General features: G+C 58.3%; 42 protein-coding genes. 22 read left to right on the top strand and 20 right to left on the bottom strand.

The window, feature by feature from the left end:
• On the top strand, nucleotides 1–285 hold a 285-nt coding region (locus tag PSV43_RS08585), incomplete at its 5' end, for a hypothetical protein (protein WP_300195627.1).
• A 515-nt stretch (nucleotides 286–800) separates the two neighbouring features.
• Nucleotides 801–1,571 carry a tetratricopeptide repeat protein gene (locus PSV43_RS08580; protein ID WP_300195624.1) on the top strand — a complete coding sequence of 257 codons (771 nt, stop codon included), beginning with the start codon at nucleotides 801–803 and terminating at the stop codon, nucleotides 1,569–1,571.
• A 71-nt stretch (nucleotides 1,572–1,642) separates the two neighbouring features.
• On the opposite strand, the gene PSV43_RS08575 is transcribed toward PSV43_RS08580, so the two are convergent.
• The 3 genes from PSV43_RS08575 to thrH form a co-directional block, all read right to left on the bottom strand.
• Nucleotides 1,643–2,752, bottom strand: a complete 1,110-nt coding sequence (locus PSV43_RS08575; RefSeq protein ID WP_300195622.1) for a glycoside hydrolase family 3 N-terminal domain-containing protein — start codon at nucleotides 2,750–2,752, stop codon at nucleotides 1,643–1,645.
• Between the two features lie 408 nt (nucleotides 2,753–3,160).
• Nucleotides 3,161–4,669 carry an anthranilate synthase component I gene (trpE, locus tag PSV43_RS08570; RefSeq protein WP_300195619.1) on the bottom strand — a complete coding sequence of 503 codons (1,509 nt, stop codon included), beginning with the start codon at nucleotides 4,667–4,669 and terminating at the stop codon, nucleotides 3,161–3,163.
• A gap of 58 nt (nucleotides 4,670–4,727) precedes the next feature.
• Nucleotides 4,728–5,351 carry a bifunctional phosphoserine phosphatase/homoserine phosphotransferase ThrH gene (gene thrH / locus PSV43_RS08565; protein WP_300195617.1) on the bottom strand — a complete coding sequence of 208 codons (624 nt, stop codon included), beginning with the start codon at nucleotides 5,349–5,351 and terminating at the stop codon, nucleotides 4,728–4,730.
• Between the two features lie 108 nt (nucleotides 5,352–5,459).
• On the opposite strand from thrH, the gene PSV43_RS08560 reads away from it, so the two are divergent.
• Nucleotides 5,460–5,933 (top strand): pyridoxamine 5'-phosphate oxidase family protein, encoded by a 474-nt coding sequence (locus tag PSV43_RS08560; RefSeq protein WP_300195615.1) that lies wholly within the window; start codon nucleotides 5,460–5,462, stop codon nucleotides 5,931–5,933.
• A 204-nt stretch (nucleotides 5,934–6,137) separates the two neighbouring features.
• On the opposite strand, the gene PSV43_RS08555 is transcribed toward PSV43_RS08560, so the two are convergent.
• Nucleotides 6,138–6,521: a YkgJ family cysteine cluster protein gene (locus PSV43_RS08555; protein ID WP_300195613.1), complete on the bottom strand. Its 384-nt coding sequence runs from the start codon at nucleotides 6,519–6,521 to the stop codon at nucleotides 6,138–6,140.
• Nucleotides 6,522–6,638: 117 nt separating this feature from the next.
• On the opposite strand from PSV43_RS08555, the gene PSV43_RS08550 reads away from it, so the two are divergent.
• Nucleotides 6,639–7,274, top strand: a complete 636-nt coding sequence (locus PSV43_RS08550) for an urease accessory UreF family protein (protein ID WP_300195611.1) — start codon at nucleotides 6,639–6,641, stop codon at nucleotides 7,272–7,274.
• 6 nt (nucleotides 7,275–7,280) lie between these two features.
• Here PSV43_RS08550 and PSV43_RS08545 read toward each other — a convergent pair whose 3' ends face one another.
• The 4 genes from PSV43_RS08545 to PSV43_RS08530 form a co-directional block, all read right to left on the bottom strand.
• The gene (locus PSV43_RS08545) at nucleotides 7,281–9,368 is read right to left on the bottom strand and encodes a TonB-dependent receptor (RefSeq protein WP_300195608.1); all 2,088 of its coding nucleotides are present in this window, start codon (nucleotides 9,366–9,368) and stop codon (nucleotides 7,281–7,283) included.
• A gap of 331 nt (nucleotides 9,369–9,699) precedes the next feature.
• Nucleotides 9,700–10,659, bottom strand: a complete 960-nt coding sequence (locus tag PSV43_RS08540; RefSeq protein WP_300195605.1) for an acetyl-CoA carboxylase carboxyltransferase subunit alpha — start codon at nucleotides 10,657–10,659, stop codon at nucleotides 9,700–9,702.
• Between the two features lie 30 nt (nucleotides 10,660–10,689).
• The gene (locus PSV43_RS08535; protein ID WP_300195602.1) at nucleotides 10,690–11,646 is read right to left on the bottom strand and encodes a LysM peptidoglycan-binding domain-containing protein; all 957 of its coding nucleotides are present in this window, start codon (nucleotides 11,644–11,646) and stop codon (nucleotides 10,690–10,692) included.
• Between the two features lie 4 nt (nucleotides 11,647–11,650).
• Complete coding sequence (locus PSV43_RS08530; RefSeq protein ID WP_300195600.1) at nucleotides 11,651–12,178, bottom strand: hypothetical protein; 528 nt, start codon at nucleotides 12,176–12,178, stop codon at nucleotides 11,651–11,653.
• A gap of 290 nt (nucleotides 12,179–12,468) precedes the next feature.
• Between PSV43_RS08530 and PSV43_RS08525 the strand changes: the two genes are divergently transcribed.
• Nucleotides 12,469–17,691, top strand: coding sequence for an autotransporter-associated beta strand repeat-containing protein (locus PSV43_RS08525; protein ID WP_300195597.1), 5,223 nt, complete (start codon nucleotides 12,469–12,471; stop codon nucleotides 17,689–17,691).
• Between the two features lie 64 nt (nucleotides 17,692–17,755).
• The gene (locus tag PSV43_RS08520) at nucleotides 17,756–19,099 is read left to right on the top strand and encodes a methyltransferase domain-containing protein (protein ID WP_300195594.1); all 1,344 of its coding nucleotides are present in this window, start codon (nucleotides 17,756–17,758) and stop codon (nucleotides 19,097–19,099) included.
• 83 nt (nucleotides 19,100–19,182) lie between these two features.
• Here PSV43_RS08520 and PSV43_RS08515 read toward each other — a convergent pair whose 3' ends face one another.
• The 9 genes from PSV43_RS08515 to PSV43_RS08475 all read right to left on the bottom strand — a co-directional run bounded on the left by PSV43_RS08515 (nucleotide 19,183) and on the right by PSV43_RS08475 (nucleotide 26,828).
• Nucleotides 19,183–19,614: a putative toxin-antitoxin system toxin component, PIN family gene (locus PSV43_RS08515; RefSeq protein WP_300195630.1), complete on the bottom strand. Its 432-nt coding sequence runs from the start codon at nucleotides 19,612–19,614 to the stop codon at nucleotides 19,183–19,185.
• 5 nt (nucleotides 19,615–19,619) lie between these two features.
• The gene (locus PSV43_RS08510; protein ID WP_300195592.1) at nucleotides 19,620–20,006 is read right to left on the bottom strand and encodes a hypothetical protein; all 387 of its coding nucleotides are present in this window, start codon (nucleotides 20,004–20,006) and stop codon (nucleotides 19,620–19,622) included.
• A gap of 68 nt (nucleotides 20,007–20,074) precedes the next feature.
• Entirely contained in the window at nucleotides 20,075–20,302 is a 228-nt protein-coding gene (locus tag PSV43_RS08505) for a zinc ribbon domain-containing protein (protein ID WP_300195590.1), read from the bottom strand.
• Nucleotides 20,303–20,419: 117 nt separating this feature from the next.
• Nucleotides 20,420–21,979: an MFS transporter gene (locus tag PSV43_RS08500; RefSeq protein ID WP_300195587.1), complete on the bottom strand. Its 1,560-nt coding sequence runs from the start codon at nucleotides 21,977–21,979 to the stop codon at nucleotides 20,420–20,422.
• A gap of 279 nt (nucleotides 21,980–22,258) precedes the next feature.
• A complete protein-coding gene (locus PSV43_RS08495; protein ID WP_300195584.1) occupies nucleotides 22,259–23,800 on the bottom strand; it encodes an MFS transporter in 1,542 nt (513 codons plus the stop codon).
• Between the two features lie 254 nt (nucleotides 23,801–24,054).
• Nucleotides 24,055–25,095, bottom strand: coding sequence for an aldo/keto reductase (locus PSV43_RS08490; RefSeq protein WP_300195582.1), 1,041 nt, complete (start codon nucleotides 25,093–25,095; stop codon nucleotides 24,055–24,057).
• A 65-nt stretch (nucleotides 25,096–25,160) separates the two neighbouring features.
• Nucleotides 25,161–25,916: a DUF2071 domain-containing protein gene (locus PSV43_RS08485; RefSeq protein ID WP_300195580.1), complete on the bottom strand. Its 756-nt coding sequence runs from the start codon at nucleotides 25,914–25,916 to the stop codon at nucleotides 25,161–25,163.
• A 171-nt stretch (nucleotides 25,917–26,087) separates the two neighbouring features.
• Nucleotides 26,088–26,549: an SsrA-binding protein SmpB gene (smpB, locus tag PSV43_RS08480; RefSeq protein WP_300195577.1), complete on the bottom strand. Its 462-nt coding sequence runs from the start codon at nucleotides 26,547–26,549 to the stop codon at nucleotides 26,088–26,090.
• Between the two features lie 66 nt (nucleotides 26,550–26,615).
• The gene (locus tag PSV43_RS08475; RefSeq protein ID WP_300195575.1) at nucleotides 26,616–26,828 is read right to left on the bottom strand and encodes a DNA-directed RNA polymerase subunit omega; all 213 of its coding nucleotides are present in this window, start codon (nucleotides 26,826–26,828) and stop codon (nucleotides 26,616–26,618) included.
• 131 nt (nucleotides 26,829–26,959) lie between these two features.
• Between PSV43_RS08475 and gmd the strand changes: the two genes are divergently transcribed.
• Complete coding sequence (gene gmd / locus PSV43_RS08470) at nucleotides 26,960–27,979, top strand: GDP-mannose 4,6-dehydratase (RefSeq protein WP_300195572.1); 1,020 nt, start codon at nucleotides 26,960–26,962, stop codon at nucleotides 27,977–27,979.
• Nucleotides 27,980–28,092: 113 nt separating this feature from the next.
• Here gmd and PSV43_RS08465 read toward each other — a convergent pair whose 3' ends face one another.
• On the bottom strand, nucleotides 28,093–28,572 hold the full coding sequence (locus tag PSV43_RS08465; RefSeq protein ID WP_300195569.1) for a deoxycytidylate deaminase: 480 nt from the start codon (nucleotides 28,570–28,572) through the stop codon (nucleotides 28,093–28,095).
• Between the two features lie 400 nt (nucleotides 28,573–28,972).
• Here PSV43_RS08465 and PSV43_RS08460 point away from each other — a divergent pair, with 400 nt between their 5' ends.
• From PSV43_RS08460 to PSV43_RS08450, 3 genes are all read left to right on the top strand, one after another.
• Nucleotides 28,973–30,781, top strand: a complete 1,809-nt coding sequence (locus tag PSV43_RS08460) for an outer membrane beta-barrel protein (RefSeq protein WP_300195566.1) — start codon at nucleotides 28,973–28,975, stop codon at nucleotides 30,779–30,781.
• Nucleotides 30,782–30,875: 94 nt separating this feature from the next.
• On the top strand, nucleotides 30,876–31,595 hold the full coding sequence (locus PSV43_RS08455) for a polysaccharide biosynthesis/export family protein (protein ID WP_300195564.1): 720 nt from the start codon (nucleotides 30,876–30,878) through the stop codon (nucleotides 31,593–31,595).
• A 189-nt stretch (nucleotides 31,596–31,784) separates the two neighbouring features.
• Nucleotides 31,785–33,989 (top strand): polysaccharide biosynthesis tyrosine autokinase, encoded by a 2,205-nt coding sequence (locus tag PSV43_RS08450; protein ID WP_300195562.1) that lies wholly within the window; start codon nucleotides 31,785–31,787, stop codon nucleotides 33,987–33,989.
• Between the two features lie 87 nt (nucleotides 33,990–34,076).
• Here PSV43_RS08450 and PSV43_RS08445 read toward each other — a convergent pair whose 3' ends face one another.
• Complete coding sequence (locus PSV43_RS08445) at nucleotides 34,077–34,976, bottom strand: LysR family transcriptional regulator (protein ID WP_300195559.1); 900 nt, start codon at nucleotides 34,974–34,976, stop codon at nucleotides 34,077–34,079.
• An 80-nt stretch (nucleotides 34,977–35,056) separates the two neighbouring features.
• Between PSV43_RS08445 and PSV43_RS08440 the strand changes: the two genes are divergently transcribed.
• The 7 genes from PSV43_RS08440 (at nucleotide 35,057) to PSV43_RS08410 (ending at nucleotide 40,581) form a co-directional block, all read left to right on the top strand.
• A complete protein-coding gene (locus PSV43_RS08440) occupies nucleotides 35,057–35,872 on the top strand; it encodes a sugar phosphate isomerase/epimerase family protein (protein ID WP_300195557.1) in 816 nt (271 codons plus the stop codon).
• Nucleotides 35,873–35,885: 13 nt separating this feature from the next.
• Nucleotides 35,886–37,037, top strand: coding sequence for a Gfo/Idh/MocA family oxidoreductase (locus PSV43_RS08435; protein WP_300195555.1), 1,152 nt, complete (start codon nucleotides 35,886–35,888; stop codon nucleotides 37,035–37,037).
• 69 nt (nucleotides 37,038–37,106) lie between these two features.
• On the top strand, nucleotides 37,107–37,898 hold the full coding sequence (locus tag PSV43_RS08430) for an ABC transporter permease (protein ID WP_300195552.1): 792 nt from the start codon (nucleotides 37,107–37,109) through the stop codon (nucleotides 37,896–37,898).
• 1 nt (nucleotide 37,899) lies between these two features.
• Nucleotides 37,900–38,712: an ATP-binding cassette domain-containing protein gene (locus tag PSV43_RS08425; RefSeq protein ID WP_300195550.1), complete on the top strand. Its 813-nt coding sequence runs from the start codon at nucleotides 37,900–37,902 to the stop codon at nucleotides 38,710–38,712.
• On the top strand, nucleotides 38,709–39,188 hold the full coding sequence (gene mlaD / locus PSV43_RS08420) for an outer membrane lipid asymmetry maintenance protein MlaD (RefSeq protein WP_300195547.1): 480 nt from the start codon (nucleotides 38,709–38,711) through the stop codon (nucleotides 39,186–39,188). The genes PSV43_RS08425 and mlaD overlap by 4 nt, the downstream gene beginning before the upstream one ends.
• The gene (locus tag PSV43_RS08415) at nucleotides 39,185–39,754 is read left to right on the top strand and encodes an ABC transporter substrate-binding protein (protein WP_300195544.1); all 570 of its coding nucleotides are present in this window, start codon (nucleotides 39,185–39,187) and stop codon (nucleotides 39,752–39,754) included. Before mlaD ends, PSV43_RS08415 begins: the two co-directional genes overlap by 4 nt.
• Nucleotides 39,751–40,581, top strand: coding sequence for a VacJ family lipoprotein (locus tag PSV43_RS08410; protein WP_300195542.1), 831 nt, complete (start codon nucleotides 39,751–39,753; stop codon nucleotides 40,579–40,581). Before PSV43_RS08415 ends, PSV43_RS08410 begins: the two co-directional genes overlap by 4 nt.
• A gap of 229 nt (nucleotides 40,582–40,810) precedes the next feature.
• Here the strand turns inward: PSV43_RS08410 and PSV43_RS08405 are convergent, their stop codons facing one another.
• On the bottom strand, nucleotides 40,811–43,144 hold the full coding sequence (locus tag PSV43_RS08405; protein WP_300195540.1) for a secretin N-terminal domain-containing protein: 2,334 nt from the start codon (nucleotides 43,142–43,144) through the stop codon (nucleotides 40,811–40,813).
• Nucleotides 43,145–43,283: 139 nt separating this feature from the next.
• Between PSV43_RS08405 and PSV43_RS08400 the strand changes: the two genes are divergently transcribed.
• From PSV43_RS08400 to ligA, 5 genes are read left to right on the top strand one after another with little or no spacing between them, the layout of a single operon-like run.
• Complete coding sequence (locus PSV43_RS08400; RefSeq protein WP_300195537.1) at nucleotides 43,284–44,054, top strand: ABC transporter ATP-binding protein; 771 nt, start codon at nucleotides 43,284–43,286, stop codon at nucleotides 44,052–44,054.
• A complete protein-coding gene (locus tag PSV43_RS08395) occupies nucleotides 44,051–45,712 on the top strand; it encodes a hypothetical protein (protein ID WP_300195534.1) in 1,662 nt (553 codons plus the stop codon). The genes PSV43_RS08400 and PSV43_RS08395 overlap by 4 nt, the downstream gene beginning before the upstream one ends.
• A gap of 41 nt (nucleotides 45,713–45,753) precedes the next feature.
• Nucleotides 45,754–45,981 carry a hypothetical protein gene (locus tag PSV43_RS08390; RefSeq protein WP_300195531.1) on the top strand — a complete coding sequence of 76 codons (228 nt, stop codon included), beginning with the start codon at nucleotides 45,754–45,756 and terminating at the stop codon, nucleotides 45,979–45,981.
• A complete protein-coding gene (locus PSV43_RS08385; protein WP_300195529.1) occupies nucleotides 45,978–46,193 on the top strand; it encodes a type II toxin-antitoxin system HicA family toxin in 216 nt (71 codons plus the stop codon). Before PSV43_RS08390 ends, PSV43_RS08385 begins: the two co-directional genes overlap by 4 nt.
• 52 nt (nucleotides 46,194–46,245) lie before the next feature.
• Nucleotides 46,246–48,249 (top strand): NAD-dependent DNA ligase LigA, encoded by a 2,004-nt coding sequence (gene ligA / locus PSV43_RS08380; RefSeq protein ID WP_300195525.1) that lies wholly within the window; start codon nucleotides 46,246–46,248, stop codon nucleotides 48,247–48,249.
• Nucleotides 48,250–48,454 lie beyond the last annotated feature (205 nt).

The following is a 48,454-nucleotide window of genomic DNA, read 5'->3' as shown; positions in this document are numbered from 1 at the left end:
AAACCGGTGACAAAGCCTGAGGCTGTAAAGTCAATAGATTCAGAGACGAGAGCTGCAGCGGTAACGCCTGTCTTCACCAGTCCTCAGCCTGTGGCTGCGCGACTCCCGCCAGCGACTGCTGACAAACAGCCAGCAAAGGATGCCATCATCATTCGCCGTGCCATCGTTCCGTCCAAGGAGGAGATCGACCGTATGAAGCAGGGGCAGGTTGAAAACCAAACCGGACAGATGCCAGCCATATCCACGGCCTCGACTCTGCCGCCGAAACTTGATGCAGCACCGTAATCCCTCATGAATGGGATCGATGCGGCTGTCGAAAAGACCAAGTCTCTCCAAGGGTTCACGATGATCCACTCCCTCTGTGGTGCATGGTTTAGCTCATTCTGAAGCGCCTGCACGAGGCTTAACCCGAGAAGCGGCCATTCACGTTCTCCGTCGTTCCCTCCCTGCTGATTTCCGACTCTTCGGTCGAGCCCTACAACGCCGTCATCACTCTGCAGCGCATCCTGGACAATGCGGGTGCCGCCGTGTTGCTTGACAACGAGGCGCTCTTCCGCTTGAGAAGTCGAAGCTGCATCGCAGCCCGAACTCAATGGACTTCAACCAAATCATCGCCCTGCGCGCTGGCGCTGGTCAACCACATTGGCATTGCCGCAGTGTTTGAGAGTCTTATCACCGATTTCGACATCATGTTCGACAAGCACACCGACACACACGGGTATGAGAACAACGACGCCAGCGGGTCGAAATTGGGCCGACTTTTCGTCCGAGCGGCCTCGTGAACCATTCTTCAATCCAAAGTGGATACTGTTTTAGAACGTCAACTAGCCACCGCTTCCCGCAGCGTCGAGGAGGCGCGGAGGCTTGCTTACCACGATCCGATTCGCGTGGGTACGCTGGTCGAGCAGATCAGTGTGCTAGCTGACCTACGGCAGCAGGAGGGGGATTTCCGCAAGGCCGAGTCACTCTACCGTGAGGCGCTCTTCCGTGCGCAGGAATTGCGCAAGCAGGACCCTGACCTGCTGATCGGCATCTACTCGCTTCTCGCCCATTTGTATGATCGCTGGGGGCGCATGGACCAGGCGGCTGAGTTCTATGAGATGGCGCTGAGCATCGGTGCTGACAATGTCTTGGAAGACAGTGATAAGGTTGCCACGATCAAAAACAATCTGGCCATGATTTTCAAACAGCTGCGGAAGTTTGAAAAAGCCGAGGGCTATTACTGCAACGCACTTGAAGCCTTTCAGCGAATCGATGGCGAACAAAGTTCACGCGTGGCTTCCGTTTATAACAATCTCGGTGTGCTTTATTATAGCTGCATGGATGTGGACCGTGCCCAGGCCATGCATGAGCGGGCGCTCGCCATCCGGCAGAACCTGAACGATGGGCAGATGGATCCGGCGGATCTGTCGCAGACTTTTATCAACCTGGGGGCGGTGTACAAGGCTTCAGGAGATTTCCAAAAGGCGGAGGCCTGTGTGGATCGTGCCAAGCGCATCCGTGCCACCATGAATGGCTACCATCCGAATCCGCGTCGTTCTGCTGCGCTGCTGATCGACAAGAGTTTGTAGGAGCGAGCGGTCAACGGTCAAGCTGGTCAAGAGGCGAGCCCTGACCACACTTGACGATTCCTTGACCTCCCTCAATACAGCTCCACAGGGGAGCGTTTGCCGTCTTCGACGCTGAGATCTTTAGCGGCTTCCTCGCCGAGGGTATCGACGCGAAGCTGCCAGATGTCACGGTTGATCGCGGCGAAACGGTCAAGATTGAACTGATCGGGCTGCACAAGGCGCTTCTTGGTTTTCTCGATCCGCATCAGAGCATCATGCAGCGCGGGGGCTTCGACGCCTTCGAGGTGCTGGCGGGCGAGCTCCACCATTTCGACGCGGTGGCAAATCATGACGAGATCATTGCCCGCGCGCACCGCTTCCTGGATGGCCTGCTCAAAGGTGACTTCATTCAAGATCGCTCCCATGTCGAGATCGTCGGTCATGGCGAGTCCGTCGAAGGCGTATTGATGGCGCAGCAGCTTCGTCACGATGTTGTGGCTCAGGCTTGCCGGCCAGCGGCCACGATCCGGATCGTAAGCAGTGTAGTTGCTGTGACAGGTCATGACGCTGTCGAGTTCCGGCAGCAGGGCGGAGTACGGCAGCAGTTCGCTGCGTTCCATTTCTTCGCGGCTTTTGGTGATGACTGGCAGGAACTCATGCGGATCACACTCTGCCGGGCCGTAGCCGGGGAAGTGTTTGCCACAGCTCAGTATGCCCTCTGCTCGCATCGCACGATTAAAGACGCCCGCATTGTCGATCACCTGCTGTGGATCGCGACCATAGGTGCGGCCTTTGAGAGAATTGTCTGCGGCATCATCATACGAGATGTCCAGCACCGGGCAGAGATCGAGATTGAAACCGAACAGTCGCAAAAGCTGGCCGGTGATTTTGCCATGGCGTTTGATCAGTGCGGGATCTCCCTTGTCACGCAGCGACTGAGCATTCGGTGGTTCTTCGCCGATGAGGCGGAGACGCGAGACGCGACCGCCTTCCTGATCAATCGTGATGAACGGCTCGGCATCTGAGATGTCGCGCAGGTCATCGATGAGTTTGCGGACCTGCTCAGGGGTCTGGATGTTGCGGCCGAATAAAATGAAGCCGCCGGGCTGGAGTTTTTTGAGACGGGCCGCTGTTTCAGGAGTGAGTTCGGCGCCGGGGACGCCCATGAGGAGGAGCTGGCCGAGGTCTTTTGAGGAAGGCATGGTGAGGAGTGTTCAGCTGATTAGTGGTCGAATGAAAGCGGTTCAGGGGTGTCAACAATCGTTTTACTAAAATTCTGAGAACAACTGAGCGTTTTAGACTCTCACTTGTGCGACTCAGTGGTTTCTTTTTGCAAAAGTAGGGTGGGCAGGTTGACGAGAGGGGCAAAACTTTTTAACATGGTCATGTCTGTGAGGTAACTCGCAGGCCACGTTTGCAAGCTTCCTCAGCTAAAGCATTTCGTGCCAATCGGTCCTCCATCGTTGTTGGTTGCTGGATCGCCAAACAGAACCCTCCGGCTCCGCATGCCGGGGGGTTCTCTGTTTCTGAGTGATGCGTCCGAGCATTGTGAGCAACTGTGTGATTAGTTTGTTAGCACGATGTGATTAGCATGTGAGCAACTCAACGAGTCACGGTGCACTCAATTGACGTGCCCATTGAATCGCACGCAGCATGCCGGTGGCCTTGTTGATTGTTTCCTGATACTCAGCGGCAGGAACGGAGTCTGCCACAATGCCTGCACCTGCCTGCACATAGGCTTTGCCATCCTTCACCACGCAGGTGCGCAGAGCGATGCAGGAGTCGAGGTTGCCATCAAAGCCGAAGTAACCCACCGCGCCGGCATAGGCGCAGCGTTTGCTCTTCTCGCACTCGTTGATGATCTCCATGGCGCGCACTTTGGGTGAGCCGCTGACGGTGCCGGCAGGGAAGGTGGCGCGCATGACGTCATAGGCGGTCTTGTCTTCTCGCAGATGACCATCAACATTCGAAACGATGTGCATGACGTGCGAGTAGCGCTCGATGATCATCAAGTCGCTTACGCGCACGGTTCCATAGTCGGCCACACGTCCGACATCATTGCGTGCGAGATCGACGAGCATGATGTGCTCGGCGCGCTCCTTGGGATCGTTGAGCAGTTCCTCGGCCAGTGAATCATCTTCCGCCGCAGTCTTGCCCCTCCAGCGAGTGCCGGCAATGGGACGGATGTCGATGCGGCCGTTCATGCACTTCACATGAACCTCCGGCGAACTGCCGACCAGCGCAAAGCCCTGCGGGAAATCGAGGCAGAACATGTACGGGCTGGGGTTCACGTGGCGCAGAGCGCGGAAGAGATCCAGCGTGGTGCCGGTGTAGTCAGTCTCGAAGCGCTGGGAGGGCACGCCCTGGAAGATGTCACCTGCGCCGATGTACTCCTTCATCTTGAGCACCATCGCCTCGTATTCCTCCTGCGTGGTGTTGCTCTCGGGCGGCGGTAATTGACCGACGGGGGCAAAGGTCTGCAGTGGCTTGGCCGTCAGCGGCTTCTCCAGTTTGGCAATGACATCCGCAATTTGCTGACGCGCCCATTCGTAGGCCGCCTCCAGAGTGGCATGCTCATCGGTGTGGACATTGGCCACGATGGAGAGGCGACGCGTGCGATGGTCAAACACCAGTACGGTGTCTGTGACCATGAAGACCATGTCTGGCAGGCCTAGTTCATCCTTGTTCGGCGGTGGGAGCGACGGCTCAAAGAAGCGGACCATGTCATAGGCCAGGTAGCCGACGGCGCCGCCGTGGAAGACTGGCAGAGGCTGCGTTTCCAGTGGGGTGAAGGGCTTCATGAGCTCCTGCAGTTCCGTCAGTGGATCGCCCGTGGTGGTGTAGCTCCGCTTCTTCCCGCGCTCTTCGATTTCAATCTCACGGCCGCGCGCGGTGAAGATAATGCGTGGCGAACTGCCGAGCAGGGAGTAGCGACCGGAGTGCTGCGTGAGTTCCGCAGATTCCAGCAGGAAGGCGCAGCGGCCATCGTGGATCTTTTGGAAAGCGGAGAGCGGGGTTTCGTAATCGGCGGCGAGTTCCGCCATGACCGGTACGAGATTGCCCTGCTGCGCGAGCGTCTGAAAAGTGGCGAAGTCGGGCTGAAGATGGAGCTGAGGCATGCGTGGCGTGAAACGAGTCAGCATTCTGGACGCGAAATCGCGTTGTGGCAATGATGCTTCAAAGCACAGCGCGCATCGCCGCAAGCAGTTCGCCGTAATCGTCGAAGGGCTTGAACTGCGGGAACTGCGCCTGGATGCTGGCGGGGGAGTGGAAAAAGAAACCGACGTCGGCTTCGCCGAGCATGGTGGTGTCGTTGAAGGAATCACCAGCGGCGATGACGCGATAGTTCAGCGCCTTGAAGGCGGCCACGGACTTCTGCTTCTGGTTCGGCTGGCGTAACTTGTAGTCCACGATGCGGCCATCCTCAGCGACATCGAGCTGGTGGCAGAAGATCGTCGGCCACGCGAGCTGGCGCATCAGCGGCTGGGCGAACTCCGCGAAGGTGTCGCTCAAGATGATGACCTGCGTGATGGAGCGCAGCTCATCAAGGAAGGCGTTCGCGCCTTCCATTGGTGAAAGTGTGCCAATGACCTGCTGGATGTCCGGCAACTTCAAGCCGTGCTCATCGAGAATTTTGAGGCGGCCCTTCATGAGTACATCGTAGTCTGGCTCATCGCGCGTGGTGCGGCGTAGCTCGGGGATGCCGGTCTTCTCGGCAAAGGCGATCCAGATTTCGGGGACGAGAACGCCTTCGAGGTCGAGTGTGACAATGGTCTGCTGCTTCATACTGGCAGATGTCATGCATCCGCCCGCTTGTCCAGTAAAGCGGCGATCTTCAATCTCCAAAAAAGGCGCACAGACCGGCAAGCCACGCGGAGACGCTTTGGGCAACGTGGCGTCTGCTACATCATGAAGATCGAAAATGAAGTCTCCCGAGATGCCGCCCAACTGGTGGCTAAATGCCGGAATGCCGTGCTGGCCACATCCGATGCTGACGGCCGCCCGCATTCGGCTTGGATGACCACGCAGGTCACCGCCGATCTGGAGGAGATCATTTCCATCACCGCCCCGACCTCACAGAAGGCCGCCATCCTGCGTGCCAATCCGCAGGGGGAGTGGATGTTCGCCTCTTCATCAATGGAGACCATCGTCTATCTCTCCGGCCACACACGCTTGATCGAGGGTGACGCAGCGAAGCGCTACTGGGATCAGATGCCCGGCAAAGCCAAGGCCTACTACCGCAAGTACTGCGAGACCGAGGACTATCACCAATTTGCCGTCATCCGCACAGAGGTGAGCAAGGTCGTGCTGTGCAAACCCTACGCCTACACCAAGTTCGTCCTCTTTGACAAATCGGCTCCGGCCATCACCTCACCCTCCTAGCCTGCCTTTTCCACCCTCCGCGTGTCGCTTGCAGGCCTATCGGCTCCGTTTTCGGCAAGCTCACCGCCAGCCCAGCGAGAAGGGGGCCGCACTCTCCGAGTGCGGTTCAGTCGCAGGCCGCAGACGCTGCCCGCAACACTCAGATTCCCAACCGCCTCACACGACTATCCGCTCCCGATTCATCCCCCCCCCCTTTGCCGCCGCTCACCGTTTGGCGCGCAATGTCTCAGCGTCCGTAGGTCGCGGAGCTTCCACCGCCTCACACTTCTCCCGCCACCCAGGGAAATTCCACACATTCGGAAAGCCTTCGCACTGCACCGGCTTCACGGGTTGGATGCGGCAGACGTTCACGCCTTCTAGAAAGAGGCATTCGCCGTTGGGCTTGTCGATGATGCTCAAGCCGGTGCGGTTCGCATTCAGCCGCGTGCATTGTTCGATGAACTCGATGCGGGGCATGTCGAGGAAGGTGGCGATGTTTGTGATCTCGTCGTCCGTCACACGCACATCTCCCGGCCAGCGGCAGCAGTTGCCACAGCGCTGGCAGGCATACCAAGGCGTGGCGGTGTCAAGTGGGGAGGCTTCGCTCATGAAAAGTATTCTGTTCGCGCATTGCCGCGCTGGGGGCATAGTTCGTGCGATGAACGGGCTCATGCAACGAAGGTTTGAACATCGCCGCACCCTGCTGCGGCGCGAGTGGTTGTCGTGATGAAACTGCACCTGCTGCCACCTATCATCCTGTTGCCAACGCCGCATGACACGGCGGACGATGCGCAGATCATCGAAGACTGGTCCCGTGGACTGGACTGGGTCAAGTGGCTGCTTGGCAGCGTGCGCGCGCGTATGGACGTCCTTTCAGTGGCAGACCTCGCCTGCTGGAATGATTTTGCCGAGGGCCTGCTGCGTGAAGCCGTCGGCCCCGCCCTCAAGTCCGCCTGGCGCTGCGCCCATGCCAACGACCTGGCTGGCCTCCTCGCGGCTGCCACCACCTTGTCATCCCAGCTCCCGCCCGATGCCTGCCAGCGCAGTATGCAGGCGGGTGCGGTGCTGCTCAAATCGACAAAGCATGCCCGTTATCAGGGCGTGCTGGGTCGGCTGCGTGAGGCGGTGGAGCAGGGGAGCTGTGATAGCCACATCGCCATCGTGTGGGCGGCGGTGGGGCATTTTTTTCAGCTCAGTCTCACCAACGTGATCGCTGAATACATCCGCCTGGAGTGGGACATCGCTGCGCGTGACATGCCCGCGCAGGCACCGCCTGCCGGGAAGTTCAGCATCGCCGGACTCACCAGCCAGACCATGCATGATTCCGCCGCCGAGTCGGCTCTCCGTGTGGTGGACGCTTGAGGTGCGTTAAAACTTCACCGTGACACCAAGATTAGCTCCGAAGCCGGGCTCGTTGGAGCCGGAGCCATGGTAGCGGTAGGTTTGGTTCAGCATGTTGTCGAGAGACGCGGTGAGGATGAGGTGCGCGTTGACGGTGTAGCCGCCGCGTAATGTCAGCAGCCAGAATGACGGTGTGCCGTTGGGCGGAATCCTTTGCGTATCGAGCTGATCGGACGTGCTTAGGCGTCCCGCCTCGCCATACGTTAGACAGACAAACTCCGTCCAGAAACGATTGTCCGTGGCCTGCCAACGAACGCCGCCGTAACCGACGAGTGGGGAAATTTTACCGAAGGGCTCGCGGTGTTTCTGGTTCGTGGTGCCGATGAACTGATCCACTTCGCCCTCGACCCAGGCGAGATGCCCGAAGACACTCCAGTGTTTGTCGATCTGCCAGCGCGCTGCGAATTCGAAGCCCTGCATGTAGCCGTCTCCTCCGTTGGTTTTGGTGTCTTGCAGCGGCACGGTGGTGGAACGACGGATGATTAGATTGTTCAACCGCGTGTAAAAGTAGCCCAGGCTGGCAGTGAGAGTCTCGGTATGGGTCTTGAGGCCGACTTCATAGGTCAGATATTTTTCCGGCGAGAGGTTGGGGGCGGGTATTTCGGTGCGGCCAGAGAGCGCTACATCGAAACGGGAAAGGTCGGAAAGATTGGGCGCACGGAAGGCCTGCGAAACACCACCATAGAGCGAAAAACGGTCGCGCTCATCGAGGTCAATCACGAAGCGCGCGCTGCCGGAAAAATTATTCCAACTGTTGGCGAATGACCGCTGCGTCAGCGTGGTCGGGTCCTGGAAGCTGCCAAGTCTTGCCGTGGCATGCGTGTAGCGCTCTCCGAGGAACAGGTGCACCCGGTCGCCGATTTCGATTTCGTCCTGAATATAGACTCCCAGCAGACTGTAGGTGGAGTTGTCCGCCACGGCTCCTTGGAAGGGATTGTTGCTGGCGTTGGACTGCACGAAGTCCTCATAGAAGTCGATGCCATAGACCAGATTGCCGATTGGCGTATCGCTTTCGAACTGGAGATCGGCACCGAGTGTGGAGAGATCGACTTTATTGTTGGAACGGGTGCCGCCACCGGTGACGCGGAACTGGTCCTCGCTGGCAGTTTGCAGGGAGATGGTGAGGCTGGCGTTGTCGATGAAGCTGTTCAGGTCTTCTCCTGCAAGTCGGACATACGAAAGGCTGCGCTCCTGGTCAAACAGGCGCACACGGTCCGTGCCGATGGTGGTGCCCTCAAACGAAACGCCGGAGGTGGTGGAATGCGTGCGCCACACATCATTCTGGCGCACCTGCTGATGCGCGGCGGTAAAAGTCCACTGGTCATCGAGGGCCACATCCAGTCGCACATTGAAGGCCCATTGGTCGTATCCGGTGTTGCGTTGCCGCCGTCCGCTGCCGTCCGTGACATCTCCGAACTGACTCAAAGTGACGCCTGCATGCAGCCCCCACTTCTGGCCTTCGCCGATGCTGGTTTCCAAATGCTCCACGTGGCTGTGTTCTGCGGTGGAATAGCGGTAGTCCGTCCGGCTGTGGGAAAAGAACCCGCCTGCCGCCTCACTGAGAAACCCAGAGCCCTTGGTGAAGGCGTTTACCGTGCCACCGATCGCGTCGCTGCCATACAACACGGCACCTTGGGAGGGCAGAACTTCGACCCGGTCGAGACCATACTGGTCGATGGTGTTCCAGTACTGGTTCGGTCCATCGCGAAAGGTGGAGTTGTTGAATCGGATGCCGTCGATCATCATTAGATTGCGGAATCCGGTGAATCCTCGGATGAAGGGCGATCCCTGACCGTTGGAGGTCTTCTGAATCGACACGCCGGGGGTTTCACGCAGCGCTTCGGGAAAGGTGCGTGTGAGGCGCTCTTCCATCTGCTGTTTGTCCAGCGTCTTGAGAGCGGCGGGCACCTTTGAAATCGGATTCGCGCTGCGGGTCGCCGTGATCACCACCTCGGGTATTTGACTGGTCTTCCGGGGTTTGTTTTTCTTGTCTGCCGGTGGTTCAGCAGCAATGCCTGCGGCTGAAAAGATGATGAGGAATGAGAGGGCGCGCATGGTTGACTTCGATGGAAAATCGGACTCAAGCAGCCTCCGCTGCCGTTGTCACAGACAGGTGGCGGAGAAGTCACCGAATGGGTCGTTATTGCTCCCTGCGACGTGGGAAGCGGGTAAAAAACGACCATGAACGAATGGCGCTTGAGTAAGCGGCGTCATCTTAAAATTCACCGCCAAAGGTGAACGATTCGATGGCGCGCGGCCTTTTCAGTCCACAGCGCACACCTGCTCCGCTTGGGCATGCGTTCACGACGGCGGAACTCAGCGCGCCGGCTAGGGCGGCTTTAGCCGCAAGGCGGTTGGTCAAGCTGATGCACTGGCGGCTTTCGCCTTACCCTTCCGTGAACTGACCCAGCGCACGGAATTTCTGGTAGCGCCCTTCCAGCAACTGCGCCGTCGGCAGAGCTTTGAGTTCCGTAAGTGTCGCAAGCACCGCTTCCTTGAGCGCGTTGGCTGCGGCGAAGTGGTCGTTGTGCGCGCCACCGAGAGGCTCAGGGATGATGCCGTCGATGACACCGAGCTTGGAGAGATCCTGTGCGCTGAGCTTGAGCGCGGAGGCCGCCTCCGGGGCGTGCTCGCGGTGCTTCCAGAGAATGGCAGCGCAGCCTTCAGGACTGATAACGGAGTAATACGCGTTCTCCATCATGAGCACGCGGTCCGCGATGCCGATGCCGAGCGCGCCGCCGCTGCCACCTTCGCCGATGACGACGGCGATGACCGGCGTGCGCAGGGTCATCATCTCGCGCAGATTGAAGGCGATGGCCTCGGCGATGTTGCGCTCTTCCGCACCGATGCCGGGGAAGGCTCCGGGGGTGTCGATTAGAGTGATGATGGGCAGGCTGAACTTTTCGGCCATGCGCATGAGGCGGAGGGCCTTGCGGTAGCCTTCGGGATGGGCGCTGCCGAAATTGCGCAGGAGGTTTTCCTTGGTGTCGCGGCCTTTCTGATGGCCGAGGATGGCCACGCGCTGACCGCCGATGGTGGCAAAGCCGGCGGGCATGGCGTTGTCATCGCCAATGTGGCGGTCGCCGTGCAGTTCGACGAACTCATCCGTGATGTGCTTCACATAATCGAGCATGAAGGGCCGGCCAATGTGCCGGGAGATCTGCACGCGCTGCCAGGGGGAGAGATTGGCATGAATGTCGCGCTGCAGGTTCTCGGCCTTCACCTCAAGATCAGCAACCTGCTGGGCCAGCTTGTCACTGGGTTTGGCGGCGAGCTTTTTTTTGGCCTCCTCAATCTCTTCGCGGATTTTGACGATGGGCTTTTCGAATTCCAAAACGGGTTTCATGGCGGTCGGTGGGGAAAGGGATGGGAGGGATTATCTCACAAGGCTCAACTTTGACCCTTTGCGAACGAGCGCAAAGAGTTCTTCGATGTCTTCACGAGCGAGGAAGATGCCTGTTTCTGCCGTGGGTGGGGGGGCAAGAGCGAGCGGCGGGGCTGGAGAGGTGGATTTTTTTGAGGTGGCAGACTTTGGCTCCTCCACGGGCAGGGCGCGGGCGACTGGTGGTGTGCGAATGCTGATTCCGGATTTGGTGCCCGCAAACCATTTTTCAGCATCGACGTAGTTGGGGTCGGTGGAGAGCACCGCCTTGCCATCGTGCACGGAGTTTTTGCTTGCGATGGTCATCTCCACCGGCAGGCGCATGCCGGGCATGAGGCGGATGTCTTTCGCATTATAGACTTTGAAGAGGTATTCTTTGTCGCCGACTTTGCGCAGGAGCATCACCTGCTTCTTGGCGACGCTGACGCCAAGATGGAAATCCATCGGGATGATGGTGAGGTGATCACCGGGGTGAAGATTGAAGCTCATCAAGCCGCTGGAGCGGATGATGGAGTCCACGGTGGTTTCGTACTTGTTGGCGATGGAATTGAGCGAATTGCCCGGCTGCACGATGTAGTCCTTCTTCCCTGCGGTGGAGTTCGCGGAGTAGAGCTGATCCATGTTGATCTCACCAATGATGCGCATGGCCTCGGGGCAGGTCGCGGATTCGGGGAACTGCTGCCGCAGTTTGTACAGCGCATCACGCCCTTCCTCGATTTTGCCAGTCTTGATGAGTTCCACCGCCGCGTCGAACCGCCGCACACCGGGGTCGATACGAGGGCGGTCCTTGCCCTTCATGGAGGCGATGTCATGCTCCACCTGGCTTTCCTTGAGCAGGATGTTCATGTAAACCCAGTACCCCATCGCCAAGGTGCCCGCCACCAGGCCCACGGTGATGAGGAATATGAGCAGTTTGATCTGGGTCTTGGCCATCGCGTTAACGACAAACATCCACTCAGCCCAGCAGGCCGCGGCGTTTGAAATCGAAGAGGTTGATGTTCTGGGACTTCTCGATCATCTCGACGGTGAACTTCAGCAGGCAGATTTCCCAGGTGTCGTCCACGCCTTGAATGACGGCACGCATCGGATTGCCGGAGGTACGGATATCACTGAGCAGCTTGCCGGTGACTTCTTCCATGGATTCATGGATGATTTGCTCGCTGATGTCACCTTTACGGAATTTGAAGCCGTATTTGAGGATGGCCAGCTTATGCAGATTGTCCCGAAGGAATTCGCCAAATCCGGCCACTTCGGGACCGAAACCTTCAAAGTCAAACTGGCCGGGCAATTCCGGGCGCAGGATGAGGGGCTTTTCGGCCTCAATGCGGCCTTCGCGCACGCGCACGGCACCGACGGTATCCATGAGTTCGGTGACGATCTGAAACTCGAAATGGGTGCTGCCAAAGGTGTCAATGCGGCGGTCCGGCTCATGGAGCACCTGGGTATTTTCCAGGGCGTATTGAATATCGAACTCGGTGGGCATGTCTTGGGGGGTGACTGAGACTAAGCTGCTTCCACGCTGGGGCCAGTGATTTCTTGGGTTCTCCGCCGGAGGTGGTCAGCAGCAGGAAAACGGGCGGTTCTTGCGGATTCCGTGTTATGACATTTGAAATACGTTTGTCATCTGTGGATGGTTCTCAGAGAGTTGCTTAAATGGACACGGGACCATGCTGTCACGCTGGGCATGTTTGACACAAATTCGGCTCAAATAAATTCAGCGGGCGAAAAGGCATGCAGGTTGTAACGCTCCTGCAAAGGCATTAAAAATGGTCCATGATGACTAGCGACTCAGCGCCATCCCCCAGCGCTCGTCAGCGTGATCTCCGCAGCTTTTCGCTCGGTCTGCTGGCCTTCGTTCTACTGGCATGCCCTCTAAATGCGGTGGATTTCAATTGGACGGGTACGACCAGTTCTGATTTTACCGTGGGCACGAACTGGAGTGGAAATACAGCGCCTTCTCCGACCGGAGGCGGTGTAGCGTCTCCCGTACCTTGGCGGATCAGTGTGGGGGGCACGACTAACACCCTGGTTTATTCTGCGGCTCAAGGGCACACCGTGCTGAGCGGTGGCAGCAGCGACCGTGCGCTCTTCATCGCGAATGGCACCAATGGTTCGATGTCGATCACCGGCGGCATTTTTGAAAGTACCAGCTCGGCATTGGATGGCATGACCAATTCCACCAATGCAGCGGGATTGCTCAGCATTGACGGCGGCACCTACCGCAAGACCACCGGCAACGGAGGCGCGTCCACCTTTGCCGTGTTTTACGGAGGCGCCGGTCTGGCCCATGCGACGCTCGACATCAACAGCGGCTCCTTTGAAGTGACCACGCTCGATCTGCAGAACAATGGAGCCACTTCCACCCAGACTGACGGCACCCCTGAGTCGCTGGTCAATCTCGACGGTGGCACCTTGTCCGTCGGTACCATCATCCGCACTAACACTTCGGCAGGCATCGATGCAGTGCTGAACTTCAATGGCGGCACCCTCCAGGCACGTCAGGACAGCACCACCTTCCTGGCAAACCTCGGCCAGTTCACCGCGAATGTGCAGGCTGGCGGTGCGCTGATCGACACACAGGCCTTCAATATCACCATTGCCGCGCCGCTGGTGCATGATGTGGCGCTTGGTGGCACGGCGGATGGCGGACTGACGAAAGTGGGCGCGGGAGCGCTGACGCTGGCCGGAGCCAGCACCTACACCGGAGGCACCTTCATCAAAAACGGCATGCTGATCCTGAGCACTGGCAATGACCGGCTGCCAACGGGGACAGTTCTCACACTGGGCGATGGCAGCAGCAATGACAGCGGCGTGCTGAAACTCGACTCGCGCAGCCAGACGCTCGCCGGACTGCTGACGGCAGGCACGGGGACGGGCAACAGCGTGATTAACGGTAACGCCACCGCCACCGCCGCCACGCTGACGCTCAGCATCAATGTGTCGAACCTGTTTGGCGGTGTGTTGGGCGGAGCTGGCACCAATGAAAACAACTTCGGTCTGACGAAGACGGGAGCAGGTGTGCTGACGCTTTCCGGCATCAACACTTACTCCGGAGCGACGAACATCTTGGCTGGCACCCTGCAGGCAGGAGCGGCGGGCGGGGGGACGGTGTTTGGCGTGAACTCCGCCATCACGCTCGCGGATGCCGCGGGTGTCGTGCTCGACTTGAACGGCTTCAGCCAGACGGTGGGTTCTCTGGCCGGTGGTGGCAGCACCGGCGGGCAGGTGACCCTAGGAAGTGCTGTGCTGACGCTGGGCGGGAGCAATGCCAGCACGACGTTTGCGGGCATCATCAGCGGCGTGGGCGGAACTTTGATCAAGACGGGCACGGGCACCCTCACACTGTCGGGTGCGAACACCTACACCGGTCTCACCACGGTTAGCGCGGGGGTTCTCACTGTGGCCAGCAACACAGCGCTGGGCGGCACCGCAGGTGGAACGAGTGTGGCCAATGGTGCCACGCTGGTGCTGGCAAACGGTATCAAAGTAACGGGTGAAACCGTGGGCATCTCCGGCAGCGGTGGCAACAGCATGGGGGCGCTGCAGACGGTGGCCGGTGGTGCCGCTGAATGGGCGGGGGTGGTGACGATCGAGGCTGGCGGCACGCGGTTGGGGGCACTGGCGGGTGGCGTGCTGACCGTGAGCGGGGGCATTCAAAATGGAGCATCAAACAGTCTGTTCATCTCCGGGGAGGCTGGTACGGGCACGGTGCTCATCAGTGGCACGGGCAACACCTACACGGGAGCGACTCAGATCATTCGCGGCATTCTGAAACTGGGCAGCACCAATGCCCTGCCGACCACCACCGTACTAGATGTGGACTCTCTCGGCTCTATCGGCGTGAACGATGACGCGACTTTTGATCTGAATGGCTTCAATCAAACGGTCGCCGCCCTGCAGCGCACCGGCACGAGTTTTGGCACAGGAAACAGCTACATCACCAACAGCAGCACCACGGGTGCAACGCTCACCGTTTCGTCCACCAGCACCACGAGTTACAGCGGCGTCATTCAGAATGGTGCAGGAGTGGTGAATCTGACGCTGAGCGGCGGTGGCAGCCTGACCCTCTCGGGTGACAACACTTACACGGGACTCACAACCTTGTCGGGCGCGAACAGCGCACTCGTCGTGGGTAGCAATACCGCGCTGGGCGGAACGTCAGGCGGAACAAATGTTGGAAGCGGTTCGCGCGTGGTGCTGGCCAATGGTGTGACCGTCACAGGTGAAACCATCACCATCACCAGCACGGGCGGGAACAACAACGGTGCGCTGCAAACCGCCTCCGGTGCCTCGGCCGAGTGGGCTGGAAATATCATCGTCACAGGGTCGGATGCCCGCATAGGCGGCGGCGTCGGCGGCACGCTGACGGTGTCCGGCGTCATCAGCGGCAGCGCACCGATCCTGTTCAGTCGTGCGGATAACTCCACCACGATTTTGAATGCCGTGAACACCTACACGGGTGACACGCAGTTGTTCAGCAACGGCTCGGCCACGGGCTCGTATCTCATCATCGGCGTGGACAATGCGATCAATGCCGCCAGTCGTTTGTCCGTCATCAGCAACGCCCCCGCCACGAAGCCCATCACGCTGGATCTCAACAGCCACGTGCTCACGCTGCGCGGTCTCGACACCTCCGCCTATCATGAATCCGGAGCCGTCTTGTCCGTGGCCAACAATGCGGCCGCCACGGCCTCAGTGCTCACGATTTCTGATCCCGCTGCCAACACGACCTACTTCACCGGCACTCTGAAGGATGGCACCAGCGGTGCTGGCGGTCTCTCTCTGGTGAAGAGCGGCAACAACACGCAGGTGCTCATTGGTGCCAATACATATACCGGCTCCACGACCATCAATTCAGGCACCTTGCAGGTGGGCGGCGCGGTGTCCACGTATGGTGCCAGCGGTTCACTGGCTTCCACCCGTTTCCTCTTCAACGGTGGCTTCCTCACCCTCGACAACACCGGTGCCAGCAACAATAACGCCAATCGTCTGGCGGACGCGGCGGACTTCGCCTTCCAAGGCGGTTCCTTTATCTACAAAGGCTCCAATCAGGCGGCGACGAACTCCAGCGAGACCCTTCACAATCTCACGGTGAACTCGGGATTGAAGACCCTCAGCGTGATTTTTGGCGGCACCAATGTGGCGACGCTGAACGCCAATCAGATCACCCGCCCCGCGCAGGGTGGCCTCCTGCTGGTGAATGGCACGAACCTCGGCATGGACTCCACCAGCACCGCCAGCGTGGCAAGGGTGCTTTTCACCACGGCACCGGAACTGGTGGGTGCCACTGCGGCGCTCTCCACGGGCATCAATCTCGCCTCGAAGGACACCCAGATCGTCCCATTCCTGCTCGGCGAGGTCACGCTGGCAACTGGCGGTACGGGAACCGCCACCGGCACGCCGAACACCTTCCTCACCTACAATGCCACGACCGGCCTGCGCCCGCTCAATCCCATCGACGAGTTCACGCAGAACGCGATCTCCACCGGCAACAACACCCGCGTCACCACTGGCACAAGTGTCAGCGTCTCGGACGCGATCAATTCGCTCATCCTCGACGGTGCCAGTGTGACGATCGGCAGTGGAAGGACTCTCACTGTGACCAGCGGCGCCATCCTCTTCACCACGGGCAGCGGCATCGGCATCAGCGGCGGCACCCTCGACTTCGGCACCCGGGAGGGTCTTGTCACGATCAATTCCCTGAGCAATACCATCATCAGTTCCGTGATCACGGGTTCGGCCGGTGTCACCTACTCAGGCACTGGCACCTTGGTGCTGGCCACGCAGCAGAACACGTATGGTGGCAATACGTTGCTTCAGGTCGCTCTGGTGATTCCCCAGTCCAGTTCCACCGGCCCGGCTGGCGCACCGACCAGCGGCCCCTTTGGCCAGGGCACCGTCATCTTCAATGGCTCCGCCATCCGTGCCACGACTTCAAATGACATCATAGTCGACAATAATGTGCAGTTTAATGCCGACACCACCGTGGTCAGCAGCGGCACTCCTTCCCTCGACAAAGTGCTCACTTTCACCGGAAATGTGACCCTCTCCGGTGCCTCCCGAACCATCACCCACAGTTCCGGTGCCAACACCATCTTTTCCGGCACCATCAGCGATGCCGGCAACAACCTCGGCCTCACCATCGCAGGCAGCGGTCTTGGTGCAGTCGTCCTGTCCGGCACCAGCACCTACACCGGCCCCACCCAGGTAAATGGTAGTACTTTGCAGGTCGGCAGCAATGGCATCGGCACTTCTGGCACGGGTGCCGTCACAGTGGCCAGCGGTGCCACCCTCGCTGGCTCGGGAAGCGTGCAAGGCGCGACGGTGATGAACTCCGGCTCAGTCCTCCAGCCCGGCGATGTCACAGCCTCCGGCAACGCGAGCACCCTGGTGACCAACAACAGCACGCTCACTTTCACCGCAGCCAACACCGCGCTCACCGTCAATAACGGGGCACAGATTCGTCTCGGCATCTCCAGCCCGACGCTGCCGTCCAATGTGATCTCCTTCTCAGCGGGAATGTATCAATACAACGGGCAAGACTATGGCAGCGCCCTCGCCTTGTTCAGCAATGAGTCGGGTGCGCTCAGCATCTGGAACACCAGCCCGTCAAACGTCAGTAATCACGACTTTATTAAACTCACAGATGCCGCGGGCACTCTGAGCATCGGCGACCGGGCCGGGGGTGCGTGGGGCCAGGGATCGGTGGTGGTGAATTCCAGCCTGGGCTCAGTGGCCGTCGGCCAAGTCTTCAATTTGATCGACTGGAACGGTGCCGCGATCAGTGGCAACTTTGACGTGGGCGGTCTGACCTTCGTGGATGCCAGCGGCAACGCCATTGCGGGAGATCTCGATCTGGCACTGCTCGGTGCTGGTTTTAGCTGGGATGTGAGCGCGTTTCAAACCTACGGCATCATCGTCGTGGTCCCTGAGCCCGGGCGCACCTGCCTGCTCCTCCTCGGTCTGCTGGGTTTGGGGCTGCGCCGGTGGCGGTGACTTGATTCGTGCCGCCGTGGCTTGTCAGCTTGCAACGTGACGGTGGGCGGACTATCGACGCAGGATGAAGCTCCCGCCCCACCTGCTCGACGAAATCATCCTCTCACTCGGAGAGGTCTTTGTGGGCAAACGGTATGCGGACAAGGTCATCGAGTTCACCTTCAAACGGCACCGCAAGTGGGGCAGTCGTGACCGCCGCATTTTCGCGGAGTCCATTTATGAATGCGTGCGCTGGTGGCGCTGGTTCTGGTATCTGGCCGGTCTGCCGGACGAGGAGCACACCCAGCCGGAGAACATCACCCCGGAACGTTTGTGGCGCGTGTGGGCTGCTTACTGGATTTCCAACGGTCGTGCTCTGCCCCAGGACGAAACTGCACCCGAGGTGAAGCCCGAGGATGTTTTGAAGCGTGCCAAAGAAGGCGCATCACCTGCCATCCGTGCCGCGATTCCCGATTGGCTGGAAGCACGCGGCAGCCTTGAGCTGGGTGCTGCCTGGCCAGCGCTGCGTGAATCGCTGAACCTCCCTGCAGATGTGTTCATGCGCGTGAACACGCTCAAAAATGACCGCCGCTCACTGCGTGAGAAGCTGGGACAGGAAGGCTATGAAACCGAGGCCGTGGATCAGGTGCCCAGCGCGCTGCGCCTGAAGCAACGCGCAAATCTGTTCGGCACCGACTCCTATAAAGCCGGCTTGTTTGAAGTCCAGGACGCAGCCTCGCAGCTCATCGCGCCGTTTTTGCAGCCAGAACCCGGCATGCGGGTCATCGATGCCTGCGCCGGTGGCGGCGGCAAGGCTCTCCACATGGCGGCGATCATGCGCAACAAAGGCCGCCTGCTGGCGCTGGACATCCATGCCTGGAAACTTGCTGAACTCCGCAAGCGCGCCTCACGCGCCGGCGTGGACATCATTGAAGCGCGCGAAATCGAAGGTTCCAAGACCGTGAAACGCCTGGCGCAAAAAGCTGACCGCGTGCTGCTTGACGTGCCGTGCTCCGGCATGGGCGTGCTGCGCCGCAATCCAGATGCGAAGTGGAAACTCAGCGACGTGGAGATCGACCGGCTCATCGCCCTCCAGGCTGAGATTCTCGAAAGCTACAGCCGCATGGTCGCTCCCGGCGGCAAGCTCGTCTATGCCACCTGCAGCATCCTGCCCAGCGAAAACGAACGGCAGGTCCAAGCCTTCCTGGCCAAACACGGCGAGGAATGGACCCTCGAAGAAGAACTCCACCGCACGCCCGAGACCGGCGCGTTCGATGGCTTTTACGCAGCGCGCTTGGTGAGAAAAGCTGCGGCTGCGACAACTGACGCAACCAGCCCCGTGACTGACGAGGTCAAAACGCCGAATGATGAAGAAAGTCCCCATCAGTCAGTGTCCACGGAAGGCAAGGAACATACGGAAATAGAGTGATCGGAGTTTCGGTTTCCATGTCTTCGGTGTGTTCCGTAGCCCACCCTCAATGACAGCCACTTCGGCTGTCTGCGTTGGGCCATTCAGGGTGAGTCACTGGGTGTCAGAAACTGAGCGATAAACCCCTCTGGTGTGATGGGCTGAGGTTTGAAGCCGCTGCCGATCAGCGGGGCGAAATGCCGGTCGCTTGTGATGATGTAGTCAGCGTGAGCTGCAATGGCGCAGTCGGCAAATTTGTCGTCATCACGATCCGCTGAGATCGTGCGGAAAAAGAATGAGGGTGAAATTTCCAGCAGCGTTCCCAGCCGCAGGCCCAAACTCATGACAATGCTGAGAATCTCTTCCGCCTTCGCTGGTCCTCGCATTCTTCCGAGCACCTCTTCGTATTCCTGGAGGATGTCGGTGCTCAACGCCCACTTGAACGTCCCTGCGTGCCAGGCATGACGAATGGACGCGTGGGGATGTTGCGCCACGAACATTCCGTTCATCACATTGGTGTCGATGACGACGATCATGACCGTCAAGGCTGGCGGCTGGGATGACTGGCCCGGTACTCTTGAATGGCCTCGTTCACCATTTCCTGCGTCGCACGTCCTGCGCGCCAGTCAGTTGCGTAATCTTCGCAGAGTTCATCGAGCCGCTGCTTCAGTTCGAAAACTTCCAACTGTTTCCCTGCCATCTCCAAGTCTGCGTCAGAGAGCTTGTCGATTTGCTGATGCAAATTCGCACGGATTTGCTGGGGCGGGAGTTTGACACCGGTACTCATGCCGATAAGCATACCATGCAGACCATGGCGCATCAAGTGCGCGGAAACCGGCGCGTTTGCTGAGATTGCTGCACCGAATGACGAAGCCTGCTTGGTAAATGACGCGGAAAGTCCCGATCCAGCATTGCCGAAGGAAGGCACCGAACATAAGGAAACAGAGTGACCGGAGTTTCGGTTTCCGTGTCTTCGGTGTGTTCCGTAAGCCACTGTCAATGGCACCCACACCCAGTCCCACAGGACCCGCCGCCACCTGAGGCCTGCGATCCCCCGCTGCTGCCGCCCATCATTCCCGTGCCGCCAATCGGCACGCGGCGCACAGGTTGGCCGCTGTCTGGATGCTGCGTGAACGCGGCATCCTTCATGCTCTGGCGTACTTCAAAGCGCTTGGTGGGTTCGCCTTCAAACTGGGGGATGGTTTCGTAAACGTAGGTGGGCATGATCGGAAATGACGAATGTTCGAAGTACGAATGCCGAATGAATGACGCTGCGCAAGGCGGGAAATAAAAACGGCGTCCCGGTAAGGGGACGCCGCGTGGGAGTGTTGGGGCTGTGGATCAGGCTTTCGCGGCCGCTTCCTCTTCGTCGATGGTCAGGGGCTTGTAGCCGCCGATGGACTTGAAGTAGAGCAGAAGGAGCAGGTAGATCACCGCCATGGTTCCGGGGATGTAGGCGTCAAACTTCAGCGTCTTGCGGTCGCCCTGTTGGTCGGCCAGCACCACAGCTTGCTGATCAGGAGTCTTCTCCTTGGCTTCCTTGGCTGCGGAGAGCTTCTTGCCATCGAGGCCGACAGCGGCTGTTGCTTCGAGGTTGAGGAACTTGCTCGGTGCCTCGGCCTTGTAGGTTTCATACAGGGCAGGGTTGGAGGCCTTCAGGGATTCTCCAGCGAAACGGTCCTTGGTATAACCGAGGCCAGGACCACCGATGATGCCAGCGGAGAGCATGCCGATGCCACCCATGATGGAAATGGCGACAGCGCCCGTGCGCGGGAAGCGGTCAGAGGCGACGGCTAGCATCGTTGGCCAGAAGAAGGTCTTGCCGAAAGCATAGACACCGAGGGCGATGAGCGCGGTGGTGAAGGAGTTCATCCCGGCAGCGAGAGTGAGGCCGCCGCAGGCGAGGGCTGAGCAAACACAGAGCAGGCCGATGGGGGAGAGCTTGAGTGTTTTCTCAATCCAGTGGGCGCAGAAGCGCAGGCCGAACATGATGGCGGAGGTCCAGAGGAAGAGCGCCTTGCCCTGCTCAGGAGTGAACAGGTTGCCGGTGATGTTCTGGATCCAGCCGTCCGTGCCGAGCTCCACAGCACCGACGAGGGCGTGCGTGACGAACAGGACGAAAAGCACCAGCGAGCCGAGCGAGAACTTGGTGAGCACACCCACGGCGATCAGCACAACACCGCCAGTGGCGTAACCGAGGTTCTTGGCCAGAGCAGGCTCAACGCTGAGCACGTCTTTGAAGAAGCCTTCCGCAAAGAAGGAAAGGAGGAAGCAGGCCACGGCACCGCCGAGGATGCCGACGTCTTTGAGCATGTTGCCGAAGCTGACGCCCTTGGCCGCCGCTGCGGATTGCGGGAACTTCTGGCCCATGAACATGAGACCGTAAATGACGGTCGGAATAAGATAGAGCGCGAGCTGGATGCGCCAGTTGATCTCCAATTTGTCGTCAAGGAACCAGCCGATGATCACACCGATCACCATCCCGGCAGGCCATGAGGCGTGAAGGATGTTGAGGTAGTGCGTGCGGTTTTCTGGGAACAGCGTGGCGACGAGCGGATTGGCCACGGCTTCCAGAGTGCCATTCGCGAAGGCGAAGATGAACATGCCGAGCGAGAGCACCATGAAGGCGCTGCTGCCGCTGGCGGTGAAGGTGACGAGCGCGGAGATGATGTGCAGGAGGAAGGCCACCACGACGAGCTTGCCGTAGCCGATCTTGTCCACCACGACACCGCCGAGGATGATGCCAAAGCAGAAGCCGTTGAAGCCCATACCGCCAATGGCACCAAGCTGCGCTCCGGTGAACCCGAACTCCTTCGCCCAGTTGTCAAAGATGCCGCCACGGATGGCGAAGCCGACGCCGGCCGCGAGAATGGCCATGAAGCCGGCCCAGAGAAGTCTCATTCGATTGTTTTCGCTCATAGAGGAGGGAGTGGAGTGTGTGTGTATTGGTTGGAGTGATGGTTTCGGGAACGGGCGTGTTTTAGGTGCCACGCCTTCTGGCGACAAGGAAAAAGTGTTCTCATGGTTGAGAAGTCGTCAGGGCGCTCAGCGGAAAGGACCGCAGAGTGCGTCCAGAAAAAGACCTTTGCTGTGAGCTTTCGGGCGGGCGGACCTGTTATCGCTGCGAAGTTGGAGGATCTTACAGTGAATCCAGGAGTCCTTTCCATTCTGATCAAAGGCTCAATGGGCCTGACCTGCTTCTCCCTCGGAAATGACGACCGGTTTGTAGCCACCGCGTGATTTGAACCAGAAGAACATGCCGAGATAGCAGACCAGCATGAAGCTGGGGAGGATGGCGATGGTGGTGAAGACACTGCGCTTGCTGGCAGCCTGTACGGTTTCGAGTTCCTGCTGCTGCGGGGCAGGGAGTACCTTGATTTTTTCCTGGTTTAGCGTCGGTGCACTGCCAAAGATGCCGGGCTTGGGCTCGCCTTTGATCTCGGAGTACAGCGCGCTGTGCTCGGTGGCAGAGAGGCGCTCAGCCATGTCGAGGTCCTGCTTGTGGCCAATGTAAGGGCTGCCGAGGACGCCCAGGAAAAGCACGCCCACGGCGGAGACGCCATTGAGAGTGAGTGCGCCGCCTTTCGGGAACTGCTCGGCGGTGAGGCCCAGTGTGGTGCTCCACAGGAAGGTCTTGCCAAGGGCGTACACGGTCGCTGCACCCAGAATGACCCAGCCGGTGGCATGGGAGAGGCAAATGAGACCGGTGATGGCAATGGCGGCGCTGATGACCAGCAGGCCGATGGGGGAGAACCTGTGTACGATGGGTCCGGCATAAAAGCGTAGCACCGTCATGATGACGGAAACATACACAAAGATCCACGTGGCGAAGTTCGGGAAATCCGGGCCGCTGAGCTTGAGCAACTCCGGCATCCACCCATCGGTGCCGAGTTCGGTGGTCGCGAGCGGCCCGATGGTGATGAGAACCACGATGAAGAGCCAGTTGCCCAGTGACCGTGTGTAAAGTCCTGTGCCTACGCCAATCACCACGCCGGCGATGAGCGAGTCCTGCAAGGAGGCTTCATGCCCCATCATCTGCATGACTGCGCAGTAGGCGAGCGAGCCGATGATAAACGTGCCGACTGCGCCCACTTCTTTGAGCATGTCGCGGTAGCTTACACCGGCGGCCACACGCTCGTTTACCGGGAAGGTGCGCGGCATGATGAGCAGGGTATAGAGCACCACAGGGATGAAGCACAGCGCGAAGCGGAACTGCCACACGGCATTGAAGAAAAGTTTCGTTTCCGGCAGCAATGCGCAAAACAGCGCACCCAGCGCCAGCCCTGCGGGCCAACCCGCGTGCAGGATGTTCAGCCACTTCGATTTGTTCTTGCTGAAGACCGTGGCGACGACCGGGTTGATGAACGACTCCACCGTGCCATTCGCCACAGCGACGAGCAGCGAGCTCCAGTAAAAGTCCTCATAGCCTGAGGCGCGCAGCGTGAGCACAAGTGAAACGACATGGCAGCCAGCAGCAAACAGTGCGACAGTTTTGTAGCCGATGCGGTCAATGATCAGGCTGAAGAAGATGATGCTCAGTGCGAACGGCCACATGCTCGCCCCATTGATGGCCCCCTTCTGTGATTCGGACAGATTGAAGCTGTTTTGCAGTTCGCCAATCGTGTTGGCTCGCACGCCAAAAACAAATGAGGTGGCCACGAGGGCGATGAAGCACGCCCAGAAGAGTTTCATGTCGGCTTTGCCGGAGATGGTCTGAGTCATGGCGTGAGGTGGGATCGGTCAGGGAGTTCGCGATTCCAGCAAAAGCAGCCTCACAGCGCAACGTCTTTTTCACGGCTTGGAAAATAACCCGTCAAAGTTCTTGATGAAATAACACAGGTTTACATCGCAGCGCCCCGCACGCCGTGAGCATGAAGAAAGTACTCCCGAGCTTCAGCTCGTTCCGGGAAACGCCGCCTCTTCCAGAGCGCACTAAAGTTTCCGGCTGCTTTCTGTCTCCTGAGGGCAAGCTCAGCCTACAACCTCCGCAACCCATCCTCCGTCATCGCGCACGGGATCGCTTCATCAATCTCATTGATGCGGCCCAGAGTCTCATCACTCAGCACAAGATCGGCAGCAGCAAGGCTGTCATTCAACTGCGCCACCGTGGTGGCACCGACGATGGTGGAGGCCACGCAGTCGTGCTGCTTGCTCCAGGCCAGGGCGAGTGCGGTGACACTGACGCCGAGATCAGCGGCGATGACCTGCAGTCGCGCGGTCGTCTCAAGGCTGCGCTCATTGACGAAGCGCGCGGCCATCTTCTTCTGACGCGGGCCGCCATTCTGAATGTAGTCAGTGAAGCGCGCACCCTTCGGCAGAGCACCACCATTGTACTTGCCGCAAAGCACACCGCCACCTAGCGGCGAATAGGGCAGCAGGCTCACGCCTTCCTTCCGGCAGACCTGCGCCAGCTCGCTCTCGCAGCGGCGATTGATCAGGGAGAAATTGTTCTGTACCGTGGCCATGCGTGCGAGGCCGTGTTTCTCTGCTTCCCAAAGGTTCTTCATCACACCCCAGCACGTCTCATTGCTCGAACCCCACGCGCGGATTTTTCCCTGATCAATGAGATCAGTCAACGCCCCGAGCGTCTCCTCCTGCTGCATCCCGTGGTCTGGCCAATGCGTCTGATACAGGTCGATGTAATCCGTTTGCAGACGCCGCAGGCTGTCTTCACACGCCTGGAAAATCTGCCGGCGATCCAGCGCCGTGAACCCATTGCGCACCGGCGGCCTGAACCAGCCATGGCCGGGGCCGGTAACCTTCGATGCAATGATGATCTCGCCACGCTTCTGCCCCTTGAGCCACTTGCCCACAATCTGCTCCGTCACCCCAAACAGCTCCGCACTCGGCGGCACCGGATACAGCTCTGCCGTGTCAAAAAAATCAATCCCCGCCTCCAGCGCACGATCCATGATCTCAAAGGAGGCCCTCTCATCCGCCTGCAGGCCAAAGGTCATGGTTCCCATGCAGATGTCCGTGACGACGATGCCGGTGCGGCCAAGGCGGTTGCGTTTCATAAGGCGCGGATGCTAGCAGCAATGGCCGGAGAGCCAAGGCCAAAGCGCCACTGAATGACGTCCAGCTAAGCGATCGCAGAGCTTGGGGGCGTTCGTTCGGTAATCATATCGTCTTCTCCGTGCCATTGATGGGTGAGGTCGCGCATGAGGAGTGCGTGGTCAAAAGTGACACTGCCAGCGGGAAAAGCCGACTCGTCGGCGAAGAAGGAGGACTCGACTTGCTCGACGGCGAGTGGACGCACCTGCCAACAGTCAGTCTGCAGCCGAATGCCATCAAGCCGGCAGCAATCACGAGTGACGGAGTAACCCACGCTGCCACTCTCAAAGAAAGCGGACGACTCGGCCAACGTCTCAAAGCACGAAGACTCTGGAAACGAATCGCACTCATGCGCGCGAAGCTGAACCGCCATCTGCCCGTCACGAGCGCGAATCGACATGGAAATGTGGGAGTCCTCGTCAGTCACGGCGAAATCAGCCAGGTGATGCTCACCGGGGAAAATCCGTCCGCCCGCGAAATGGTTGAGCCAGGATCCAGTGTCACGGCGCGGGATGAACACACCTTCGCGCGGCTCACCGGAAGGATCGTCCCACAGGACGGCGATGCGATGGGCCGCGTTCTCGCTGGAGATGCCGCAGAAGCGAGGAAGCCATCCGGGGCGAACCTGCTCCAATCGGATCAGACAGATCCCAGCAATCGCGTAGCCACGGTGCAGCTTGGGGCGGAAAGGCGGCGGCAGAAAGCGCCCCAACACCTCCGCATCCACGCGGAAATTGACGAGCAATCTGCGACGAATTAAACCGTGGATGACAGGAAGTCGCATGGTGGATGGGTTACCCGACTCAAGCTCAGTCAACGCATCGTACAGCGCAAGAGGGACTTTAGCCCAGTACGTAACACGGACGCAGAGGTTGGCTGTGCGCTTGATGGATGGTAAGCAAATCTCTACCGAACGCCGAAGGGTGGCGTAAGCGCGCCTGCGCTGCTCTGACCTCTACCGCTTGTTCTTGTTATTAAAATTCGCCACGGTCCTCGCCGCTTCACGATTCTCCGCCTTCTCCTTCAAATCCTGCCGCTGATCCCCGTGGTTCTTCCCTTTGCCGACACCGATCTCGACCTTGATGTGGTGACCTTTCCAGTAAATGCGTAGGACTGGGAGAGCGAGACCCTTCTGCATGGTCTGGGCCAGCAGCTTCATGATCTCGTTTTTGTGCAGCAGGAGTCTGCGGCTGCGGCGCGGCTCGTGAGTGGTGTGGCTGGCCTTTTCGTAGGTCTGGATGTCACAGCCGTAGAGCCAGACCTGACCACGATCCACCCGGGCGAATGCGTCGGAAATGTTGAGTTTACCGAGGCGAATGGATTTCACCTCGGTGCCGCGGAGTTCGATGCCAGCCTCGTATTTTTCGAGGATATGGTAGTCGCGTGCGGCTTTGCGGTTCGTGGCGATCTCGGACATGGGTCGCGCGCTGAACCGCTGATAGTTGACGAAGAACTGGCGGTTCTGCCGGGAAGGGCAGCTGGCCTAGTGCTGCTGCATCTGTTCGGGGGTCGCGATAGTGATCTTGCCCTGAATGATTTCAAGGAGGGCAAGGTCGGCTTCACGGAGGCCAGGACGGCGCTCGACGAGGACGGCATGGCCTGCAACGATCTGGCGGACTCGCTTGGAGACCATGTTGATCAGGATAGGGTGGTCTTTGACGATTAGCGCGGCTTGTTCGACGAGGTCAGCTCTCATAAATTGAAATTGGGGCTGGGATTGGGGGGGCAGAGAATAAGGGGAGTCTTGTGGGGTGCAACTGTTATGTTCCTGCTTTTCCCCTTGCGAAATAGGAGCCGGTATTGTCTCATCGGCGCTCGATTTGACTCATGAAGAAAGCTCTCATTACCGGTATCACAGGACAGGACGGCTCGTATCTCACGGAATTGCTGCTCGAAAAGGGCTATGAAGTGCACGGTATTATACGCCGGGCCTCGAGCTTTAACACAGGGCGGCTTCAGCACTTGTTTGAGTCGGAGTCGCATCTCCCGTCGAAGAATTTGCACCTGCACTACGGGGATTTGATGGATTCGGTGGCGCTGGTGAAGCTGCTCTATGCGCTGAAACCGGACGAAGTTTACAATCTGGGGGCGCAGAGCCATGTGCGGGTGTCGTTTGACGTGCCCGAGAGCACCGGGGACATCGTGGGCCTGGGTACACAGCGCATTCTGGAAGCGATTCGCGAGACCGGGCTGGTCGGCAAGGTGCGCTTTTATCAGGCCTCGTCGTCGGAGATGTTTGGCAAGGTGCAGGAAGTGCCGCAGGTGGAGACAACTCCGTTCTGGCCGCGCTCTCCCTATGCCTGCGCCAAGGTCTACGGCCATTGGTTGACGGTAAACTACCGCGAGAGCTACGGCCTGCATGCCAGCAGCGGAATTCTTTTCAACCACGAATCGCCACGCCGAGGGGAGACCTTTGTGACGCGCAAGATCACCCGTGCCGCCACACGCATCAAAATGGGCCTGCAGGAAACGCTCTTCCTCGGGAACATGGATGCGAAGCGTGACTGGGGCTACGCTAAGGACTACGTCGAAATGATGTGGATGATGCTCCAGCAGGATGAGCCGGACGATTACGTGATCGCGACCAACGAGACGCACAGCGTGAAGGAATTCGTGCAGGAGACCTTCGGCGCACTGGATCTCGACTGGGAGAAGTATGTCAAATACGACGCCCGTTACGAACGTCCGGCGGAGGTCGAACTCCTCATCGGTGATCCGGCCAAGGCCCGCAAGAAGCTGGGCTGGGAGCCGAAGGTGAAGTTTAAGGAACTCGTGAAAATCATGGTCGAGGCCGATCTGCAAATGGCGAAGCATGAACTGGCGGTAAAGAACGCCACAGTTGCTTGATTCCGCGGATATCCCGTTTGTAAGAGCTATGAAAAGGTCGGCATCAGGCTCTTTGGCGATGGCCTGATGCGCCTTGAAAGGGTAAGCGCCGTGGATACTGCGTCAGCGAATCTCTAGGCGCTTTTCAACTTTTCACCCGCCATAACGATCTGCGGGTAGTCGGCAAGTTGGACCAATGGGATCCCATACCGCCCGGCAATGGCATCCGCCTCTGACTCGGGGTAATCATCGCGGAAATAGACTTCTTTCACTCCATATGCGCAGAGCATCTGCATGCAGCTGGTGCACGGCTTGGTAGTACAGGCCACCAGCCTGACGTTGCCACGGGTGAAAAGGCTGCATAGGTTCACCTCGGCGTGCAGCATGTATTTACGCCGTGCATCACGATCTGCCCAAAAATCAGCCTCAGCTTCGTAACCGGGGGCAAGACCATTGTAGGCGGTTCCGATCACCCGATTGTCAAAGTCGATTGCTACCGCCCCCACCTTCCGAAAGGGGTCCTCGGAACGCAGGCTTGCGACGTGAGCTAGCGCCATGGCGTATTCTGGGATGGTCAACCGCGTTGCAGGGGCAGGATGGACTTCAATGGACATGAACGCACATGAACTTTTAAAGCTACGACGTCAATCGAGAGCGATGGCCCATGCTATTTTCAAGAGTCTGAAAAATTCATTTGAACATGTTATAATGAACACTACATAGCGACCGGAAAGTTATATTACCTACCATTACCAAACCCCATGAATTCCTTTAATTCCAGGCGTCTTCCAATCGGAAAATTGTTCGGTAAACTGCGCAGTTTGATTGCCGTGGCCCCTCAAGCAAACACCCCCCACAGGTCGTGGGACAGGGCGTCTTCGCGAGAAATTCAGCTTGAGTTCGATTTCGAACTCAGGAGGCGCGTTCGTGAAACGAGAGGGGTGGTTTCAGTGGTTGCTTCCAAGGGTTGAAGGTAGAGCCATCGGCCATGCCCTTGCTCGTGGAGCCAGATTATTGAATATCAATGACGAGAATGTGGCGAAATCGAGAGAAATTTGGTATGGACAAAAGCGGGTAAAATTGCTTCTATCAGTGTTAATTCCCGACCCCATCATTCCCGTTATGCTGATTAACCACTCTCGACCCATCCCCATCAATGCCCTTCTGATGGTGATTACCCTCACGGCAGGCTGTCTGTTGCCGCTTAGTTCTAACGCTCAATTTGGAGTTTCACCGTCACAAACCAGCAACTTTTTCAATGACCTTCGGTCTCGTACCGGTCAGATGAAAAAGACGACGCAGTCATCGGCGCGCAGTGGAGATGTGGTGTATGACTATGAGAAGGGGGCTTACGTCAGCCAGGAAGATCAGGAGGGGTATCAAAGCCTTCAACAGTTGCTGCGTTCTGATCGTCAGATTTCGCAGCCTTCTGTGCGCAGCGGCAGTTCCGCGTTCGCCGCCCGTGCTGTGGGTGATTATACCACCTACTCAGGCCAGTATTCACAGGCATTGAGTTATTTCGCTCCCACCTACACGTCGGATCCTTTCCTCTCTGGAAAACGCAATCTGATGCTCGGCCCTGTGAACGTCGGCTTGGGTCTGTATCAAGGTTTTGAGTACAACAGCAATGTCGGTCGTACCACTGTCCCAGTGTCAGATGTGATCAGCAGCACACTTTTAAACATCAGTGCCAACTACCGGGTTTCACAGAATAATGTGTTGAGCTTCACCGGGGGCATTGGTGTGGATCATTATTTCAATCATCCAGAACTGGCGGCGTATGGTGATGGCAATTACCTGATCAACGTTTTACCGGGAACGACGCTTGCTTTTGATATCAAGGCAGGTCCGGTCAACTTCACCATTTACGACCGCATGTCCATGCGTCCCGCCTTGAATAATGCCTTCGTTGGAGCGGGCGCTAATTCGAGCTTCGGCGTGTTCCAGAATGATTTCGGTGTGGCCGCCAACTGGCAGATCAATTCGGCTTGGGCTCTTGCTGTCAATTATACCAACACAATTTCCGAAGCGCTGGGCAGCAATAACAGCCAGTTCAGCCGCAGCATGAACACGGTGCATGGCTCCCTCACATACAGCCCCACGGCAACTTGGGTTTTGGGTACTGAAGGCGGTGTCACATTCCTCAATTACGTGAATCCCACTTTGAACGACGGTCTTCTCCTCAATTGGGGCGCGTTTGTCAGCGTGCCGCTTGGGAAGTCAACCATCATCAAGCTTTCGGGCGGTTTGCAGTCATTCAACTTCGAATCACCGACGGTGTTCGCCCCGGTTGGCCCTGGAGACAGTTCAGACTTGAACAGCTATTACTACAATTTCAGCATCACAAACCAGCTCAATGCACGTTTCAGCCACACCTTGACCGTTGGACATGAGTCCTCGATCAACTTGGCCTCGAACTTCATCACTGCCGACTTCGTCAACTATGGTGTCTCGATGGTTGCTTGGAAGGGCGGTCGCTTCTCAGTTTCTGGCTACTACGAAAACGCAAAACCATCCTTAACCGACCCCCTTTTCCCCGGCTCTGGGTACAAGTTGACTCAGTTCGGTGTGGATTTCTACTACACGCACCAGCTTACATCCAAGCTTCGGGCTGGAGCCGGCTACCATTTCGGACGTGCCGACTACTACGGGGTGGCTGGACGGGATGCGGACCAGAACGGGTTCTCATTTGACCTGAATTATACCCTGACCGCCAAAGCTGGTGTTAACCTGGGCTATCGCTATTTCGTTACCGATACTAATCAGGTCAATGCTGATTCCACTCAGACTCGTCTGATTTTGGGCCTCAATTACAATTTCTAACGAATCAGAACGAAACAGGTCTATGACTTTTGACCTCAGCTGGGCCTCCATCAGTCTTGGTGTTTGAGGACGTCAAATATCATTCACTATCATCATGAAAAAGCTCTCATTGTCGTTGCTTCTGCTTGCCATTGCCATCCCAGCTTTGAAAGCGCAAGATCCTGGATTTCGGATCCCTGAGTCGTCACGCTCAACCCGACAGGCCGCAACATCCACAACCGGTTCTCCCAATGCTGGGGCGGCTGTCCTGTCCTCCATGGACGTGCTGGACAACAACCAGACCATTGCGGCGGGTGACACGATCAGTATTCGAATTCTGGAAGATCGGCGTGATGCATTGCAGCAAGTCGTGGCTGTAACTGGGGAAGTGCAGGCTCCCTACGTGGGCTTGGTTAGCGCCAGAGGTAAAACTTGTCGAGATCTGGCCTTTACGATCAAAAGAGAGCTGGAGAAAAATTTCTTTCAGAACGCCACCGTGGTGATCGCGATCGACAAGATCAATGTTGAGGACGCAATGAGAATGCGGGAGGTCGATCTCGAGTTTTACGTGATGTTTGGTATTGTTGCCAAACAGGGGAAGTACGACCTGCCAGCCAATGAAGATATTTCCATCAGTCAGGCAATCCTGCGTGCGGGTGGGTTTGCACAGTTCGCCAACAAGGAAAAGGTGAAAATCATTCGCAAGACTCCCCAGGGTAACAAAACCATCATGGTCAATGTGGACGGCATTATGCGACAGGGCGATCTCGAACGGGACGTATTCCTTCGCAAGGATGACGTCATCATCGTCGAGGAAAAGACCGTCAATTTCTAAAAATTCAGGCGTTTCCCATAGGTATTTCGAACCCATGGAAAGTGAATTCTGAGTTAAAATCGAACAAACGGGCCGCCATATAAATCCAATGGCTTAAGTTGTTTTTTTGAGTGACCTAGTCTGCCCAAAAAAACGGGTGATAGTGCTCATGGCAGCTCAATAAAATAAATTTGGATTTTTTTCGAAATCATGGAACAAAACCTCACCCTCCCAGGCCCGGCGCAGTCAAGTACGCTGAGTCGCATTCACGAGGCCTCCGCCAAGTTTCAGCGTTATAAGATCCTCCTGCGCCGTCGCTGGTGGTTCCTACTTCTGACTGCGAGCATCGGGGTTTGCGTGCAGGCCTTGCGCATCGCCGGGCGTCCTCAGGAGTTTCGTTCCTTGGCTAAACTCGTAGCCGGCGGTCAGTTGGCATTCAATGACAATGTGACGTGGCGTGAGCAGCAGGCAGACTTCTATGGCACGATTATTGAAACGATCGAGAGCGCCGAAATGAAACGACGCGCTCTGGAGCGTGTGAGAGCGCTGAACCCGGACGTGAAGGATGCAGAAGTCGAAATCCGGGTGGCGCAGACCAAGGGCTCTGCCATTTTTAACATCCTTGCGACGGGCTCAGAGCCTAAATACACGAAGATCTTTTTGGACGCTCTCTTGGACGAATTCATCGCATTCCGCCAGAGCATTCGTGAGCAGGCCCAAGGTAAAGTGCTCCAGCAATTTCTTCAGGAGGTGGTGACCAAGCAGAAACTCATGGAGGACAGCTTGGAGCGCCTCACCAAGTTTAAGGCGGCCAACAATATTCTTACGATCACTAATGGCAACAACCTTGCCGCGCAGTTTCTCGGGAACTTGGAAGCACAGCGGGAAAGTCAACGCACGACACTCGAAGATCTCCGGCTGGCTATCGCCAACGTGAATGCAGCCATGGAGACGCGTGAACGGATGCTGAGCGCAGCCGGAGCAGGTGCTACGGCTGGGGCCACCGACTCCAAAGGTGGGGAGAACATGCAGCCTACAGGTACGGTCAAGACAAGCGAAACCTCGCCTGGGCGTAATGGCATAACCATGGCTGAGCAGGATTATTTGCGTACCAAGTCGAGAATTACTGGTTTGAAAACCAAACTGGATTCTCTCCTCATTCAGTTTAAACAACAGCACCCAAACGTGCAGGATGTAACGGAGGAACTGGCAGCACAGAAAGCGCTGCTCGCGTCCTATGCTGAGCAGATCGAGCAGGAGATGCATACCCAGATGGCGGATATTCAGCGTCGCGTGCAGGTCTTGGACGCGCAGATTCTTGACAAGCAAAAGGATGCTCTCGATCTCGGCGGTAAAATTGCTGAGCATGACAAACTGGAAAAGGCTGCTGAATCGGCCAAGATGACTTATGACAAGCTGTTTGAAAAAGTAGAGGGGATCCAAAGCGTCTTTAACTCCCAGGCGGATTTTGTGGCCATTCAAGAGCGCGCCATACCAGCCTATGAAAACGTGGAGGATGCAGTTCTTCCCATCGTAATTGGTCTCGTCGCTGGCATGGGCGTTGGCATTGTGATCCTGCTGCTGTTTGATCGCTTGGATGACCGAATGAATTCCTACAGTGAGTTCCAGACCTTGTTCCCCGGAGAAGCGGTTCTGGGCCAGGTGCCCGAACAGCGAAATCGTGGTGATGTGGCCCTGCTGCGTCCGAATGATGACCGCCATCTCTATGCAGAGGCGTTTCGAAATATCCGTTCCTCCATTCTCTTCAAAAACTGGCAGGGCAAGCCGCCGAAGACGATCCTCATCACCAGCGCGGTTCCCAACGAAGGCAAGACCACCGTCACATCCAACTTGGCTGTTACCATGGCCCTGGCCGGAGCGCGCGTGCTGCTGGCGGACTGCGACTTGCGTCGTGGAGGTGTGAGCGAGTTGTTCAAGCTGCCCTCGACCCCGGGGCTGAGTGAAGCGCTGCGTGGCAAACTGCATTGGCGTGATGCCGTTCAGGAAACAAGCACCCGAAATCTGGACCTGCTGGCCCGTGGTGATGTATTCGATCAAACCTCGGAAATGCTGCTTTCCAAAACAGCCGAAGAGATGCTGCGCGAGATGAGTGAGGAATACGATTACGTCATCTTCGACAGTGCTCCTGTCCTAGTGGCGGATGACACGGCCAGCTTCGCGCCGAAACTTGACTCGGTGCTCTTCGTGGTACGCATGTCCTCGACCATGGCCCGCCTTTCCGGCAAGGCGTTGGATCTGCTCTACGAGCGTCAGGTGAACATCGGTGGTGTCATTCTCAATCGCTCCAGCTCAAACCTGAAAGAGTACACCTACTACAACTACGCCAGCTACTACTACGCGCCTGCCAAGTCCAATCCACAGCAGGATGCTGAACCTGCGGCAGCGAAATCCTGATTTGAATTCCCCTCTTCCCCCTCTCCCGGGCTGCTGTGGCGGGAGCTTGATCAAAAGCTCCTGATTGGCTTATGTCGCCAAGCAAGACTAAAATGCGTCAGGTGCAGTGTTTTCCTGTGAAAGCAGCTCGGTTGCCAGTTGTAGAAGCGTGGCTGCCGCATGAGAAAGAACGCTGCCTTTCTGCCAGACGGCGGCGATCTGGCGCTGCATTTTCGGTTCGCGAATAGCCACGGTGAGGATGCTCGCGGGCAGATTCCCAGCTGCAAGCCGGGGTACAATGGCCAGACCGAGACCTGCAGCGACGAGAGCGCGCACGGTTCCCAACTCGCCGCTCTCGCAGACGATATGAGGTTCAAACCCTGCTTTGCGGCATGCTTCCAAAGCGGTGTCGCGGGCGCGGCCTTTGTAGAAGATGAAGGATTCGCCGGACAACTGCTGCAACTGCACGGTTTTCTGTCTGGCAAGCCCATGCGTTTTAGCAACGAGGAGAACGAAAGGCTCGGTAATGAGGGGCTGTGCCTTGAAGGCTGACTTGCTGGCGGGGAGCTGGAGAAAGCCGATGTCGGCCAGGCCGGACTCCACGCAGTCGGCCACACGCTCAGAGCTCTCCTCGATCAACTGCAATGCCACTTGGGAATGCTGCTTGCTGAAACGCTGAATCACCTGCGGCAGCAGGCAGGCGCTCACACTTGGAATGGCGGCGATGCTCAGCTTGCCGCCCCGCAGTTGTGCCACATCGGAGACGATAGCCTTAGCTGCTTCCGCCTGAATTAGGAGTCCTTCGGCACGCGGCAGGAAGGCTTTCCCTGCGGCGGTGAGTTGCATTTCTTTGCGACCACGATTGAACAGGGGCGTGCCCAGCTCAGCTTCGAGGTTTTTCATCTGCTGGCTCAGCGCTGGCTGTGCCATGTTCAACCGCCCGGCCGCTCGCGTGAAACTGCGTTGGCGGGCGATCTCGATGAAGTAGCCGAGTTGGTAGAGTTCCATGACCTGTCATTGATATTTCCGATCTAGGTTATCGTAAAATCATCTTTTTCTTATGAGCAGGTACTGCCATGATCTTTCTTATGCGCCGACTTTGTGTCCATACCATCACCACCAAACCGTTGAGCCTGGAAGACTGCCTCGTGCAGTTTCCACAGCGGGGAGTTAGTGGAATCACGATCTGGCGCCAGGCGTTGGAGGGGCGGAATCTGGGGACCGTGGCGCGGCAGGTGCGGGACGCGGGTCTGGAGGTGGTGAGCCTGTGCCGTGGTGGTTTTTTTCCGGCGACGACACCGGCAGGGAGGCAGACGGCCATAGATGACAATTTGAAGGCCATCGAGCAGGCGCACGCCATTGGCGCTCCGCTCATCGTTTTGGTCTGCGGCGCCGTCCCCGGGCAGTCGTTGGTCGAGTCACGCAAGCAGATCGCCGAGGGCATCGCTGCGGTGCTGCCTGCGGCGGAACAGGCGGGCGTGAAACTGGCCATCGAGCCATTGCATCCGATGTATGCGGACGATCGCAGCGCAGTGAACACGATGCGGCAGGCACATGAGATTTGCGATGCGCTGGGCTCGCCAATAGCGGTCGGCATCGCGGTGGATGTCTACCATGTGTGGTGGGACCCAGAGCTGAAGGCGCAGATTGATCTCGCCGGTCAGACCGGACGCCTGCATGCTTTCCACATCTGTGACTGGAAAACGCCCACCACCGACTTCCTCAACGACCGTGGTCTCATGGGCGAAGGCTGCATCAACATCAAGCAAATCAGCGATTGGGTCGATGCCACCGGCTTCACCGGACATCGCGAGGTGGAAATCTTTTCAAACAAGTGGTGGAGCGTGGACCAGAACGAGTTCCTTGATCAAATCGCCTCCACTTACGCGCGGCTTTACTCTTAACCAACCAACCTGCATGGAAACCAAGCGAATCGGCATCATCATGAACGGCGTCACGGGACGCATGGGTACGAACCAGCACCTGATCCGCTCGATCAAGGCCATCCGCGATCAAGGCGGAATCAAAGTGAGCGATAATCTCACGCTGATGCCAGACCCCATTCTCACGGGACGCAATCATGACAAACTGAAGGCGCTGGCGGAACGCACGGGAATCACGCGCTACACCACAGACATCGATGCGGCGCTGGCGAACAAGGAGGACGAGATCTTCTTTGATGCGTCGGGCACCTTGCAGCGTGCGGGTTTTGTGGAAAAGGCCGTTCAGGCAGGGAAGGCGATCTACTGCGAAAAGCCGACGGCCGTTGAGACGAGTGAGGCTTTACGTTTGGCCAGGCTCTGTGAAGACGCCGGCGTGAAAAACGGTGTGGTGCAGGACAAGCTCTGGCTCAGCGGCATTCGCAAGTTCCGCACCTTACGGGATCAGGGTTACTTTGGTCGCATTCTCAGCGTGCGCGGCGAGTTTGGCTACTGGGTCTTCACCGGAGAGGAAGGGGACCAGCCTGCGCAGCGACCGTCCTGGAACTACCGCAAGGAAGATGGCGGCGGCATCATTGTCGATATGTTGTGCCACTGGCGTTATGTGGTGGACAATCTGTTCGGCAAGATCAAGGCCGTGAGCTGCATCGGTGCCACGCACCTGCCGAAGCGCCTCGACGAACGTGGCAAGGCGTATGCCTGCACCAGCGATGACGCATGCTATGCCACCTTTGAGTGCGAGGACGGCGTCATCTGCCAGTTCAATAGTTCCTGGACGGTGCGCGTGCGGCGCGATGACCTGCTGACCATGCAGGTGGATGGCACGCAAGGCAGCGCCGTCGTGGGCCTGCGCAAGTGCTGGGTGCAGAGCATCGGCACCACGCCACGGCCTACGTGGAATCCGGACATTGACCAGCCGATTGATTTCTTCGGCGGCTGGCAGGAAGTGCCGGACACGACGACCTACGACAACGCATTCAAGATCCAGTGGGAGGAGTTCCTCAAACACGTCGCGCTGGATACGCCATTTCCCTGGACCCTGCGTGAAGGTGCCAAGGGCGTGCAACTGGCCGAGCTGGGCCTGCAAAGCTGGGAGCAGCGCAAGTGGCTGCCGGTTGGCGAGCTGTGAGTCTGGGCCACCAAGAATAATTGGGGGGAGCGCGCGCTGTGGCGTTGCGCTTCTCTGCTGCGTGGGTGAATGTCCGGACACCGCATGCTGCGCACCGTAGGACGTTACTCACTTTCCATCGTTCATGAACTGGGCGATTTCGCTCTTTTTACGGGCCAGTCTTTCCGTTCTGCGCTGGGCGCGCGACGGCTGGGCAGGCGTGTGGTGCGTGCTGGGTTTGAGCAAGGCGTGCGCTGCCTGCCTGTGATCTTGATTGTAGGTATGTTCACCGGGCTGGTGCTCGGCCTGCAGGGCTACTATGTATTGAACCGCTTTGGCTCGGAGGGCCTGCTCGGCACATTGGTTTCACTCAGCCTGATCCGTGAACTGGGGCCGGTTCTGGCAGCACTGATGTTGGTAGGGCAGGCGGGTTCCGCCCTTGCCGCCGAGCTGGGCATTCAGCGCAACACCGAGCAAATCGCCGCTCTCGAGACCATGGGCGTGAGCACTCATGCCTATCTGGTCACACCGCGACTGCTTGCAGCGTTGGTGGTGTATCCAATACAGACGGCCCTCTTTGTCACAGTGGGGTTGTGGGGCGGCAGCTTGTCGGGCTCGCTGCTGCTCGGACTCGAACCGGGAGTTTACTGGTCCTCCGTGGAGCGCGCGATTTCAGCGCCGGATGTGCGGGAGTGTTTTATCAAGGCGGCCACTTTTGGCCTGCTGACGATCTCACTATGTGCCTATCATGGATTTAACGCGCATCGTTGCAGTTCAGCCACCGGCGCGCGCGCGGTCAGTGCCTCGACCACGCGTGCAGTGGTGCAGTCGAGCATCATCGTGCTGGCGGCCGATTACATCATCACCTCCTTCCTCGTCTGACATGGGTGCTGAGATCAATCAACCACTGCTGCTGCGCATCGAAGGCTTGTTCAAGCGCTTCGACGAAAACGTCGTGTTGGATGGGGCCAGCCTCAGTGTTCCACGCGGCAGTCTGGTGAGCGTACTAGGTCGCAGCGGTGCTGGTAAGTCCGTGCTGCTGAAATGTATGGCGGCTGTCGTTCAGCCGGATGCCGGTAGCATCTACTTTGATGGCAAGCCCCTGACTGTGGGCGATGCCTCCGCGCGGGCCGATTTCCGCCGACGCTGCAGTTTCCTGTTTCAAAGCAATGCACTGTTTGATTCGCTAACCGCCCTGGAAAACGTGGCGCTGCCACTGGAGCAGACGACGGATCTGCCCGACAAGGAGATCCGCGGGCGCAGCCTGGAGGCGCTGCGGCAGCTCGAACTGGATGCCCATCAAGACCGCTATCCCAGCCAGCTTTCCGGAGGAATGCAAAAGCGCCTCGCGCTGGCACGCGCCATCGTCACGCGGCCGGAGCTGGTGCTGTTTGATGAGCCCACCGCCGGTCTGGATCCGCTGCGCCGCAATGCCGTTTTTGCCATGATCGCGAAATATCAGCGGCAGTTCGGCTTCACCGCCCTCGTCGTGACGCATGACCTCACCGAGGCGCTGATCGCAAGCGATCGCGTGGCCTTGCTTGACAAAGGGCGCATGTGCTTTGAAGGCACGCCTGCTGAATTTTCCGCCTCCACTGCCACCGTGGTGGGTGACTTCCGTGACAGCGCGGACGCTCTTGGCCGCACACTTGCTGCGATGAGACGTGGTGAAGCCCTGCAATCTAAAGACTCATGAAACAATCCAAGCTCGAACTTTACGTGGGACTCTTCGTCCTCTTGGGGATCGCAGCCGTCGTATATTTGACGGTGAAACTCGGCGCGGGCTCAATGGTCGGTGGCGACACCTATTTGATGGAGGCTCGCTTTACCAATGCCGGCGGTCTCAATGCCGGCAGCAGCGTGTTGGTGGCAGGCGTACCGGTCGGACGGGTGGAAGGCATCCATGTGGATGGCAGCGACTACAGCGCGATGGTAACGCTGCGCGTGCAGGCAGGTCTCAAACTGCCAACCGATACGATGGCCTCGATCAAAACCACCGGACTCATCGGAGATAAATACGTGGCGCTTGCGCCTGGAGCGGATGATACCTACCTTTCCGCTGGTTCCCGAATCACAATGACTGAGTCTTCGGTCGATCTTGAGTCGTTAATTGGCAAGATGGCTTTTGGCAGTGTTGAAAAAGGTAAAGACGCCCCTCCCCCCGCCCCATGACCCTACGTTTTTTGCTCCCTCTTCTCCTGGCCGCTGCACCGCTGGCCGCATCTGCCCAGCTTGCTGAGGCTCAGACCCGTCTGAAATCCGCAGTGACGGAAGTGCTGACCGTGGCAGATCGTGCCGGAAGCCGCAGCTCGTTGCCGGAGAAATTGCGCCCGGTACTGAATAAGTACGTGAGTTTTGAAACGATGACCAAGCGCGCCGTGGGGCCCGGCTGGCGGCAGTTCACTCCAGCTCAGCAGCAGCAGGCCACACAGCTTTTTTCCACCCTGATCATCCGCAGCTACAGCGGTAAATTCACACCCGGAGAACATCCGGCCATCACCTATCAAACAGCGGTGTCTCCAGCGGCTGGTCGCGTTGATGTGCCGACCAGCATGGTTTACCTAGGCAGCCAGTACAGTGTGACTTACCGCATGGAGCAGATGCGCATCACCGATGTGGTGATCGAGGGCGTCAGCCTGATTGCCAACTATCGCAGTCAATTAGATGCCCAGTTTAAAAAAGGTGGCGCAAATGGTGTCATCAGCTCTCTTACGCAATCCGTCTCCCGTGCCCAATGAAATACCGTGCATTCACACTTCGCCTGTTGTTGCTGGCTGCCACGTCGCTGCTGACCGATTGCAGCACCCAGGCCGCCAAGACCGCAGTAAAACCCACTGCAAAGGCCAAGTCCATGGCTGCAAGCAGCAAGGGCAAAGCCACAGACAAAATGCTGGCGGTCAAGGATGACGAACTGGATGAGTATGCCACGGCGCCGGATATTTCCGACCCGCTTGAGAAACTCAATCGCGGCACCTTTTGGGTGAATGACCAGTTGTACACCTTCATCTTCCGCCCGATCTCGAAGGGCTATCAACTGATCCTGCCACGGCCCGTGCGCAAGGGAATCGACAATGCGTTTGAAAACGTGAAGTACCCGGTGCGTGTCGTGAACTGCACCCTTCAGGGTAAGTTCAAGCGTGCGGGTCAGGAGACAGGCAAGTTCGTCGTCAACACCGTGGGTGGCGTCGGTGGCATCTTCCGGCCTGCTCAGCGAATTCCGGCGCTGGCGAATCTGCCTGAAGAAGACACAGCGCAGACCTTTGGGAAGTGGGGCATTCCGAACGGCCCGTATCTGGTACTGCCGTTTCTGGGACCCAGCAGCGTGCGCGATGGAGTGGGCCTGGTCGGGGACTATGTGCTCAATCCTGTGAACTGGCCGTACTTTAGATGGCATGGCAGTCGAACAAATCATGACTGGGTCATCGTGCCTCCTTTAGCCAACACGCTGCGTTCGACGCCCGCCCAGATGGAACTGTATGACACGATCACGAAGGATGCAGTGGATACTTATCTCTCCGCACGCAGTGCCTACAGCCAGAATCGCGCTGAAGCCATCAAGAAGTAAGCGGGCGTTGGTTTGAGAGAGCGGTGAAGGGGAGGGATCATCTTGATCCCTTCTGGATCTTGAAATGACGGAGTAATCCCAATGCCGAAGCGGCTCTAGCATCGGTCGCAGTACCTCGTTGGGTACGCAGAGGGCAGACCCCAGTCCAGTTGACACGCTGACTCCTGCGCATGGGGTGAGCGGACCGCTTTAAATGCCAGCGCGTCTTTAGCGCATTCGCCAGCTTCACCTACCGCGCAGGCAGCGCACGGGGAATATTTTCGAGTCCGGGAGAGCCAAACTGCATGGCCTCATCATAGACTTTGCTTCGACCGCTTTCGATGTTGTTAGGCGTGTCGAGCGGGTCATCAGAGCGCACAATGCGCGGCTGGATGAAGATGAGCAGTTCCTCTCGGGTTGTTTCATCCTGAGTGGTGCCAAAGAGATTTCCCAGAATGGGAATGCGGCGGAGACCGATGACACCGTTTTTACCTTTGGTGATTCTTTCCGTGATCAGTCCACCGAGTACGACCGTGGCACCGTTTTTCACCGCCACTTCCGTGAGGAGCTTCTGTGTGCCGATGGTGGGCACGGTGTTGCCGCCGATTTGCTGTGAACCGACGATGTTGTCATTGATCTGGGCGATTTTAAGGGTGACTTCATCGTCAGAGTTGATGAGGGGGATGACCTCCAGCTTGAGGACGACATCCCGATAGGTCACGCTTACGCTGTTGCTCGCAACACCGCCGCTGAAGGCGCCGTTGGTCAGAATGTTGGCAGGCACTGCGATGCTCTGACCGGAGGAGATGACGGACTTGGCAGCGTTCTTGGCGTAGATGCTTGGCGTGGCCAGAACCTTGAAGTTGTTGTTGCTGTCGATGACCTTGATGTAGTTGCTCAGCGAGCCGATCTGGCCGTATAAATTGAGCTGCCCAAATTTAGCCGGGAACTGGATGATATTGGACGCTGTCGCGGCGGTGCCGCCCGTCGCGGTGGCTGTGTTCTGGGCACCGTTGCGGTTGACGCTGAAATCGTTCAGTAGCTGGAGGAAATCGACCCCGTAGTTGAAATTCTTGCCCAGACTCAACTGGCCGATGATCGCAGAAATATAAATCTGCTGGGGGCGGATATCCATCTCCTCCAGCAGCTGGTCAATGCGCGCAATGTGCTCGGGTGAACCCGAAACGATGAGGCTGTTGGACTGCGGATCGCCGATGAGCAGCGTCTTGCCGACGACCATGGATTCTGGAGCTCCCACGTCTTCCGGATTGTCGAGCAGACTGCGGTTCGCGTTGGAACTACCTTGGGAGCCGGAGGAATTGCCGAAGCTGCCTCCCTGGCTTGTGTTTGAGCCATAGGCGGAGCTGTTGTTGCCGCCGAAGTCGTTGGAATTGTTACTGTTGCTGTCGTCTGAGGAGGATCTTGAGGCGGCACCGGAGTTGCGGCGTGTACCACCACCGCCGCTGGGAGAACCTGCGATGGCACCGTCGTTGTTGCCTTGAATGTCGGTGTCTTTAGCCAGCGCATTGTAGGCCACGGACAGGAAATCAATCACGTCGAGATACTTCAGACGGCGTTTGAGAAAATTGGAGCCATCGCCCTGCTTGTCGAGTTTCTCGACCAGTCCCCTAATGTAGGTGATGTCCACCGGACGGCCGATGACAAGCAGCTCATTCGTGCGGCGGTAGGGAAAGACTTTGACGCGTGCGGCGGCGGGATTGGTTGCGGTAGTGCTGCCTGCCGGACTGACCGGCACGGCAGGAACTCCAGGACGGCCTGCTGCATTGGGCACGGCGGCCGGAGGCGCGGTCGTGGAGCTTTTCGCCTTTTCCTCCTGTTCGAAGATCTCGTTCACGATTTCGGCCACCAGCTCCACATCGGAGCGCTCCAGCTTGATCATTTCATTCGCAGTTTCCGTCGGCGGGACATCGATGATTTGGGCGATCTCGCAGATGCTCCGGATGGTGGTGCTGTTTTCCGTGATGATGAGGGCTGTGTCGTTGGAGATGCCGGTCATGGCACCGTAGCCGTGCAGTTTGATAACCTGCTGGAATGCCTTGGAGGCTTCGTCCGCCGAGACAAACTGCAGGGGCAGCACGTAGTGGCAGATCTCCTCATTCTGCGGCAGGTCGCGCAGGGAATTGTACACTTTCAAGCCGTCGGCGGTGGGGCTTTTGCCACCGGACTGGTTGATCAGTTTCGCGGTTGTGGCATCGACATTGATGATGGCGTAGTTGTTGAGCAGCAGGGTGGCTTCGATGAAGGCGATGGCGTCTTTCTTCGTGAGCAGCTGTGGGGAGTAGATGTGCAGCATCTCCCCCTGAAGCGCGGAGTCGAGGATGAGTTTTTTCCCCGTGAGCTGGGTGTAAAAGGGGATGATAGCCTGAATGGGTGCGCTCGGAAAATTGACCTTGATGCTGGCTCCCTCTCCCACCGGGACGTAGGTTCCCGCGTTCGACTGCGCCGCAGGCAGCGGCACGGCAGGGGCCTGAGCCATTGTGACTTGGCGCATGCCGAGAATCAAAAGCACCAACAACACGGCGAAGCGCAGACGTGTGGGCAGGTGAGCAGGGAATGGTGACATATTATTAAAATTAGACTCAGTATAATTAATTTAGCCCTAGCGGCAAGGGTTTTAGTTAATATCTATTAAAATTCATGCTTCCAGCGCAGCCCTGACTGCCGCCTTGCAAGAACCCGCAGGCCATGGATGATCGGGGTCCATGATCTCCATTCAGGGCCTGACCAAGCGCTTCGGTGCACAAACCGCCGTCGATCATCTGACCTGGGAGGTGCCGCCGGGCAAGATCGTGGGACTGTTAGGGCCGAATGGGGCAGGGAAGACCACCACACTGAAAATGGTCACCGGCATGCTGCAACCCGACGAAGGCTCGGCGCTGATCTGCGGGGTGAACGTCTCCACACACCCTATGGAGGCCAAGCGCCTGCTCGGCTTTGTGCCGGACTCCGGCGCGGTGTACGAATCTCTCACTGGCCTCGAATTCCTCCTCATGATCGGCGCGTTGTATGGCATCCATGAGGACGAGGCACGGCCACGCATCCGCCAGTTTCTCGACTTCTTTGAACTGGATGAGCAAACCCTCACGACCAAGCTCCTCGGCGCGTACTCCAAGGGCATGAGGCGCAAGGTCGTCATCACCGCTGCGCTGCTGCACAATCCGAAAGTGGTGCTGTTGGATGAACCGCTGGACGGCCTGGATGCAAATGCCGCCGTCGGTTTCAAGGCGCTGCTGGAAACCTTGGCGCGTGAAGGCAAGACGATCGTGTACAGCTCGCATGTGCTGGATGTGGTCGAGCGAGTGTGCAATCGCGTGGCCATCATGGCGCAGGGCCGGCTGCTGGTGGAAGGCTCGCCGCAGGATCTGCAGCACCAGCATGGGGCGGATACTCTGGAGCAGCTCTTCACCCAGCTCACCGGCCTCGGTGGTCTGGAGGCACGCGCTCAGTCCTTTGCCAAAAACATGCTCGCATGAGCTCCGCTGCCGAAAGCCTGACACGTACGCCTGCGCGCCGGGCCCCCTCGCCCGCGAAGGTGCTGCGCAGTCTGTTTTGGAAGCTGCTGTTTCGTGGTCGTGCGGCGCAGCAGGCCGGCGCGCAAAAAGCGCGGCGGAAACTGGGACTCAGCATGACCATGGTGATGTATGCGCTGGTCGGGCTCGTGCCCGCGTTGTTCGCGCGGAACGTGGACCTCTTTGTTTTTGCCTGCACGCTGCACGGTTTCACTTTCATGTTTGCTTCGCTCACGCTGGCCTCCAGCGCGGGCACCATGCTCTTCATGAAAGAGGAGGCGGAGATCCTGCTGCACCGTCCCGTCACACCGCAGCAGATGCTGCGTGCGAAGTGCGCCGTGCTCGCCGGTTTTGCCCTCATGCTCGCTCTGGCGCTGAATCTGGCTGGATTCGTCACCGGTCTCGGGTGCAAAGGCGCGACGTGGCGCTTCATTCCCGCGCATCTGTTTTCCACCGCGCTGCTCATGCTCTTTTCCGCCTCCAGCATCGTGCTGGTGTACAATGCCTGCCTCAAATGGTTTGGCCGCGAGCGTCTGGACAATTTGCTCGCCACCGTGCAGTCACTCCTCACCGTGGTGATGATCATGGGCGGGCAGATCATGCCGCGTGTCATGCAACTGGATGTCTTCAAGCACTTCGACCACATCACCGGCTGGATGCTTGCGCTGCCGCCGCTGTGGTTTGGCGCGCTGGATGCGTTGCTCAGCGGCACGACGCTCAACACCGCCACACTGTGGCTGCCGGCGGGCCTCGCGGTGGTCGTGACTGCCCTGACGAGCTGGCTTGCCTTGGAAAAACTGGGCAACGCCTACGGGCAGGGCCTGATGAATTTGAACGAGTCATCCGGCACCTCCAAAGAACGCACCAAGCCGCGCGGCGTGTGGCTCGCGGCCATCGTCAAACTGCCCCCGCTTCGCTGGTGGCTGTGTGATCCGGTGGAGCGCGAGTCCTTCAAGCTCACCACCGCCTACCTCTTTCGTGATCGCGAGATCAAGCTGCGGCTCTATCCTGGCATCGCCCCCATGCTCATCATGCCGCTGGTCATGCTCTTCTCCGGCGGGCGCGGCGGCGGCGGCGAGCAGGGCACGATGATGATGCAGGGCTTTGCCACCTGCTTTCTCGGAATGGTCTCCTTGCAGGCGCTGATGTTTCTCGGCTGCTCCGAGCACTGGCGTGCCGCCGCCTTCTTCCATGTCGCGCCCCTGCGGCACTGGACGCCGCTCTTCCATGGCTCGCGCAAGGCGGTGCTCTTCTGGCTGAGCTTCCCGGTGCTGATCCTCCAAACCACCCTCATCTGCGCCCTGCAGCATTCATGGGCACCGCTCGCGCTGAGTTTGCCCGCCGTCATGTTTCTGCCCACCTTTTCCCTCGTGACCGGTCTCATCGGCCAATGGCTTCCTCTTTCCAAACCGCCTGAGGATGTCAAAAATACCACCGCTGGGTGCCTCATGATGGGCGGCTCCATGACCGCCGCAGGCATCATCGGCGGTCTCTCCAGCTATATGTGGCACATTGGCCATTTCGGCCTCTTTCTCGCGGTCGAAGCAGCGCTGATGCTCGGTGCCACCATCCTCATGAAATACCTCATGCGTGATACCCCCTGGGTGCCGCAGCCGGAATGAAGAAGGATTGTCAGCAGCACTCGAATGAGTTAATGATTCATATGAACGCAGAAATCACCTTCACTGTGGAGCCCTGCCCCGAAACCGGCGGCTATGTGGCCCGTTGGGATGATCCACTCGGACGTGGGGGCATCACCACGCAGGGTGATTCGCTCAACGAACTCCAGGAGATGGTCGCAGATGCTGTTCAAGGCTTTTTTGAGCCAGACGAAAAACCGCATCAAGTGCGCCTGCACTTCATCAAGGACCCTGTGCTGCAGCTGGCATGAGAACGCCCCGTGATGTTTACGGAGCGGAGGCGGTCCGGGCTTTGCGACGGCTGGGTTTTGAGAGTGTTCGCCAGACGGGATCGCATCACATCATGAAACGTGACGCTAAGACAGTCGTCGTGCCGCAGCACAAGCCTATCAAGCCTGGCACTCTGCGTGGCATGCTGGATCAAGCGGGCGTCTCGCTCGACGAATTCACAGCAGCTCTCTGACAGATTTTTCCCGTTTCCTTGCGTCGCTTTGCAGGTATGCAAAGCCCCCACCATGACCCACGCCGAAGCCGCCAGCCGCGCCGCCTTTCTCAGCGCCGAACTTCACCGCCACAATCGCCTCTACTACGTCGAGGCACGTTCCGACATCAGCGATCAGCAGTTCGATGCCCTCCTGCGCGAATTACAGGAGATCGAGGCGCAGTTTCCGGATCTGCTTACGTCCGATTCCCCCACGCAGCGCGTCGGCGGCGCGCCGCTCGAAGGCTTCACGCAGATAAAGCACACCGTGCGCATGATGAGCCTGGACAACACCTACTCGGAAGAAGAACTCACCGCGTTCTTTGCCCGCCTGCAGAAGGGCCTGGGTCGTGAGAAGATCGACTGCGTCATCGAGCCAAAGGTGGATGGCGTCGCCATCACCATCCGCTACGAAAACGGCATGCTGAAGCACGGCGCGACGCGTGGAGATGGACAGACCGGCGACGATGTGACCAATAACCTCAAAACCATCCATCGCCTGCCTCTGCGTCTGCCCAAAGACGTACCGCAGAACTTTGAAGTGCGTGGCGAGGTGTTCATGCCGAAGGCGGGCTTTGCCAAACTCAATCAGGAGCGTGATGAAGCCGGGGAGGCCATGTTTGCCAACCCCCGCAACTCCACTGCCGGCACCTTGAAGCTGCTCGATCCAAAGATCGTCGCCCAACGTCCCCTCGACATCGTCTGCTATGGCCTCGTCGAAGCCAGCGATGTGCAATCCCAGACCGATGTTTACGCCCTCCTCGACGCCGCCGGACTGCACAAAGCCGATCTCACTTGGCATGCAGACAGCGCGGAAGGTTTGCTTCACGCGATCCGTGAGCTCGATGAAAGACGCAAGTCACTCCCTTATGAAACCGACGGCGCAGTGATCAAGGTGAACAGCTTCGCCGATCAACGTGAACTCGGGGCCACCAGCAAGGCCCCGCGCTGGGCCATCGCCTACAAATACCAGCCGGAACAGGCCGAAACCAAAATCACCGCCATCGACATCCAAGTGGGCCGCACCGGCGCTCTCACCCCCGTGGCACGCCTGGAGCCGGTGCTGGTGAGCGGCAGCACCGTCAGCAATGCAACCCTGCACAATTACGAAGAGATCGAGCGCAAAGACATCCGTGTCGGAGACACCGTCATCATTGAAAAAGCCGGCGAGATTATTCCTGCCGTCGTGTCCGTAAAAAAGGAACTTCGCAACGGCACTGAAACGGCAGTGACTGCGCCCACACACTGCCCCATCTGCGGCACCTCTGTGCATCGCGATGAAGAGATGGTCGTCATCCGCTGTCCGAATCCGCACTGCCCTGAAGTGGTGAAGCGCCGCATCGAGCACTTCGTCAGCCGTGGGGCGATGGACATCAGCGGCCTGGGTGAAGCCGTCATTGCGCAGTTGGTGGATTTCAAAAAAGTGGATGGTTCAAGGCTGGTGGCAGATGTCGCTGATCTCTACGACCTCAATGAGCTGTCGCTGGCGCGGCTTGATCGCGTGGGCACCAAGAGCATCGACAACTACCTCAAAGCCATCGTCACCAGCAAGCAGCAGGACCCTTGGCGTTTGGTCTTCGGTCTCGGCATCTTGCACGTAGGTGCCGGCGGTGCACGCAAGCTCATCGAGCACTTCAGCAGCATCGACGCCGTCGCGAATGCGAGCGTCGAAGATCTTACCCAATGCCCCGATATCGGAGCCATCGTGGCCCCAAGCATCTACGCCTGGTTTCATGACGAACTGAATATCGCCCTGCTCAACCGCCTGCGCACCGCCGGTCTCAACTTCACGCAAAAGACCGTCACCGCCGCCTCCGAAAAACTCAACGGCACCACCTGGGTCATCACCGGCACGTTGACGGAGGACCGCGAAACCATCGCCGACACCATCCGCGCGAATGGCGGCAAAGTGAGTGGCAGTGTCAGCGGAAAGACGACCTATCTCCTCGCAGGGGAAGACGCGGGCAGCAAACTCGACAAGGCCACAAAACTCGGCGTTAAGATCGTCACTGAACCAGAGTTCCGCACTATGCTCTGAACAGGAAGTGATCATCTTGATCCCTCCAATGGAGGTCGCCATGCAGAATGCAGCCGTGGGTCGCATGTGCCTGCGTAGTCTTGCTTCATGAAGTGCCATGGATGGGCGCGGGATCCCGTTCTCTCACTCCATCATCGGTTGCAAAATAGATGACGGGCTGCGGTTGCCTTCGCCTGCCGCAAATCACCGTTTGGCACTCGATCAC

Source organism: Prosthecobacter sp., assembly GCF_029946185.1.
Taxonomy (GTDB): Bacteria; Verrucomicrobiota; Verrucomicrobiia; order Verrucomicrobiales; family Verrucomicrobiaceae; genus Prosthecobacter.
Note: the sequence above shows the minus strand (reverse complement) of the source record. Positions and strands in the feature narration are given on the sequence as shown.

Excerpts from the sequence above, each read along its gene's own strand:
- PSV43_RS08540 (WP_300195605.1), bottom strand. The coding sequence starts at position 10,659 with ATGAAACCCGTTTTGGAATTCGAAAAGCCCATCGTCAAAATCCGCGAA.
- PSV43_RS08535 (WP_300195602.1), bottom strand. The coding sequence starts at position 11,646 with ATGTTTGTCGTTAACGCGATGGCCAAGACCCAGATCAAACTGCTCATA.
- PSV43_RS08505 (WP_300195590.1), bottom strand. The coding sequence starts at position 20,302 with ATGCCCACCTACGTTTACGAAACCATCCCCCAGTTTGAAGGCGAACCC.
- mlaD (WP_300195547.1), top strand. The coding sequence starts at position 38,709 with ATGAAACAATCCAAGCTCGAACTTTACGTGGGACTCTTCGTCCTCTTG.
- gmd (WP_300195572.1), top strand. The coding sequence starts at position 26,960 with ATGAAGAAAGCTCTCATTACCGGTATCACAGGACAGGACGGCTCGTAT.
- PSV43_RS08455 (WP_300195564.1), top strand. The coding sequence starts at position 30,876 with ATGAAAAAGCTCTCATTGTCGTTGCTTCTGCTTGCCATTGCCATCCCA.
- PSV43_RS08445 (WP_300195559.1), bottom strand. The coding sequence starts at position 34,976 with ATGGAACTCTACCAACTCGGCTACTTCATCGAGATCGCCCGCCAACGC.
- PSV43_RS08465 (WP_300195569.1), bottom strand. The coding sequence starts at position 28,572 with ATGTCCATTGAAGTCCATCCTGCCCCTGCAACGCGGTTGACCATCCCA.
- PSV43_RS08550 (WP_300195611.1), top strand. The coding sequence starts at position 6,639 with ATGAAACTGCACCTGCTGCCACCTATCATCCTGTTGCCAACGCCGCAT.
- PSV43_RS08385 (WP_300195529.1), top strand. The coding sequence starts at position 45,978 with ATGAGAACGCCCCGTGATGTTTACGGAGCGGAGGCGGTCCGGGCTTTG.
- PSV43_RS08405 (WP_300195540.1), bottom strand. The coding sequence starts at position 43,144 with ATGTCACCATTCCCTGCTCACCTGCCCACACGTCTGCGCTTCGCCGTG.
- PSV43_RS08395 (WP_300195534.1), top strand. The coding sequence starts at position 44,051 with ATGAGCTCCGCTGCCGAAAGCCTGACACGTACGCCTGCGCGCCGGGCC.
- PSV43_RS08400 (WP_300195537.1), top strand. The coding sequence starts at position 43,284 with ATGATCTCCATTCAGGGCCTGACCAAGCGCTTCGGTGCACAAACCGCC.
- PSV43_RS08515 (WP_300195630.1), bottom strand. The coding sequence starts at position 19,614 with ATGATCGTCGTCATCGACACCAATGTGATGAACGGAATGTTCGTGGCG.
- trpE (WP_300195619.1), bottom strand. The coding sequence starts at position 4,669 with ATGCCTCAGCTCCATCTTCAGCCCGACTTCGCCACTTTTCAGACGCTC.
- PSV43_RS08440 (WP_300195557.1), top strand. The coding sequence starts at position 35,057 with ATGCGCCGACTTTGTGTCCATACCATCACCACCAAACCGTTGAGCCTG.
- PSV43_RS08435 (WP_300195555.1), top strand. The coding sequence starts at position 35,886 with ATGGAAACCAAGCGAATCGGCATCATCATGAACGGCGTCACGGGACGC.
- PSV43_RS08500 (WP_300195587.1), bottom strand. The coding sequence starts at position 21,979 with ATGAGACTTCTCTGGGCCGGCTTCATGGCCATTCTCGCGGCCGGCGTC.
- PSV43_RS08415 (WP_300195544.1), top strand. The coding sequence starts at position 39,185 with ATGACCCTACGTTTTTTGCTCCCTCTTCTCCTGGCCGCTGCACCGCTG.
- thrH (WP_300195617.1), bottom strand. The coding sequence starts at position 5,351 with ATGACATCTGCCAGTATGAAGCAGCAGACCATTGTCACACTCGACCTC.
- PSV43_RS08410 (WP_300195542.1), top strand. The coding sequence starts at position 39,751 with ATGAAATACCGTGCATTCACACTTCGCCTGTTGTTGCTGGCTGCCACG.
- PSV43_RS08485 (WP_300195580.1), bottom strand. The coding sequence starts at position 25,916 with ATGCGACTTCCTGTCATCCACGGTTTAATTCGTCGCAGATTGCTCGTC.
- PSV43_RS08430 (WP_300195552.1), top strand. The coding sequence starts at position 37,107 with ATGTCCGGACACCGCATGCTGCGCACCGTAGGACGTTACTCACTTTCC.
- PSV43_RS08530 (WP_300195600.1), bottom strand. The coding sequence starts at position 12,178 with ATGCCCACCGAGTTCGATATTCAATACGCCCTGGAAAATACCCAGGTG.
- PSV43_RS08490 (WP_300195582.1), bottom strand. The coding sequence starts at position 25,095 with ATGAAACGCAACCGCCTTGGCCGCACCGGCATCGTCGTCACGGACATC.
- PSV43_RS08390 (WP_300195531.1), top strand. The coding sequence starts at position 45,754 with ATGAACGCAGAAATCACCTTCACTGTGGAGCCCTGCCCCGAAACCGGC.
- PSV43_RS08425 (WP_300195550.1), top strand. The coding sequence starts at position 37,900 with ATGGGTGCTGAGATCAATCAACCACTGCTGCTGCGCATCGAAGGCTTG.
- PSV43_RS08520 (WP_300195594.1), top strand. The coding sequence starts at position 17,756 with ATGAAGCTCCCGCCCCACCTGCTCGACGAAATCATCCTCTCACTCGGA.
- smpB (WP_300195577.1), bottom strand. The coding sequence starts at position 26,549 with ATGTCCGAGATCGCCACGAACCGCAAAGCCGCACGCGACTACCATATC.
- PSV43_RS08525 (WP_300195597.1), top strand. The coding sequence starts at position 12,469 with ATGATGACTAGCGACTCAGCGCCATCCCCCAGCGCTCGTCAGCGTGAT.
- PSV43_RS08555 (WP_300195613.1), bottom strand. The coding sequence starts at position 6,521 with ATGAGCGAAGCCTCCCCACTTGACACCGCCACGCCTTGGTATGCCTGC.
- PSV43_RS08450 (WP_300195562.1), top strand. The coding sequence starts at position 31,785 with ATGGAACAAAACCTCACCCTCCCAGGCCCGGCGCAGTCAAGTACGCTG.
- ligA (WP_300195525.1), top strand. The coding sequence starts at position 46,246 with ATGACCCACGCCGAAGCCGCCAGCCGCGCCGCCTTTCTCAGCGCCGAA.
- PSV43_RS08560 (WP_300195615.1), top strand. The coding sequence starts at position 5,460 with ATGAAGATCGAAAATGAAGTCTCCCGAGATGCCGCCCAACTGGTGGCT.
- PSV43_RS08475 (WP_300195575.1), bottom strand. The coding sequence starts at position 26,828 with ATGAGAGCTGACCTCGTCGAACAAGCCGCGCTAATCGTCAAAGACCAC.
- PSV43_RS08575 (WP_300195622.1), bottom strand. The coding sequence starts at position 2,752 with ATGCCTTCCTCAAAAGACCTCGGCCAGCTCCTCCTCATGGGCGTCCCC.
- PSV43_RS08545 (WP_300195608.1), bottom strand. The coding sequence starts at position 9,368 with ATGCGCGCCCTCTCATTCCTCATCATCTTTTCAGCCGCAGGCATTGCT.
- PSV43_RS08495 (WP_300195584.1), bottom strand. The coding sequence starts at position 23,800 with ATGACTCAGACCATCTCCGGCAAAGCCGACATGAAACTCTTCTGGGCG.